The organism is Stenotrophomonas sp. AS012628 (genome assembly GCF_010608305.1).
In the GTDB taxonomy this organism is placed as follows: Bacteria; Pseudomonadota; Gammaproteobacteria; order Xanthomonadales; family Xanthomonadaceae; genus Stenotrophomonas; species Stenotrophomonas geniculata.
In genome coordinates, this window is the sequence record NZ_VMBJ01000029.1 from 1 (window position 1) to 54,950 (window position 54,950).

At 66.2% G+C, this 54,950-nt stretch carries 54 protein-coding genes and 1 tRNA gene (1 of these 55 running past the window's edge); 26 read left to right on the forward strand and 29 right to left on the reverse strand.

Annotation, left to right across the window (positions count from 1 at the left end; translation table 11 throughout):
* Positions 1-146 precede the first annotated feature (146 nt).
* Complete coding sequence (locus tag G5A07_RS13485; protein ID WP_191863441.1) at positions 147-2,516, reverse strand: DUF3772 domain-containing protein; 2,370 nt, start codon at positions 2,514-2,516, stop codon at positions 147-149.
* Between the two features lie 141 nt (positions 2,517-2,657).
* Entirely contained in the window at positions 2,658-2,906 is a 249-nt protein-coding gene (locus tag G5A07_RS13490; protein WP_006474562.1) for a hypothetical protein, read from the reverse strand.
* Between the two features lie 183 nt (positions 2,907-3,089).
* Here G5A07_RS13490 and G5A07_RS13495 point away from each other — a divergent pair, with 183 nt between their 5' ends.
* The 4 genes from G5A07_RS13495 (at position 3,090) to G5A07_RS13510 (ending at position 5,955) form a co-directional block, all read left to right on the forward strand.
* Positions 3,090-3,584, forward strand: a complete 495-nt coding sequence (locus G5A07_RS13495) for a lipocalin family protein (RefSeq protein WP_191863442.1) — start codon at positions 3,090-3,092, stop codon at positions 3,582-3,584.
* Between the two features lie 121 nt (positions 3,585-3,705).
* Positions 3,706-4,134, forward strand: coding sequence for an SMI1/KNR4 family protein (locus G5A07_RS13500; protein WP_191863443.1), 429 nt, complete (start codon positions 3,706-3,708; stop codon positions 4,132-4,134).
* 3 nt (positions 4,135-4,137) lie between these two features.
* Complete coding sequence (locus G5A07_RS13505) at positions 4,138-5,346, forward strand: FAD-dependent oxidoreductase (protein ID WP_191863444.1); 1,209 nt, start codon at positions 4,138-4,140, stop codon at positions 5,344-5,346.
* A 126-nt stretch (positions 5,347-5,472) separates the two neighbouring features.
* The gene (locus tag G5A07_RS13510) at positions 5,473-5,955 is read left to right on the forward strand and encodes a hypothetical protein (protein WP_019661543.1); all 483 of its coding nucleotides are present in this window, start codon (positions 5,473-5,475) and stop codon (positions 5,953-5,955) included.
* An 83-nt stretch (positions 5,956-6,038) separates the two neighbouring features.
* On the opposite strand, the gene G5A07_RS13515 is transcribed toward G5A07_RS13510, so the two are convergent.
* On the reverse strand, positions 6,039-6,473 hold the full coding sequence (locus G5A07_RS13515; RefSeq protein WP_043401290.1) for a PepSY domain-containing protein: 435 nt from the start codon (positions 6,471-6,473) through the stop codon (positions 6,039-6,041).
* 151 nt (positions 6,474-6,624) lie between these two features.
* Here G5A07_RS13515 and G5A07_RS13520 point away from each other — a divergent pair, with 151 nt between their 5' ends.
* The 3 genes from G5A07_RS13520 to G5A07_RS13530 are packed head-to-tail and all read left to right on the forward strand — an operon-like array spanning position 6,625 to position 8,890.
* Complete coding sequence (locus tag G5A07_RS13520; protein ID WP_010482069.1) at positions 6,625-6,915, forward strand: PepSY domain-containing protein; 291 nt, start codon at positions 6,625-6,627, stop codon at positions 6,913-6,915.
* Complete coding sequence (locus G5A07_RS13525) at positions 6,915-7,574, forward strand: response regulator transcription factor (protein ID WP_043401288.1); 660 nt, start codon at positions 6,915-6,917, stop codon at positions 7,572-7,574. Before G5A07_RS13520 ends, G5A07_RS13525 begins: the two co-directional genes overlap by 1 nt.
* On the forward strand, positions 7,571-8,890 hold the full coding sequence (locus tag G5A07_RS13530; protein ID WP_191863445.1) for a HAMP domain-containing sensor histidine kinase: 1,320 nt from the start codon (positions 7,571-7,573) through the stop codon (positions 8,888-8,890). The genes G5A07_RS13525 and G5A07_RS13530 overlap by 4 nt, the downstream gene beginning before the upstream one ends.
* Positions 8,891-9,032: 142 nt before the next feature.
* On the opposite strand, the gene G5A07_RS13535 is transcribed toward G5A07_RS13530, so the two are convergent.
* The gene (locus G5A07_RS13535; protein ID WP_191863465.1) at positions 9,033-9,353 is read right to left on the reverse strand and encodes a DUF6122 family protein; all 321 of its coding nucleotides are present in this window, start codon (positions 9,351-9,353) and stop codon (positions 9,033-9,035) included.
* Between the two features lie 36 nt (positions 9,354-9,389).
* Entirely contained in the window at positions 9,390-11,279 is a 1,890-nt protein-coding gene (gene speA / locus G5A07_RS13540; protein ID WP_012512349.1) for an arginine decarboxylase, read from the reverse strand.
* Positions 11,280-11,470: 191 nt separating this feature from the next.
* On the opposite strand from speA, the gene speE reads away from it, so the two are divergent.
* Complete coding sequence (gene speE, locus G5A07_RS13545; protein WP_103282140.1) at positions 11,471-12,325, forward strand: polyamine aminopropyltransferase; 855 nt, start codon at positions 11,471-11,473, stop codon at positions 12,323-12,325.
* Positions 12,326-12,469: 144 nt separating this feature from the next.
* Here speE and G5A07_RS13550 read toward each other — a convergent pair whose 3' ends face one another.
* Positions 12,470-13,375 (reverse strand): aspartyl/asparaginyl beta-hydroxylase domain-containing protein, encoded by a 906-nt coding sequence (locus tag G5A07_RS13550; RefSeq protein WP_049435834.1) that lies wholly within the window; start codon positions 13,373-13,375, stop codon positions 12,470-12,472.
* Between the two features lie 436 nt (positions 13,376-13,811).
* Between G5A07_RS13550 and G5A07_RS13555 the strand changes: the two genes are divergently transcribed.
* Positions 13,812-14,471 carry an RIO1 family regulatory kinase/ATPase gene (locus tag G5A07_RS13555; protein WP_191863446.1) on the forward strand — a complete coding sequence of 220 codons (660 nt, stop codon included), beginning with the start codon at positions 13,812-13,814 and terminating at the stop codon, positions 14,469-14,471.
* Between the two features lie 125 nt (positions 14,472-14,596).
* Here G5A07_RS13555 and G5A07_RS13560 read toward each other — a convergent pair whose 3' ends face one another.
* On the reverse strand, positions 14,597-14,935 hold the full coding sequence (locus G5A07_RS13560; RefSeq protein WP_005411374.1) for a P-II family nitrogen regulator: 339 nt from the start codon (positions 14,933-14,935) through the stop codon (positions 14,597-14,599).
* 136 nt (positions 14,936-15,071) lie between these two features.
* On the opposite strand from G5A07_RS13560, the gene G5A07_RS13565 reads away from it, so the two are divergent.
* Together G5A07_RS13565 and arr are read left to right on the forward strand one after the other, a co-directional pair.
* Complete coding sequence (locus tag G5A07_RS13565; protein ID WP_010482078.1) at positions 15,072-15,323, forward strand: accessory factor UbiK family protein; 252 nt, start codon at positions 15,072-15,074, stop codon at positions 15,321-15,323.
* Positions 15,324-15,448: 125 nt separating this feature from the next.
* Positions 15,449-15,883 (forward strand): NAD(+)--rifampin ADP-ribosyltransferase, encoded by a 435-nt coding sequence (gene arr, locus G5A07_RS13570; protein ID WP_010482079.1) that lies wholly within the window; start codon positions 15,449-15,451, stop codon positions 15,881-15,883.
* Between the two features lie 571 nt (positions 15,884-16,454).
* Here the strand turns inward: arr and G5A07_RS13575 are convergent.
* A complete protein-coding gene (locus G5A07_RS13575) occupies positions 16,455-17,057 on the reverse strand; it encodes a DUF998 domain-containing protein (protein WP_191863447.1) in 603 nt (200 codons plus the stop codon).
* 648 nt (positions 17,058-17,705) lie between these two features.
* On the opposite strand from G5A07_RS13575, the gene G5A07_RS13580 reads away from it, so the two are divergent.
* Both G5A07_RS13580 and G5A07_RS13585 read left to right on the forward strand, forming a co-directional pair.
* The gene (locus tag G5A07_RS13580) at positions 17,706-18,062 is read left to right on the forward strand and encodes a hypothetical protein (RefSeq protein WP_021201939.1); all 357 of its coding nucleotides are present in this window, start codon (positions 17,706-17,708) and stop codon (positions 18,060-18,062) included.
* 45 nt (positions 18,063-18,107) lie between these two features.
* Positions 18,108-18,596 (forward strand): cold-shock protein, encoded by a 489-nt coding sequence (locus G5A07_RS13585; RefSeq protein ID WP_191863448.1) that lies wholly within the window; start codon positions 18,108-18,110, stop codon positions 18,594-18,596.
* A 62-nt stretch (positions 18,597-18,658) separates the two neighbouring features.
* Here G5A07_RS13585 and G5A07_RS13590 read toward each other — a convergent pair whose 3' ends face one another.
* Positions 18,659-19,564: an Abi family protein gene (locus G5A07_RS13590; RefSeq protein ID WP_191863449.1), complete on the reverse strand. Its 906-nt coding sequence runs from the start codon at positions 19,562-19,564 to the stop codon at positions 18,659-18,661.
* 446 nt (positions 19,565-20,010) lie between these two features.
* Here G5A07_RS13590 and G5A07_RS13595 point away from each other — a divergent pair, with 446 nt between their 5' ends.
* Positions 20,011-21,510: a YifB family Mg chelatase-like AAA ATPase gene (locus G5A07_RS13595; RefSeq protein WP_191863450.1), complete on the forward strand. Its 1,500-nt coding sequence runs from the start codon at positions 20,011-20,013 to the stop codon at positions 21,508-21,510.
* 160 nt (positions 21,511-21,670) lie between these two features.
* Here G5A07_RS13595 and G5A07_RS13600 read toward each other — a convergent pair whose 3' ends face one another.
* The 3 genes from G5A07_RS13600 to yidA all read right to left on the reverse strand — a co-directional run bounded on the left by G5A07_RS13600 (position 21,671) and on the right by yidA (position 25,692).
* Positions 21,671-22,057 (reverse strand): hypothetical protein, encoded by a 387-nt coding sequence (locus G5A07_RS13600; RefSeq protein WP_191863451.1) that lies wholly within the window; start codon positions 22,055-22,057, stop codon positions 21,671-21,673.
* Between the two features lie 95 nt (positions 22,058-22,152).
* Positions 22,153-24,471: a TonB-dependent receptor gene (locus G5A07_RS13605; protein WP_049453996.1), complete on the reverse strand. Its 2,319-nt coding sequence runs from the start codon at positions 24,469-24,471 to the stop codon at positions 22,153-22,155.
* Between the two features lie 387 nt (positions 24,472-24,858).
* A complete protein-coding gene (gene yidA, locus G5A07_RS13610; RefSeq protein ID WP_049453999.1) occupies positions 24,859-25,692 on the reverse strand; it encodes a sugar-phosphatase in 834 nt (277 codons plus the stop codon).
* 149 nt (positions 25,693-25,841) lie between these two features.
* On the opposite strand from yidA, the gene G5A07_RS13615 reads away from it, so the two are divergent.
* A complete protein-coding gene (locus tag G5A07_RS13615; RefSeq protein ID WP_010482104.1) occupies positions 25,842-26,504 on the forward strand; it encodes an exopolysaccharide biosynthesis protein in 663 nt (220 codons plus the stop codon).
* Positions 26,505-26,594: 90 nt separating this feature from the next.
* Here the strand turns inward: G5A07_RS13615 and G5A07_RS13620 are convergent, their stop codons facing one another.
* Both G5A07_RS13620 and G5A07_RS13625 read right to left on the reverse strand, forming a co-directional pair.
* Positions 26,595-27,905, reverse strand: a complete 1,311-nt coding sequence (locus tag G5A07_RS13620) for a sorbosone dehydrogenase family protein (protein ID WP_049454001.1) — start codon at positions 27,903-27,905, stop codon at positions 26,595-26,597.
* A complete protein-coding gene (locus tag G5A07_RS13625) occupies positions 27,898-28,338 on the reverse strand; it encodes a DUF2231 domain-containing protein (protein WP_049431961.1) in 441 nt (146 codons plus the stop codon). The genes G5A07_RS13620 and G5A07_RS13625 overlap by 8 nt, the downstream gene beginning before the upstream one ends.
* Positions 28,339-28,667: 329 nt before the next feature.
* Here G5A07_RS13625 and G5A07_RS13630 point away from each other — a divergent pair, with 329 nt between their 5' ends.
* Together G5A07_RS13630 and G5A07_RS13635 are read left to right on the forward strand one after the other, a co-directional pair.
* Entirely contained in the window at positions 28,668-30,434 is a 1,767-nt protein-coding gene (locus G5A07_RS13630) for a S8 family serine peptidase (RefSeq protein WP_191863452.1), read from the forward strand.
* A complete protein-coding gene (locus G5A07_RS13635; RefSeq protein ID WP_043401240.1) occupies positions 30,434-31,027 on the forward strand; it encodes a hypothetical protein in 594 nt (197 codons plus the stop codon). The genes G5A07_RS13630 and G5A07_RS13635 overlap by 1 nt, the downstream gene beginning before the upstream one ends.
* A gap of 96 nt (positions 31,028-31,123) precedes the next feature.
* Here G5A07_RS13635 and G5A07_RS13640 read toward each other — a convergent pair whose 3' ends face one another.
* The 5 genes from G5A07_RS13640 to cyoA form a co-directional block, all read right to left on the reverse strand.
* The gene (locus G5A07_RS13640; RefSeq protein ID WP_053443653.1) at positions 31,124-31,795 is read right to left on the reverse strand and encodes an SCO family protein; all 672 of its coding nucleotides are present in this window, start codon (positions 31,793-31,795) and stop codon (positions 31,124-31,126) included.
* A 143-nt stretch (positions 31,796-31,938) separates the two neighbouring features.
* On the reverse strand, positions 31,939-32,271 hold the full coding sequence (gene cyoD / locus G5A07_RS13645; RefSeq protein WP_005411473.1) for a cytochrome o ubiquinol oxidase subunit IV: 333 nt from the start codon (positions 32,269-32,271) through the stop codon (positions 31,939-31,941).
* 1 nt (position 32,272) lies between these two features.
* Positions 32,273-32,908 carry a cytochrome o ubiquinol oxidase subunit III gene (cyoC, locus tag G5A07_RS13650; RefSeq protein ID WP_005414759.1) on the reverse strand — a complete coding sequence of 212 codons (636 nt, stop codon included), beginning with the start codon at positions 32,906-32,908 and terminating at the stop codon, positions 32,273-32,275.
* A complete protein-coding gene (gene cyoB, locus G5A07_RS13655) occupies positions 32,905-34,881 on the reverse strand; it encodes a cytochrome o ubiquinol oxidase subunit I (RefSeq protein WP_006474876.1) in 1,977 nt (658 codons plus the stop codon). The genes cyoC and cyoB overlap by 4 nt, the downstream gene beginning before the upstream one ends.
* A gap of 5 nt (positions 34,882-34,886) precedes the next feature.
* Complete coding sequence (cyoA, locus tag G5A07_RS13660) at positions 34,887-35,792, reverse strand: ubiquinol oxidase subunit II (RefSeq protein WP_049435746.1); 906 nt, start codon at positions 35,790-35,792, stop codon at positions 34,887-34,889.
* 183 nt (positions 35,793-35,975) lie between these two features.
* On the opposite strand from cyoA, the gene G5A07_RS13665 reads away from it, so the two are divergent.
* The 4 genes from G5A07_RS13665 to G5A07_RS13680 are packed head-to-tail and all read left to right on the forward strand — an operon-like array spanning position 35,976 to position 39,848.
* The gene (locus G5A07_RS13665) at positions 35,976-37,391 is read left to right on the forward strand and encodes a PLP-dependent aminotransferase family protein (protein WP_191863453.1); all 1,416 of its coding nucleotides are present in this window, start codon (positions 35,976-35,978) and stop codon (positions 37,389-37,391) included.
* A 55-nt stretch (positions 37,392-37,446) separates the two neighbouring features.
* Positions 37,447-37,725: a hypothetical protein gene (locus G5A07_RS13670; protein WP_227852303.1), complete on the forward strand. Its 279-nt coding sequence runs from the start codon at positions 37,447-37,449 to the stop codon at positions 37,723-37,725.
* A complete protein-coding gene (locus G5A07_RS13675; protein WP_049454011.1) occupies positions 37,725-38,324 on the forward strand; it encodes a DUF6436 domain-containing protein in 600 nt (199 codons plus the stop codon). Before G5A07_RS13670 ends, G5A07_RS13675 begins: the two co-directional genes overlap by 1 nt.
* A gap of 9 nt (positions 38,325-38,333) precedes the next feature.
* Positions 38,334-39,848 (forward strand): PLP-dependent aminotransferase family protein, encoded by a 1,515-nt coding sequence (locus G5A07_RS13680; RefSeq protein ID WP_191863454.1) that lies wholly within the window; start codon positions 38,334-38,336, stop codon positions 39,846-39,848.
* A gap of 223 nt (positions 39,849-40,071) precedes the next feature.
* Here G5A07_RS13680 and G5A07_RS13685 read toward each other — a convergent pair whose 3' ends face one another.
* Positions 40,072-41,373, reverse strand: a complete 1,302-nt coding sequence (locus tag G5A07_RS13685; protein ID WP_191863455.1) for an aminotransferase class V-fold PLP-dependent enzyme — start codon at positions 41,371-41,373, stop codon at positions 40,072-40,074.
* The gene (locus tag G5A07_RS13690) at positions 41,373-43,775 is read right to left on the reverse strand and encodes a TonB-dependent receptor (RefSeq protein ID WP_191863456.1); all 2,403 of its coding nucleotides are present in this window, start codon (positions 43,773-43,775) and stop codon (positions 41,373-41,375) included. Before G5A07_RS13690 ends, G5A07_RS13685 begins: the two co-directional genes overlap by 1 nt.
* A gap of 199 nt (positions 43,776-43,974) precedes the next feature.
* Here G5A07_RS13690 and G5A07_RS13695 point away from each other — a divergent pair, with 199 nt between their 5' ends.
* The 3 genes from G5A07_RS13695 to G5A07_RS13705 are packed head-to-tail and all read left to right on the forward strand — an operon-like array spanning position 43,975 to position 46,621.
* The gene (locus G5A07_RS13695; protein WP_109814799.1) at positions 43,975-44,802 is read left to right on the forward strand and encodes an AraC family transcriptional regulator; all 828 of its coding nucleotides are present in this window, start codon (positions 43,975-43,977) and stop codon (positions 44,800-44,802) included.
* Positions 44,803-44,815: 13 nt separating this feature from the next.
* Positions 44,816-45,895, forward strand: coding sequence for an alpha/beta hydrolase (locus tag G5A07_RS13700; protein ID WP_109814798.1), 1,080 nt, complete (start codon positions 44,816-44,818; stop codon positions 45,893-45,895).
* A gap of 54 nt (positions 45,896-45,949) precedes the next feature.
* Entirely contained in the window at positions 45,950-46,621 is a 672-nt protein-coding gene (locus G5A07_RS13705) for a VOC family protein (protein ID WP_191863457.1), read from the forward strand.
* Between the two features lies 1 nt (position 46,622).
* Here the strand turns inward: G5A07_RS13705 and G5A07_RS13710 are convergent, their stop codons facing one another.
* The 3 genes from G5A07_RS13710 to G5A07_RS13720 form a co-directional block, all read right to left on the reverse strand.
* Positions 46,623-47,996, reverse strand: a complete 1,374-nt coding sequence (locus tag G5A07_RS13710; protein WP_191863458.1) for a TPM domain-containing protein — start codon at positions 47,994-47,996, stop codon at positions 46,623-46,625.
* 32 nt (positions 47,997-48,028) lie between these two features.
* A complete protein-coding gene (locus G5A07_RS13715) occupies positions 48,029-49,867 on the reverse strand; it encodes a M3 family metallopeptidase (RefSeq protein ID WP_191863459.1) in 1,839 nt (612 codons plus the stop codon).
* A 73-nt stretch (positions 49,868-49,940) separates the two neighbouring features.
* Positions 49,941-50,453, reverse strand: coding sequence for a hypothetical protein (locus G5A07_RS13720; protein ID WP_100446977.1), 513 nt, complete (start codon positions 50,451-50,453; stop codon positions 49,941-49,943).
* Between the two features lie 82 nt (positions 50,454-50,535).
* Here G5A07_RS13720 and G5A07_RS13725 point away from each other — a divergent pair, with 82 nt between their 5' ends.
* Positions 50,536-51,162 carry a YiiX/YebB-like N1pC/P60 family cysteine hydrolase gene (locus G5A07_RS13725; protein ID WP_191863460.1) on the forward strand — a complete coding sequence of 209 codons (627 nt, stop codon included), beginning with the start codon at positions 50,536-50,538 and terminating at the stop codon, positions 51,160-51,162.
* A 54-nt stretch (positions 51,163-51,216) separates the two neighbouring features.
* Here G5A07_RS13725 and G5A07_RS22495 read toward each other — a convergent pair whose 3' ends face one another.
* The 3 genes from G5A07_RS22495 to ubiA form a co-directional block, all read right to left on the reverse strand.
* Positions 51,217-51,378, reverse strand: a complete 162-nt coding sequence (locus G5A07_RS22495) for a hypothetical protein (protein WP_010482135.1) — start codon at positions 51,376-51,378, stop codon at positions 51,217-51,219.
* A 273-nt stretch (positions 51,379-51,651) separates the two neighbouring features.
* On the reverse strand, positions 51,652-53,076 hold the full coding sequence (locus tag G5A07_RS13735) for a TIGR00366 family protein (RefSeq protein ID WP_191863461.1): 1,425 nt from the start codon (positions 53,074-53,076) through the stop codon (positions 51,652-51,654).
* Between the two features lie 191 nt (positions 53,077-53,267).
* Positions 53,268-54,161, reverse strand: coding sequence for a 4-hydroxybenzoate octaprenyltransferase (gene ubiA, locus G5A07_RS13740; RefSeq protein WP_191863462.1), 894 nt, complete (start codon positions 54,159-54,161; stop codon positions 53,268-53,270).
* Positions 54,162-54,310: 149 nt separating this feature from the next.
* Between ubiA and G5A07_RS13745 the strand changes: the two genes are divergently transcribed.
* Positions 54,311-54,387 (forward strand) — tRNA-Arg (locus G5A07_RS13745).
* Between the two features lie 82 nt (positions 54,388-54,469).
* Here the strand turns inward: G5A07_RS13745 and G5A07_RS13750 are convergent.
* Entirely contained in the window at positions 54,470-54,907 is a 438-nt protein-coding gene (locus tag G5A07_RS13750; RefSeq protein WP_191863463.1) for an adhesin, read from the reverse strand.
* On the reverse strand, positions 54,904-54,950 hold the 3' portion of the coding sequence (locus tag G5A07_RS13755; protein ID WP_262405893.1) for a hypothetical protein. It continues 451 nt past the right edge of the window; only the last 47 of its 498 coding nucleotides appear in the window; its start codon lies off the right edge, out of view — the gene reads right to left on this strand; it ends in the stop codon at positions 54,904-54,906. Before G5A07_RS13755 ends, G5A07_RS13750 begins: the two co-directional genes overlap by 4 nt.

Here is a 54,950-nt window from a genome sequence, read left to right on the forward strand (position 1 = left end):
TGGATGGGTTTACGGCGTCTCCCGCAACCGGACCCACCTCGCCATCCCACGGAATGCACGCTGTTGCTGTTGCCGTTGCTGTTGCTTCGGCTGTTGCTTCGGCCGTTGCTTCGGCGGGTGCAGGGCGCAGCCCTGCAAATAAACCCCTACTCCTGCGGATCGCGGGTGATGTGGATATCCGTCGGGGTCGACAGCGGAATGTTCCGCTCCGCCAGGATCTGCAGCAGGCTGAAGTACAGATCGCTGCGGGTCGCATACACCTGCCTCGGGCTGGCCACGTACGCGAAGCTGTTGATGGTGATCTGGCCACCGGCAATGCTGTCGATGTAGACCGTCGGTGCCGGCTGATTCAGCACGTTGGTGTGCGCGGTGTATGCATCCAGCAGCGCCTGCCGCAGGTTGCCGACATCGGTGCTGGGCGGCACCGCGAACTGGATCTGGATGCGGCCCTGGTTGTTGCCCATCGTCATGTTGCGCACGGTCTTGGTGACCAGCTCGGAGTTGGGCACGATCAGCGTCGACTTGTCGCCCACCTGGATCTCGGTCGAACGCAGGCTGATGCGGCGGATGTCGCCCTCCTGGTCACCCAGCTTCACCCAGTCGCCGATCTTCACCGGCCGCTCGGCCAGCAGGATCAGGCCGGAGACGAAGTTCTGGGTGATCACCTGCAGGCCGAAACCAATACCCACCGACAGCGCGCTGACCAGCAGGGCCAGCTTGCTCAGCTGCAGCCCCATCGCGCTCAGCGCCCAGATCACCGCGATGATGATGCCGACGTAACGGGCGACGGTGCTGACCGAATTGCGTGCGCCCAGATCCAGTTCGGTCTTGGGCAGGTAGGTGTCGGTCAGCCAGCGCTGTACCAGCTGGGTAACGGCCAGGCCAGCCAGCAGCACCAGCACCGCCAGCACGATGCGCACCGGCTCCAGCTTGGTTCCGCCAATGTCGAATCCAGACGTGAACAGCGAGGAGAAGCGCTCCACCACCGCGCCGATGTTGCCGAACGGTGCCACCAGCGCCAGCAGCGCGATCAGTACGACGATGGTGCGCAACGCCGCCGACAGCAGCACGCCGGCCTGCTCCAGGCGCGACACGCTCAGGCCGGTGCTGAGCAGGATGGTCTGGCCCACCTTGCTGTCCGCGTTGAGCATCCACGTGCTCAGGTCATCAACGAACTTGAACAGCAGGGTCGCTGCCAGCACCACGATGCTGCCGCCGATCAGCTGCTGGTTCACGAACTTGGCGAAGTTCAGGTAGCCCAGCAACGTCGCGACGATGGCGGCCACCACCGCGACGTTGCCCGCCACGCGTGCCAATACCAGCCAGCTGCTGCGGCGCACCGGCGTGGCCGCGCCCACGCCATCGGCCTGTGCCTCCAGCTTGGCCTCGGCCTCGGCGGTCTGCCGGCGATGCAGACGTGCCAGGGTCACCAGCATGGCCATGATCAGGCCCAGGTAGGTCAGGGCAATCAGGCCATCCAGCGCCACCGTGGTGACATCGCTGGTGCGCGTGGCCTGGTCGAGGGCCATCAGCACCGTGCTCAGCCAGGCCAGCGCCGCCGCGCCCCACGCGTACTTGCGCAGCTTCAGCGCGGCGGTGTCGTCCAGGTTCAACAGCCGCCATGACGGGCGCTTGGGCACCAGCATGCAGGCGCTGAGTGCAGCGATGAAGGCGGCGCGGAAGGTGGCCGTCTCCAGGCCGTCGGCCACCACCTGCAGGCGCGGCGCGATGGCATCGATGGCGTCCAGCGCCGCCATCAGCACCACCACGGCATAGCCGGGCAGCAACGTGCCGACCAGCAACAACCACATGGCCAGGCCGGAACGGCGCAGGCGTCCATCAGGCGCACGATCGGACGCGGCGAACTGCCGCCCCAAGCGGCGCAGCCACAGCCGCAGCGGGAACATCATCACCAGCGCGGCGATCAGGCCCAGCAACGGCGTGCCCAAGCCATTGGCCCGGACGCCGGCAACGAACGTATCGCGCCCCTGCTCGGCCAACGGCGCGACGCGTGCGATATCGATGGGCAGGCGCTCGGCCACCTTGCTCCACAGTGCCGGAGACAACGGCGAGGCGACCTTCTTCCCCATGTCTTCGGCGCGCTGCGCAGTGCGCTGCTGGTCGATGTCGGCTGCCAGCTGCTGGGCACGCACGGCACTGGTCTTGGCCTGCGCCACCGATGCGGCCAGGCCGTCGCGCTGCTTGTTGATCGTGCGCCGTTGCGCCGCCAGTTCGGGCGGCTCGGTGGTGCCCTCGGCAGGCGTGCCCAGCTGCGCCAGTTGTTCGTCGAGGCGAACCAGCTGGGGCTGCAGCGCCTTTTCCAGCGCCTCGGCGTCACGCCGTACCTGCGAGGCATTCTCCGACAGCATCGCCAGCGTCTCGATGGCTTCAGCATCGCCACGCTTGCGATCGATCTCCTTCAGGCTGGACTCGATCTGCGCCAGCTGCTGCTTCGGCGTGGGGTCTTCATCCTGTGCCAGCACCGGCGCGGACAGCAGGAGGGCGGTGCACAGCATCAGGACCCACCAGGGGCCCCGTGCACGGATCGATCGCAGGAAAGAAGACACGCCAGCCACACCGGTTCGCGCGGACCACCGCGCCTGCGCGCGACTATACGGCACAGGCGGTAAAGGGCGGATGGGCGACGCGCAGCAGTATCAGTACTTCAGGCGCAGCTCTTCCACGGTCGGCTGCTGCAGCGCGTACCAGTCCTGGAACTCTTCCTCGGTGATCTCATCGGGCGCGTACACCGCCACCGGATGCCAGTCGTGGTCGGTCGGCAGCGGCTGGCGCGGCCCGGCACGCAGGCTGTAGGACACGCCTTCGTAGTCGACCAGATCATCGACCTGCGGCCACTGTTCGCGTGCGAACGCGGATTCACTCTTCAACAGGATCACCTGGTACATCGGCACCTCCACTTCGGTTGGATCAGGAAAACACGGCGCTGGCTGCAGGATACCGCCGCACCGGTGACAACGGGCACGCCGCAGCGGCGACGGAACGTTCTGGACACGGCCATCGCCCCGGCTTCACCCGCCCATGGCAAGGCCATCGGCATCGTGGAGGCCCCCCCCCTGCCACGACCGCCGATGACCGAGCACCCGCCGCTGAAGACCGTTGCCGGCCTCAAGCTGCCCCGCTACCTGGGCACCTGGTACGAGATCGCACGCCTGCCGATGCGCCATGAACCGGAAGGCTGCACCGACGTGTCGGCGCACTACACCCTGCTCGACAACGGCAACGTCGGTGTCACCAACCGCTGCCGCATGGACGGCGAGATCGAAGAGGCCACCGGCGAGGCCTGCGCGATCGAAAACGACAGCGCGCGCCTGGAGGTCAGTTTCCTGCCCAAGGGCCTGCGCTGGCTGCCGTTCGCCAAGGGCGACTACTGGGTGATCCAGGTCGCCCCGGACTACAGCGTCGCGCTGGTCGGCAGCCCGGACCGCAAGTACCTGTGGCTGCTGGCCCGCGAACCGCAGCTGGACGCCACCGTGCAGGACCATTATCTGGCGTCCGCGCGCCTGCAGGGCTTCGATCTGTCCGAACTGATCCAGACCCCGCATACCGGCCAGCCCACGGCCTGATCTACGGGCAATGGTGGACGCCAACCGACTCCGCCCATGACGTTATCCCCCATCGCGACATTCATCAGCAGCAGGCAAACTTCTGGTTTAACCAGTCCCCGAGAGACATGGAAGAGCAGTCATGGAATATCACCTGACAGAGGGACAGCTCAATGGCCCGGCTGAAATGTCGGCCATTGCTGATCTGTCAGCCCGCGTGGGAGTGGCACTTCCCGAGAGTTACCTTGAATTCCTTAGGGCGCACAACGGTGGCGAAGGATTTATTGGCGACAACTACATTGTCTTCTGGAAAGCGGAAGAGGTGGTCGCCTTCAATCGTGAGTATGAAGTTGAATCATACGCGCCGGGCATATTCCTGTTCGCGTCGGACGGCGGCGGGGAGGGATTTGGATTCGACACACTGGACGCAGCAATGCCGGTAGTGCGGATTCCATTCATTGGCATGGAACGTCAGTACGCCCTCCCGGTAGCGCGCGACCTCCCCGACCTGTTTGCTCGACTGCTTGCAGATCAGCCTGAGGACGAGCATGAAATCAATCCGGCAGGCTGACCCATGGACCTGAAGAGTGGCTACCCGTGGTGGGCGGTTCGCAATGGCCTGATCCACGCCTTCCCGCCGCTGCAGCAGGACCTGCGCTGCGACGTGCTGGTGGTCGGCGGCGGCATCACCGGCGCGCTGATTGCCGACGAACTGTCCCGGCATGGCCACGACGTGGCGGTGATCGAGCAGCGCGACATCGGCTGGGGCAGCACGGCCGCGAGCACCGCGCTGCTGCAGTACGAGATCGATACCCATCTGCTGGAACTGGCCCAGCGCTACGGCCAGGACGCCGCCGCGCTTGCCTACCGTGCGTGTGCCGAGGCCATTCCGGCCCTGGGCGACGTGGCGCGCGGGTTGAAGGATGTGGATTTCCAGCGCATGGACAGCCTGTACCTGGCCAGCCGCCATCGCGACGTGCCGCGCCTGATGGCCGAGGGCGATGCCCGTCGCGGCATCGGCCTGGATGCCCGCTGGCTGGGCCCGGAGGCACTGCGGGAACGTTTCGACGTTGAGGCCGGCGGCGCCCTGCTGACCCGGCAGGCGGCCCGGGTTGATCCGTATCGGCTGACCTATGCGCTACTGCAGCGCCTGCGTCGGCGCGGCGGCCATGTGCATGACCGCACCGTACTGCACAGCCTCGATGCTACCGCGCGCGGGGTGACCGCCCGTACCGAAGCCGGTGCCACCATCCGCGCACGCCACGTGGTGCTGGCCATGGGCTATGCCAACCAACGCTGGCTCAAGCAACGGGTCGCACGCAACCGCAGCAGCTACGCCTTCATCACCGATCCCATCGATGCGGACGTGCTCGGCCGGCTGCGCACCACGATGGTGTGGGAAAGCGCACGCCCCTACCTGTACCTGCGCGCCACCGGCGACCAGCGCCTGCTGGTCGGCGGGCTGGACGACGCCATCGACATCCCCGCCCGCCGCGACCGGCGCGTTCAGAGCAAGGCCGACCAGCTGATGAAGCAGCTGCTGCGCTGGTTCCCACGGCTGGACCCGGTGCCGGCGTTCTCCTGGGGCGGCACCTTCGCCGAGACCGCTGATGGCCTGCCGTTCTTCGGCCCGCACGAACAATGGGGCCCGCGGGTGCACTTCGCCATGGCCTACGGTGGCAACGGCATCACCTATTCGATGATCGGCGCGCAGCTGCTGCGGGCCCGGATCGAGCGGCGCACGCATGCGCTGGAGGGGCTGTTCGGGTTCGGCCGGTTGTAGCCTGCAGCCAGGCATGGCCTGGCTCTACCGTAAGCGGGCGCCGACAGGCATCATTCAAGCAACCCCTGCTAGCGTCGGCCTGTACCGCCGCGTGTTGCGTGGCCACCTGTCCGCTGGAGCGCCGTCATGATCCGCCCCCTGACCCTGCTGCTGTGCCTGGCCCTGCCGGGAACCGTGCTGGCCCAGTCCGCCGCAGGCGCCACCGCGCCGCAGGCGGCCGGCCTGGACCTGACGCTGCCGCAGGCGCCGATGCGCTACCTCAACGACCCGGCCCTGCAGCAGGACCCGCCGGGCACGTACTACGGCGACAAGAGCGGCCCGCGCGTGCACGACGACGCGAAGATCGCCGACGTGACCGACGACAAGGTCAAGGTGTCCGGCAGCTTCACCACCGGCATCGGCTATTCCAAGAACGGTGGCAACAGCCACTACAACGCCGCCACGCTGAACCTGAGCAAGAACTACACCACCGATGAAGGCAAGACCCACGGGGTCAACGTCAACATCCACGTGAGCGAAGGCAAGGGACCGGGCTTCTTCGGTCCGTATGGCGGCTATTACGGCCGCGGCCCGGGCTATTGGGACTACCCGCCGCCGTACGGCTGGTAAGCCAGCTCCTGTAGAGCCGAGCCCATGCTCGGCTACGGTTGGCCGCAAAGCCGAGCATGGGCTCGGCTCTACATGGCCAAACGTCAATCCAGCCAGCCATCGCGCTCGCTGTGCAGGATGCGGCCGTCATAACCGCTCAGGCGCACGTCCACCTTCTGGTTGCGTGCATTGCGGGCCTCCAGCGACCAGGTCGCACCATCGCGTTCCAGCGAATGGATCTCGCGCAGGCCATGCGCCTGTGCCCGTGCCAGCACCTGCTCGGTGGTCAGCAGCGCGCGGCCGCTGTGCTCGTCGAAGATCTCGCCGGTCTTCGGGTCCACGTAGACCTCGCTGAAGCGGCCATCGGCGCGGCTCACGTCGGCCTCCCACAGGCCATCATCGCGCTCGATCTCGTGGATCTGGGTGTAGCCGGCCTTGCGCAGGGTCTGTTCAACCTGGGCCATGCCCAGCGGCGCGGCCTGTACGGCCGGCGCGACGGTCAGCAGGGCAACAGTGGCGAGGGTGAGCGACTTCAACATGGGGGTTCTCCTGTTCGTGTTCGTGGCCGGACCATCCCGGCAACGCCACAATGCACCCCGTGATTAACAGCGCCTTAGCCGGCACTGTTAGCCAGCTGTTAGTCACCCCCGGCACACTCACGCCTGTTCCTACAGCCCTCCCTGCGCCCCGATGCTCTCCACCCTGCCCCTGCTGCTGGCCCTGGCCAACGCTCCTACCGCCGCCGCGCCCGTCCAGGACCCGGCGCAGCAGGTCGCGCGCCGTGCCGTGCAGCAGGGCCGCTACGTGCCATTGGAAAGCGTGGTGCGCGATGCACTCAAGCGCTTTCCGGGGCAGCTGCTGGAAGTGGAGCTGGACGATGGTGTCTACGAAGTGGAGATCCTGCGCGGCGACGGCGTGGTGGTGGAGCTGGACTATGATGCGCGCAGCGGAAAGCTGCTGAAGACGGAGCTCGACGACTGATGCGCATCCTGTTGGCCGAAGACGATGCCGCACTGGCACAGCGCCTGGTGCCCCTGCTGGAGCAGGCCGGCTACGTGGTGCATGTGGTTGCCGATGGCCGCCAGGCCGAGGAAATCGGCCAGATCGAGGACCTGCAGGCGGCCATCGTTGACCTGGGCCTGCCCGGGCTTGACGGATTGAGCGTAATCGAGCGCTGGCGCGGCAACGGCCGCGGCTTCCCGGTGCTGGTGCTGACCGCGCGCGGGCGCTGGCACGACAAGCTGGCCGGCTTCGATGCCGGTGCCGACGACTACCTGACCAAACCGTTCCAGGCCGACGAACTGGTGCTGCGCCTGCGCGCCCTGATCCGCCGCAGCCATGGCCATGCCAGCCCGCGACTGCACTGCGGGCCGCTGCAGCTGGACGTCAACGCCGGCCGCTTCGAACTGGACGGACAGCCGCTGGCGCTGAGCCCGCAGGAGTTCCGCCTGCTCAGTTACTTCATCCACCACAGCGGCCAGGTGATCGGCCGTGATCGTCTGGGCGAGCAGGTGTTCGAAGGCGGCCACGACCCGGACTCCAACGCGCTGGACATGCTGCTGGGTCGGGTCCGCCGCAAGCTCGGCATCGATCTGATCCAGACCGTGCGCGGCCAGGGCTGGCGGCTGGCCGCGCCGTGAGCCGGCAATCCTCGCTGCGGCGGCGCCTGCTGCTGGCTGGCGGCGTCGGCCTGCTGCTGGTTTCGCTGCTGGCCAGCGCACTACTGGGCGAACTGTTCAAGCGCAGCGCGCGTGATCGGCTGGACCACGAACTGCAGCAGGACATGCTGACCCTGCTGGCGCAGGCCGAAGTGAACCCGGAAGGACAGCTGCGCCTGCGCCAGCAACCGAATGACGCGCGCTTCCAGCGGGTGTTCTCCGGTTCCTACTGGCAGATCGCCGGTGCCGATGGCCGCGTGCTGCTGCAGTCACGCTCGTTGTGGGATGAAACGCTTCCCACCACCGTCACTGGCCCGGCCACGCGCAACCTGGCCGGGCCGCTGCAGCAATCCTTGCGCGCACGTGTGCAGCAGGTGCGCCTGCCACGTGCCAGTGAACCGTTCGTGGCCGTGGTCGCCACCGACCGCAGCGCGCTGGATGCCGATGTTGCCGCATTCCGGCAGCGCACCGCCATCGCGTTGGGTGTGCTGGTCGCAGCGTGGCTGGCGGTGCTGGCCAGCCAGGTTCACTTCGGCCTGCGTCCGCTGCACCGCCTCGGTGCACAGCTGGAACGGGTGCGGCGCGGCGACGCGCAACGCATCGACACGCAGGGACTGGGGGCAGAGGTCGCGCCACTGGGCGAAGAACTCAACGCGCTGCTGGAGCACCAGCAACGCATGGTCGCGCGCGCGCGCACCAGTGCACAGGACCTGGCGCATGCATTGAAAACCCCATTGAGCGTGCTGGCCACCGAGGCTGACGGCGACGGCGCGGACTGGCGGACCACCGTGCGCGAGCAGAGCGCACGCATGCAGGCCAGTGTTGACCGTTACCTGGCGGCAGGGTTGGCCGCAGACCATCGCCAGCGCAGCGACGTTGCGACTGTCGCGCAGGCGCTATGCCGGTTGATGGCACGCGTGCATGGCGAACGCGGCATTGCGTTCACGGCCGCAGGTATCGATCCAGCGTTGCAGTTCGCCGGTGCCAGTGCAGATCTGGAAGAGATGCTGGGCAACCTGCTGGACAACGCCGGGCGGTGGGCGCGACAGCAGGTAGACATCACCGCAGACATCAGCGACGGACAGCTACGCATCGAAGTACGCGACGACGGCCCGGGCTTGGCCGCGGAGTCACTGTCACAGGTCACCCAGCGCGGTGTGCGGCTGGATGAGCGCGAGGGCAGCAGCGGGCTGGGCCTGGCAATCGTGGGCGATATCGCCGCCAGTTATGGCGGGCGCGTGGCGCTGGAGAATGCGCAGCCGGGCCTGCGCGCGACGGTGTGGTTGCCGCTGGGGTGACTCGTTAACGCGGGAACGCCATGCGGGTAGAGTCGACTGTTAGTCGACTTTCGCACGCAGCGCGAGATTTCCCAGCACCGCAGCCAAGAGCAGTCGACTAACAGTCGACTCTACCGCCTTCGCCGGGCATTTCAGTTCCCCATCAATGGTGATGCATCCACCAGCAATCAATCGCGTCCAGCACGATGTGGATGATCAAACCGATGCCGAACAACCTGGTCTTCTTCGGCACGCACAGCCCCGCGTAGACGGCGATGGCCGGGGCCGTATGCAGCGGGTGGAAACCGATGCTGCAGCGGTTGGGTGCGTAGATCGGATCGGCCAGCAGGTGGTCCAGATCGATGATCCAGCCCAGCAGCATCAGCAACCACGCCGAGGCGAAGCGCTTGCGCCAGAACAGCCATGCCAGCAGGGCTGGCACGGCGGCATGCAGGAACAGGTGGAAGATCGCGCGCGCGCTCATCGCAACGGTAGCGCCGGGCAAGCCCGGCGCTGTCCATCAGACCAGAGGTTCGTCGGACAGGTAGGTGTAACCGGTCAGGCCGGCTTCCAGTGCCTCCGACAGCTCCTGCGCGCGTTCCGGCGACAGCTGCGCCTCGGCCACGCGCTGCGCATAGGTCGCACGCAGTTCGTCCAGGCGGTAACCCACGTAATCCAGCATCACGTCGGTGGTGTCGCCGCGGCGCTGCTGGGTGATGGCGTAGCCATCGGCGTCGGCCAGCACTTCCACCGCGTCGGTATCGCCGAACAGGTTGTGGATGTCGCCCAGGATTTCCTGGTAGGCGCCGACCATGAAGAAGCCGATGCGGTAGCTCTCACCAGGCTTCATCTTGTGCAGCGGCAGCGAGCTGTCCAGGCTCTCGTTCTCGACATAGGTTTCCACCATGCCGTCCGAGTCGCAGGTCATGTCGGCGATGATGCCGCGGCGGTCCGGGGTTTCGTCCAGGCGCTCGATGGGCACGATCGGGAACACCTGGTCGATCGCCCACACGTCCGGGATCGATTCGAACACGCTGAAGTTGACGAAGTACTTGTCGACCAGGCGCTCGTTCAGTTCGTCCAGCACCGGGCGATGGCTCTTCTCGTCATAGCTCAGGCGCGCACGCACGCCGTGGGCAATGGCGTAGAACAGATCGTCGATGCGCGCACGCTGCGGCAGGTCGATCTGGCCCAGCGCGTAGCTTGCCAGGCCTTCGGCATGGAAATGCTGCGCTTCCTGGAACAGCTCCACCGCCGGGCGCACGTCCAGTTCGTCGTGGATCTCGCGCAGGTGGCGGATCGCCGCCGGCTCGTCATCGTGCTGGTCCGGCACGCGGCCTTCCTGCGCCTCTTCCACTTCCGACACGTTGGCGATCAGCACCGCGTGGTGCGCGGTCATCGCGCGGCCGCACTCGGTCACGATGCGCGGCGGGGTCAGGCCGAACTCTTCGCAGGCATTGGCCAGCGGCTGCACGATGTTGCTGGCGTAGGAATGCAGGCCGTAGTTGATCGAGCAGAAGCTGCGCGAGCGGGTGCCTTCATAGTCCACGCCCAGGCCACCACCCACGTCGACGTGGGTGATCTTCGCGCCCAGGCGCGACAGCTCCACGAAGTAGCGGGTGGCTTCGCGCATGCCGTTGGCGATGTCGCGCACGTTGGAGATCTGCGAGCCCATATGGAAGTGCAGCAGGTTCAGGCAGTCGGCGTACTCGGTGTCACGCAGCGACTTCCACAGGTCCAGCAGCTGGCGCGGCGACAGGCCGAACTTGGCCTTGTCGCCACCGCTGTTCTGCCACTTGCCGGCGCCCAGCGAGGCCAGGCGCATGCGCACGCCCAGGCCCGGCTTCACGTCCAGCGCCTTGGACTCTTCCAGCACCAGCTTCAGCTCGGACGGCTTCTCGATGACGATGAAGGTCTGCAGGCCCAGCTTGCGGCCGATCAGGGCCAGGCGGATGTACTCGCGGTCCTTGTAGCCATTGCAGACGATCAGGCCACCCGGACGCGACAGCGCCAGCACGGCCATCAGCTCGGGCTTGCTGCCCGCTTCCAGGCCGAAGCCCTCGCCGTGGTGGCTGGCCAGGGTGCCGGCCACGCCGCGGGTCTGGTTGACCTTGATCGGGTACACGGCGGTGTAGCCGCCGCTGTACTCCCAGTCCTGCTGGGCCTGGCCGAAGGCCGCCTGCAGCTTGCCCAGGCGCTGGCCGAGGATGTCCGGGAAGCGCACCAGCAGCGGCAGCTTGGCGCCCGCCGCGCGCGCAGCATCGACCACCTTGGGCAGCGACACCACCGGGCCGTCCGCCCCGGTCGGTCTCACCACCATGTGCCCGGCCTGATCCACGTCGAAGTAACCGTCCGCCCAATGCGGGATCGAGTAGGTCTTGCGGGCTTGGTCGAGGGACCAATCGGTCATTTCAGTCGGCCTTGTTGGCAATAAAAGGGGGGGCATGATAACGCCTATATGCCCACAGGTTCGTTATCATGCGCGCCCGCGCCCGTGACAGGTTTCAACCTGAACGGGCCGATCCGTCCGGATGTGGCATCTGTGCCACGCGGCCCCGCCCGCCAGCCCGGCTCCACCCCTCCGAACAGGACTGTTTTCCAATGACTGACAGCAACAACTGGTACATCGAACACTTCGAGCGCACCGGCTCGGCCATCGGCTACCGCATCACCGGCAAGCTGGACGAGGTGCAGTCGCCGTTCCAGAAGATCGAGATCTTCCAGACCACCGACTGGGGCAACCTGATGACCATCGACGGGGCCATCATGCTGACCAGCAAGGACAACTTCTTCTACCACGAGATGATCAGCCACCCGGTGCTGTTCACCCACGCCGCGCCCAAGCGCGTGGTGATCATCGGCGGCGGCGACTGCGGCACCCTGCGCGAAGTGCTCAAGCACAAGGGCGTGGAGAGCGTGACCCAGTGTGATATCGACGAGCAGGTCACCGTGATGGCGCGCAAGCACTTCCCGGAACTGTGCGACTCCAACGACGACGCCCGCGCCGAGCTGCTGTTCGACGACGGCGTGGCCTACATGGCCAACTGCCCGGCCGGCAGCGTGGACGTGGTGATCGTGGACTCGACCGACCCGGTCGGCCCGGGCGAAGGCCTGTTCAACAAGGCCTTCTACGAGAGCTGCTTCAAGGCCCTGAAGGACGACGGCATCCTGGTGCAGCAGTCCGAGTCGCCGCTGATGCAGCTCGAGCTGATCAACGAAATGCGCACCGAGATGGGCAAGGCCGGCTTCGGTTCGTTCAAGACCCTGCCGTTCCCGCAGCCGTGCTACCCCACCGGCTGGTGGAGCGTGACCATGGCGCGCAAGGGCGACAGCAGCTTCGACTTCCGCCAGGCCGACTCGGCCGCCAAGACCTTCAACACCCTGTACTACACCGCCGCGCTGCACACCGGCGTGCTGGTGACCCCGCCGTTCGTGCAAGCGGCACTGAAAGGTTGATCCAAACAAAAACCCGCGCTGGCGACAGCGCGGGTTTTTGCTTTCTGTAGAGCCGAGCCATGCTCGGCTGCATTTCGCGCAGAAGCAGCCGAGCATGGGCTCGGCTCTACAACATCCCGCGCGCGCGACCCGGCCGCGGTTCGCTCACAGCGCCCAGATACCGGCAATCACCGCCACCACCAGGCCCCACTTGATCACCTGGTAGGCCACCACGCTGCGCTCGCGCAGCGCTTTGGCCTTCAGGCGCACCTTGTAGACGCTGCCGAACGCCTTGTTGACGCCACCGGTCGGGTCACCCGGCAGGTTCGGCGAGGCACCGCCGGCCAGCAGCGTGGCCGCCACCGCACGATTGAACAGGCTCGGCAGGCCGAAGCGCAGCGGGCGGGCGATGTCGCAGAACAGGATCACGCGGTCATCGGGCGTCTCGTTGTGCGCGTGGTGGATGTAGGTCTCGTCGAACATCATCCACTCGCCATCGCGCCAGCTCTTCTTGATGCCGTCCACTTCGATGTAGCAGCCGTCGTTGTTCGGCGTGGCCAGGCCCAGGTGCAGGCGCAACGAACCGGCGAACGGATCGCGGTGCGGACGCAGTTCGCTGCCCGACGGCAGCTGCGCGAACATCGCCGCGCGCACGTCCGGCAGCGACTCCAGCAACGCCGTGGTCTTCGGGCACATCGCCTTCGCCGACGGGTGCGACGGGCCATACCACTTCAGGTAGAAGCGCTTCCAGCCACGGCGGAAGAACGAATTGAAGCCGGCATCGTTGAACGTGCTGGAGGCCGCGATCTTCTGTGCATCGCGCAGCGCCAGCGCCTCGTCGCGGATCATCTGCCAGTTCTGGCGCAGCGGCTCCAGCTGCGGGAACTCCTTGGCCGGGTCCAGGAACGGCGTAGTCGGCACCTTCGAGAACATGTACATGACCACGTTGATCGGGGCCATGAAACTGGAGTGGTCCAGCAGCTGGCGCGACCAGCGCGCGCGAACCTTGCCACGGAAGTGGATGTACAGCACGCAGGCGACGAACAGCGCTGCAATGACGATTTTGATGATCAAAACACTTTCCTCCAGCCGCAGCCGGAACGGGAAACAGGGCGATGCACGGCCAGGCGGCCAGCACCGGTGGGGACCGCGGCAGGTAACGGGGACGTGCCAGGAAGGGGCGGCCGCCGATGTCGCGAATTAACAGCTTATGGTCGGCAGGCCGTGCGTCGGGGTCAAGCCGGACGTGCGTGACGTTCAGCGGGCCGCGGATGAACGAAGCGACGCGACGCCCAACCTATTGATTCTGAAAGAACCAAAGACGAAGTGAGACGGAATTGTCCGATCGGGTGCGACGAACTGTTCCAGCCACGACCCCGACATTTCTCCGACAAATCGTGGAATAGCGAACTGGCGAGTACTAAAATTAACGAAAACTTAGTAACTCCCTGTAACACCGGTTCGCTTGACGCTTTGCGCCACCCACCGGGTCGACCGAGACCCCGACATGCATCTCCCTGCCCTGCCCCCCTCCTCCTGCGGCGAAGACGCCGCCACCCCGCTGCTGCTCAAACGCGGCGAACGCTTCCTGGCCCCCGACGTCTACCGCACCTGCCTGGACGGGCGCGAGGCGGTCATCAAGGACTACTCCCGCTACCGAGGCACTCCCGTTTCACTGATCGCGCGGCTGATGGTGCGCCGCGAGGCCCGCATGCTGCAGCGCCTCGGCGGCTGGAAGCACGCACCCGCGCTGCTCGGCACCCTGGGCGGCCTGGCACTGGGCATGGAGTTCATTCCCGGCCAGACGCTCAGCAGCGCACAGGCCGTGGGCAATGAAGTGTTCGAGCAGCTGCAGCACGCGCTCAGCCGCCTGCATGCCGCCGGCATCACCCACAACGACCTGCATGGCACCAATGTGGTGGTCAGCGCCGGCGTACCGGTGCTGCTGGACTTCACCTCGGCCTGGCGCGCCCCGCGCTGGCTGCGCCGCAACCCGCTCAGCCGGCAGATGCGCCGCAGCGACATGAAGAACCTGCTGAAGATCCGCCAGCGCATGACCGGCCAGGCCCCGAGTGCCGCGCAGGCCGCACTGGTGGCCGACCCCGGCTGGGTCGCTGCCGTGCGCCAGGGCTGGAAGCGGTTCTACAACTGGGCCAAGCGCCGGTAGGGGTCGAGCTCGCTCGACCGCTTTACCGCTCTTTGTAGAGCCGAGCCCGCGCTCGGCTGCTGTTCCTGCATCGCGCGAAATGCAGCCGAGCATAGGCTCGGCTCTACAACATCCCGCCGAACGGGTTACAACGCGTCCGCGTCCAACTCACCGGTACGAATACGCACCACACTGCCCAGGTCGTACACGAACACCTTGCCGTCGCCAATCTTGCCGGTGCCCGCCGCCTTCACGATGGCCTCAACCACGGCCTCCACCTGGTCATCGGTCACCGCCACTTCCAGCTTCACCTTCGGCAGGAAATCGACCACATACTCCGCGCCGCGGTACAGTTCGGTGTGGCCCTTCTGGCGGCCAAAGCCCTTCACTTCCGTCACCGTGATCCCGGTAACCCCACGCTCGGCCAGCGCTTCGCGCACGTCGTCGAGCTTGAACGGCTTGATCACCGCCATGACCATCTTCATCGTCTATCTCCTGTCTTCCGGCGTGGAGGATAGCGCCTGAACGCGCCCGGTGCGAAACAGCCCACGCCTGTGCGGGCGACCGGCCCAGCAGTATCCTTGTGGCCTGCACGGCCCGCCCGCACCACGGAGTACCCCCATGATCGACCTGAACCAACTGGATGACCTTGCCCGTCGCTTGAGCGACCTGGTGCCGCCGGGCCTGCGCGAATCGCGCGAGGAACTGCAGGCCACCTTCAAGAGCGCGTTGCAGGCGGGTCTGGCCAAGCTGGACCTGGTCACCCGCGAGGAGTTCGAAGTGCAGCGCGCCGTGCTGCTGAAGACCCGCGAAAAGCTGGATGCGCTGGAAACGGCCGTGCGTGAGCTGGAAGGGCGCGGCACCGCAGAATGAAAAAAGAGGCGCAGTGCGCCTCCCGTTTACAGATTATTTCCCGGATGGAGCCTTGCAGCAAGGCCCACCGGGCGCCCTAGACTCGCCGGCCTGTCGATCCGGCAGCACAGAGAGGGGCAGCAGCGATGGCGCAGGACACCGATTGGACACCCGTTTCGCATGACACCTGCGACCAGGTCGCCGGGCCGTTCTATCACGGCACCCGCGCTGATCTGGCGGTGGGCGAGCTGCTGAGTGCGGGCTTCCGCTCCAACTATCGCGACAGCGTGGTGATGAACCACATTTACTTCACCACGATTGCCAAGGGCGCCGGGCTGGCTGCGGAGATGGCCAAGGGTGAAGGGCGACCGCGTGTGTATGTGGTGGAGCCGACCGGGCCGTTTGAGGACGATCCGAATGTGACCAACAAGAAGTTTCCCGGGAACCCGACGCGGTCGTATCGGAGTACGCAGCCGTTGCGGATTGTGGGGGAGATTGTGGAGTGGGAGCTGTATGACGCGGAGTTCGTCCGGCAGTTGAAGGCGTTTGTTGCTTCGGGGAGTGGGGAGATCATCAATTGAGGGAAGGAGAGACACGTGCTTTGGCCGACGGAGGATCAACGCAGCAGGTCGTCGAACGATGTCCGCTTTCGGCCAAGAGCGGACTCTCGCAGTACCTTGAACAGACCCAACCACGAATTTGCCTGGCCTGGAATGAAGTATCGGGCCGGCACTACTTGAACATCTCCAACAGATCCTTGTCTTCATGCCGCTGCTCCCACGTGGAGAGAAAACAGAAGCTCACACCACTTCGCATGGCAGCCTTCTGGAACCCGGCCAGTTCTTCCTTCGTGACCGGGTACTCAACCGGATCAAAGTGCGGAATCCCCACGGCTTGACGAGAGAGAACCCAGGCAGGAGTTCCGAGAAGATCGCCTTGAGCAGGGGCCGGATACTCGAAAAGTCCTTGATCGGGCCCGCGCGATTGCCAAGGGCATGACACTGACGACGGATGGTCCTGTCTCCACCCACCACGCGCGCAATGAAGTGGTCCTGGTGCACTCGAACGTAGATCAGCTGACGGCGAAAGATCTTCATCCCCATCTCAAAGCCACGCGCTCAACAGCCATCCATGCAACTGCATGCCCATCCATCAATGCGCAGGCTGCACCTTCAGCGCGCTTGAATCCCTTCGCAGCAGATACAGCGCAACCAGGAATGGCCACAGCGAGTTGATCGACGAGAACACGCGCTGGGTCAGCCCCCGGTAGCCCTCCGGGTCCGCGCCCACCACGTTCAACCAGAGATAGACGATGCCCCCGATGCTCACCACAGCGGTCACGGCGTATGCCCTTCGGTTGGCAGACCACGCGCTCAGTTCGATGTGCGACATCGCCGGTGCAATGATGTTTGCGATACCGATGGTGTAGAAGCCGTGCATCGGATGGCCCATGGGCCAGAGACCGTTGGTCAGCATGGAGATGCCAAAGATCATCCAGCAGATCGCGCCTACGGCAATGCGGCGGCCGGACTCTCGCCACACCCCGATGGAGAACGCCACGAAGCCCATACCGGAGCCGATGGCGGCGATTCTGCCGCAGATGCTTGCAAGCGCTGGCGCCTGCAGCAGTTCGCTGGCGTGCTGTGCAAGCGGGTTGTAGCCCGGCGCGAACAGGGCGGCAACGCTGGTCCAGAACAGAAACCACGGAAGCGGGACCAGACCCGCAGACAGAAGAAGTCGATTGCGGCGTAACACGTACAGTGATCCTTGTATTGGCCTGCGCCAGTGGGTGAAATCCGTTCAAACGCTACAAGACCGTCCCGCTGCGGGCAGTGCAGCCCCGCGTGACTACAGCGGTAGTCAGATTGCGCGCGGCACTCGGTAGGTTCAATAGGCAGGAAGTCATTTAAACCATCCAGCCGGTGTCGCAGCGGTTCGGTTGCATGAGCGATCACACATGCCCAATGGGCGAGTGCTGTCGCATTTGCCGCGCCTGGCATCTCTGGCCGAAGGTTCTGACGACTCCGTTCCAGAAGTGCCGTTCCGCCTAGCACGCCAAGGCTCTCGCCGCTTCCGGTGCTATGCGACAATGCCAAAAGCGTCTCGGGTTTTGGCGGCATTGACCCCTCCCCCGTTGGCATTCCGCACAACAGCAGGTAATCGTTACTGCGCCACCGTGCATCGGTGGTCGGGACTCGAAAACCCGGATTGCTAGACGTAAGTTTGCGCTTGCCAGCCGGCACCACCGCGCGTGGTGCCGGCTGGCAATCCGTCTGCCGGCTATGGCGGGCGGGGCGTGGGGGCCTCGTGCCCGCCGGCTTTGTCTAGCAACCGGTTTTCGAGCCACGCCCTGTCCGCCACCTTTATCGGTGGCGGCTTCTGCCTGCATGCACGGAGCCCGCCATGACCACGCCGCACTCCCCGCCCCCGCGCCCGATCCAGGAAGCGCCGTCACCCGCGCCCGCGCTGGACCCCAACAGCCTCATCGCCATCCTGCACGCCATCGGTGCGGGCGCTGCGGCCGACGGCCAGCCCTGGCCCGAGCGGCACCACCTGCGCAGCCGGCAGATGGCGTTGTCCGACGCCGACTGCGCGCTCACCGGCCAGCGCATCGTGCAGGAGATCCTGCTGGCGGCCGAGCGCACGCGCCAGAACGGCGAGCCCGAACAGTACGTGGGCGACCGGGTGATGGAGGGGCTGGTGATGGCCGATCTCGCGCTGACCGCCTTCATCCACGAGCGGATGCGACCCAAGGACTGAGCGCGCTTACGGCGCGGAGTTTTCTGCCTGTGTGCGGGGTGACGAATGAAGATGCACGGCCTGGCCGCTGCGGTGATGTGCATCGCGGTGATCGGCGCAGTATGGGCAGCATGGCCCGAGCCCGCGGGCGATCAGGTGTGGGCCTACCAGAAGCTGCAACCGGCCGATTACCGGTTGCTGCACAGTGATGCGCTGGGCTTCGTCACTGCGAAGGCGCATGAGGGCTTTGAACTGCGCACGCGCTATGCCGGGGTGACGTCCTTCGAAATCCGCTGCAAGGGCGTTCTGGTGCTGGACGTGGAGAACGCGCCCTCGCGCGTGCTGATCCGCATGCCCGCCGATGCCCGCTGGCGGGCACCGGATATCGAGCGTCTGCGCATCAGCTTCGAGCGCTGGCTGGATCTGCACCAGAGCCAAGGGCGATTGCTGGTGGAAAGCGCTGGGCCTTCGTGGGTTGAGACGCGGTTTGGGCGCTTCAATGGGCTGGTGCTGGATGAGCAGCGGTGTCTGTTTGGGGTGCTGGGCCGCCATTGACCGCCCCCCCCTAACCGGCCCATTCGCAACAAATGTCTGGAGGAAGCGGCGCCTCCTGGGACTTACCCGCGCCAAAGGCGATGGTCCTGCCATCCAGTCGCAGCCCCGATGCTTCTCGTTCGGACTTCGGTCGTCAGGCCAGCCGAGAGGTGGGTATCGACACGTTCACGCCAATCCCTGAAATCAGCGGTCGTCGCTTCCAGAAGTCTGCGAAGCAGGAGCAACAGAAAGAAGCAACGATTCGGTGCGTATGGCGCCTCGCGCTCAGACCATCCTGCCGACCGTGGACGAACTGCCGAAACACCGAGCTCCTTGTTCCATAACCTACTGTGGTGTGCAACGACGTTTCGCGCCACGCTGGTGACATGCAGCCAGTTTGCGAAGACTGGCGCGGCCAGCAGCATCTCACCCGCAACAGCCTTCTGTTCTCTGGAGTGCAGCGCTTTGTAGAAGCGAGAAAGCGAGCCGAGCGACATGACTTCTGTCGCCATCCAGATCGGTACTCTGGGGAATGCGGGTGAGGCGTACTTGTCCTTGTAGTGCCGAATAAACGCCTCCCTGGAGCGCGTCACTTCGCTTTCGACGCCGCCGAGCCAATCCGCATACTCCTGCCCGGTGAATGCCAGATTGCGCGGCTCCAAGTGGCCGAAGGCGCCATAGGCATGGGCAAAGTGGTACGTGAGCACGGTCCGCGTTGCGACCTCGATATGGCCAACGGCCTCCATTACCAGGTCTCGAAGGGCCCTATCGAATTCATAGAGACTGACCGCTTCTTCGAATGTCGCTTGAGCTCGGAAGCTGTCGCTACCGGGCACACGCTGTGTGCAGAGATAGCCCATGAGGCGGTAGTAGCCAACACGCTGCAGATAGCGTTTGGCATTGGCGGCGTCGCCGATGGCCAGCCCGCGCTGCTGGAGGAGATCCAACTGCTGCTGAATCGACAGGGGTGGTTTGCGGTAGTGAGTCATCCTGACTCCAATCAGCAGGCAAAAAAAAACCCGCCAATTTGAGCATGTCGCGAACTAGCGCGTCAGAGGCTTGGCGGGTGTGTTGGGTGAATTTTAGCACCCCTTTTGCTCACCTTCAAGTAAATGTGTGTAGTTCCGGTGAAATGTAAATGCCTGTACGAAAAGCACTTCATAGGGAATTTTCTTGGATTTCCGCAGTCTCGCGGGCGCAGATCCAGTGAGGTGAAAGGCCGGCCCGGGCGAGCGGCAACGGCCTATTCCCCGGCGTTGTTCCACGTCATACCGGTTGAGTTCCGACACTCGATCGCGAACACCGGCCGCTACGAAGCGCGCAGGCGCACTCCAACGGTCTGCAGGAATCCCCCTAGCCGCTTCACCAGCAATTCCCGATATCCCATGCGGAACGCCTGCCGCACCATCAAGCATCCCTCTGCAGGAAGCCACACATGAGCCTGGCGCTGGTCTACAGCCGTGCCCGCGCCGGGGTCGACGCCCCGCTGGTGCGGGTGGAAGTGCATCTCTCCGGCGGCCTGCCTGTCACCCAGATCGTGGGCCTGGCGGAAACCAGCGTGCGGGAATCCCGCGAACGCGTACGTGCCGCCCTGCTCTGCGCGCGCTTCGACTTTCCGCAGCGACGCATCACTCTGAATCTCGCGCCCGCCGACCTGCCCAAGGAAGGTGGACGTTACGACCTGGCCATCGCCCTGGGCATTCTGGCAGCCAGTGGCCAGGTCGATCCGCAGTCACTGCTGCAATACGAGTTCCTGGGTGAGCTTGGCCTGACCGGCGAACTGCGGCCGGTGGCAGGTGCGCTGCCGGCCGCGATCGCGGCCGCTGAAGCCGGGCGCATCCTGGTGGTGCCGCCAGGGAATGCCGCAGAGGCTGCGTTGGCCGAGCACGCGGATGTGCGTGTGGCGCGTACGCTGCTGGAATGCTGCGCCGGGCTGGGCAATCCGCGCCTGTTGCCACCCGTGGAGCGCGTGGACACGACACCGTTGCCACTGCCCGATCTGGCCGACGTGCGCGGGCAGGCGCATGCACGGCGCGCGTTGGAAGTGGCCGCTGCCGGTGGGCACCATCTGTTGTTGATCGGTAGTCCTGGCTGCGGCAAGACACTGTTGGCCTCGCGCCTGCCCAGCCTGTTGCCGGATACCGAAGAGACTGAGGCGCTGCAGCTTGCCGCGATTGCGTCGGTGAGTGGCGAAGGGCTGGACCCAAGACGTTGGCGGCAGCGGCCCTTTAGAGCGCCCCATCACAGCGCGAGCGCGGCGGCGCTGGTGGGTGGGGGCAACCCGCCCTGCCCCGGTGAAATATCACTGGCCCACCATGGAGTCCTCTTCCTTGATGAGCTCCCAGAATGGAACCGCAGCGCGCTGGAAACCCTGCGCGAGCCACTGGAATCCGGCCACATCCGCATCGCCCGCGCGGCGCGCAGCGTGCAGTACCCCGCGCGGTTCCAACTGGTGGCTGCGATGAATCCCTGCCCGTGCGGCTGGGCCGGTGACCGCAGCAACCGTTGCCTGTGCAGCGACGAGCGGATCAACCGCTACCGTGCGCGGGTGTCCGGTCCGTTGCTGGACCGCATCGATCTGCATATCGGCGTAACACGAATGGACGCGGTGGAGCTGCGGGAGAGCACGCCACTGGGTGAGCCCAGTGCTGCGGTACGTGCACGGGTGGAAGCCGCCCATGCCCGGCAGCAGGCACGTGGCGGGCTCAATGCACATCTGCCGCCGGCGGCGCTGCGGGCGTGCACGAAGCTGAGCGAGGCCGATCAGGATCTACTTGAGCAGGCGATTGAACGTCTGCAGCTTTCCGCACGGGCGATGCACCGGATTCTGCGCGTGGCGCGCACGATTGCGGATCTGGCGGGTTGCGAGGTGATCCGGACGGCGCATCTGGCTGAGGCGATTGGCTATCGGCAGCTGGATCGGGGAAAGCCCTAGAAGCACCGTCCCGAGGGGGCGTTGGTAGAGTCGACTGTTAGTCGACTCGCGCGCGACGCGCGGTCTCTTGGAGGGCCGAAGCTAAGAGCAGTCGACTAACAGTCGACTCTACCAAGAGCAGGTCATAGCGGCTCGGCACGTCGAGGACAGCCCTCGCGCCTCAGGCCGCAGTATCCACCCGCCCTCGCTTCGCCAGCAACGCCACCCGACGGCTGACCAGCGCGTGCAGCTCCGCCAGCTCCGACGCCCGGTCAGCCGTCATGTTCCCGCCAAACAGCACCCGCGACAACGCCGCCTCGTCGCTGTCGTCCGGGTGCTGCCACCGGTCCCGGTACACCTTCTGGCACACCAGCCAGGCCTGCCGCAGCCCCCCACCGGGCAACGGACGGACCACGCGCTCGTAGACGTGCCAGAACTGGTACTCGGCCTGCAGGTCGATCACAGGCGTCACGGACGGCGCCTGCCGGGGCCGTCCCGGGCTCCGGATGTCGAACAACGGTGATCGCGGGTTGTACTGAGCCATGCCGACAGCATGACCCAGCAACATTGTGGGAACCTTGCGTCGCCGCCAGAAAATCCCTGTTGATTGCGCAAGGCGTGTTTCTGGCAGGGGTCAGCTATCCACGCATGGCGTGGATCTACTCAGAAGGTCATCGAGGTACTGAACATCAGCTGCCGTGGCGCGCTGCGCTGCAGGGTCTGGTAATCCCCCGAGAACGACGAGCCGGCGATGGTGGCGGTGCCGATGTTGTGGCGGTTGAACAGGTTGCTCACGTCCAGCCGCAGCTCCAGCCCCGGCACCGCGCTATCGGCACCGAAGCGGTAGGCGGCATAGGTGTTGACCTGCCAGAACGTGGGCACGCGGATGTCGTTCTCGTAGGTGAAGGGCTGGCGCAGGTACGAGGTGCTGGTGGCACCAAAACGCCAGTCACCGAAGTGCGCGGACAGGTCGCTGACCAGCGAGATCTGCGGGTAGCCCGGCTGGGCATTGCCCTTGATCGGGTACACCGTGTCGCCCACCACGAAATCGCTGTCGTAGTACGAACGGGCTACGGCCACGCCCTGATAGAACTGCAGGTGGTCGGTCAGGTCGGCGGTGATGCCGAGGTCGGCACCGATCACATGCATCTTCGGCATCAGCCGAACCGTGTTGATCTGCGCGAACTGGGTACCGATGGCTGCTGACAGCAGGCGGTTGCGGATGTCGTTGTAGAACACGTCGCCGGTGATCGTCAGCCGGTCGAAGCGATGCGACGCGCCTACGGTGAGGTTCCAGTTCTTCTCCGGGCGCAGCGTGCCGGCCACGCGGTCGAACTCTTCCTGGTCGGTGATGGTCCATGCGGAGGCGGTGTAGCCGATGTTGCCGCGCTGGGCCACGCGGTAGCCGTTCATGGTGTTGGCCAGGTCGATGAAGGCGTCGGTGGATTCGGTCGGGCTCCAGAACAGCGAGACATGTGGCAGGAAGTTGCTCTTCGCGCGCAGCGTACCATTCACCGGCCGGTCCTTGGCATCACCCAGGCCGCCACCGCGGGTGCGGAAGTCCACGGCCTTGAGGCCGACACCCAGCTTCAGCGTGTCGTTCAGCACGATGTCGTCCTGCAGGTAGAACTGGCGCGAGCGGGTCACCCAGCTCGATGCGTTGTCGGTCTTGAACGCGGGGCCGTACACGTCGAACGGGCCGGTGGCCTTCAGCGGCGGGCCCTCGCCCAGCAGTGGCTGCTGGTACCACTCGGTCTTGGCCGCGGCCTTGCTCTTCTCCTGCCAGAAACCGGCAGTGAAGGTGTGCGCGCCGGTCTCGAACTGCAGGTTAACCATGCCGCCCAGGCGGTTGAGGCGCGGCGTCTGTACCTGTTCGGAGAACGGTGCGCCGTTGGGCGACGGTACGGTCGGGTCGGTCAGCGTGGCCTGGGTGTGGCTGTTGGCGTTGTACAGCTGCACGTTGCCACTCAGCGCTGGGGTGATCTGGAAGCGATGGTTGATCGATGACACGCGGTCGCGGGTGGTCTGGCCGGTGTCGTACGGAATCAGTTCGGACAGCTCACCGCAGGTGTAGGCGCCGCAGGATTTGTCCGCGTTTTCCGGCGAGGCCACGTACCACGCCCACGCATAATCGGGATAGAAGATGTCGGCCTTCCAGCCCAGCTTGCGGATCATGTCGAAGGAGATGTTGTTGTAGCCCCAGACCTTGGCCTTGCTGTCGGACAGGAACACGGTGACATCGCCCCAGGCGACGTCCTGCTGCAGCTTCAGGTCGCCGCGCAGGAAGTTCTGCGTGCCCTCGCCCTGGTACTTGTCGGCGGACACGCGCTGCAGGTCGACCAGCACTTTCGGGCCATGCTCACCGAGCTGGCCGCTCTGCCCGGACACGGTGGTGACCAGCGTGCTGTTGCTGCCCACGCCCTGCTTCACGCGCAGGCTGGGCGTGTCCTGCAGGTCGCGCAGGCGGTATTCCAGGCTGCCGCCGTTGACGCTGCTGGAGAACACGCTGACCGGCGCACCACCGGGGCTGACTGTGATCGCGCCGATGCCATCGGGCACGCCCACGTTCACCACGCTGGTGCCGGTAAGCGAGAGGAAGCCGTTGTCGTTCAGCGGCACGCCTTCGAAGGTGATGCCCATTTCGTTCATGCGGAAGCCGCGCACGAACAGGCTGGTGGCGGAGATATCCAGGCCCAGCCCGTCGGTGGCGGTGTAGCTGGCGCCCGGTACCTGCTTCAGCATGGCCAGGCCGTTGTTGCCGGTGACCATCGCGTCGAGGTCTTCGGCCTTGATGATGTAGCGGTTGGGGCCGATCACCTGGGTCGGTGCCACGGCCGCACCGCGCGGTGTGGCGATGACCTGCAGGGCGTTGAGCGTAGTGGGCGTGTCGTGCGCGGCATCGTGCGTTTCCGCGGCGTACGCAGGTGCGGTGGTGGCCGCGATGATGGCCAGGGCGAGGCGCGTCGTGGGTGGGGTGTTCATGGGCAGATCCAGGATGTAGGGAGAGAGCGGCGCACGTGCACGGCCAGCGCGTTGCAGCACCGGTGTCGGCGCCCTGGCTGGCGATGCGATTGCGTTGGGGGTGACGGCGCAGTGCGCGCCGGTCAGTGGCAGAGGAAGACGATCCTCTGCCTCAGAATTCGATGGCGTGATTTCGACGTGCGAAATTCTTGCATCGCGCTGCCGCATTCGCCATTGCGCGGTGGTACAGCGCGAATGGCGATAGGGATGGGTGGGTTATACGTGGGTATAGCCCCGGCGTGGTCGGGGCCGACCTTGGTCGGCGCTTGCCGTCTGCGTGTGCCAACCAAGGTTGGCACCTACCGGGGCGGATGAGGTTGGCAGCTACCTGGACAGCTGACCGCGCGGTTACTGCAGGACGAAGCGCTCGATCGCCCGCGCCACACCTTCATCGGCGTTGCTGGTGGTTTCAAACCGCGCCACCGCCTTCACAGCATCAATGGCATTGCCCATCGCCACGCTGGTACCGGCGTACTGCAGCATGGTCAGGTCGTTTTCCTGGTCACCGATGGCCATCACGTTGGCGCGATCGATGCCCAGGTGCTCGGCCAGCTTCTGCAGGCTCGGGCCCTTGCCGGCGCGGCGGTCGAACACTTCCAGGAAGAACGGCGCGCTCTTAAGCACCGCGAAACGCTCGGTCAGTTCGCTGGGCAGGCGCGCGATGGCGGCATCCAGCACGTCGGGCGCGTCGATCATCATCAGCTTGATGAAGGACATCGACGGGTCCATGTCTTCCACGCGGCGGTAGGACAGCGGCATCCGCGAAAGATGCGAGTCGGCCACGGTGTAATAGCTGATGTCCTGGTTGGGCGTGTACATGCGCTGGCTGTCCAGCGCCTGGAAGTGCACGCCCACTTCGCGGGCCACCTGCTCGCAGAACAGGAAGTCGTCGAAGCTGAGCGGATACTCGACCACGGTTTCGCGCGTGCCGATGCGTTGCACCAGGCCGCCATTGCAGGCGATGCAGTAGTCGTCGTCGCCGGTGATGCCCAGCTCGTGCAGGAACGGTGCCAGGCCGGGAACCGGGCGGCCACTGGTCAGCACGATGTGCACCCCCAACGCGCGCGCCTGCGCGATGGCCTGCTTGGCCCGGGCGGTGAGCGTGTGGCTGGGGTCCAGCAGGGTGCCATCCATGTCGATGGCGACCAGTTCGATGGTCGATTGCCTGCGGCCCATGTCCATTGCGTTCAACTCGTGCGGGGCACGCCAGTTTACCCCCTCATGCCCGGTTCACCTCTTTGCCCACGTTGGCCGGGATACTGCGGGAGCCTGTGCGTCCCCCACCGCAGGACGGCCCGCTGACCGCCCTTCCCTGGAGAACCTTGCGACGCATGACCTACCGTGCCCCCGAAACCAACGACAGTGCGCCTCTGGCCCAGCAGATCGAGCAGATGATCGACGAGCTGCCCGGCGAGCAGGTCAGCGTCGGCACCCTGCTCAGTGCGCTGGGCGATGAAGGCCTGCTGCTGATCGTGATCCTGCTCTCGGCCATCTTCATCATTCCGGTGTCGATTCCCGGGCTGAGCACCGTGTTCGGCGCCTCGATCCTGCTCATCGGCCTGAGCCGGGTGCGCAACCGCCCGCTGTGGGTGCCGCAGAAGCTGGCGCGCCGCGAGATCGCCACCGACAAGCTGAAGGCCAACCTGGGCCGTGCGCTGAAGTGGGTGCACCGCATGGAGCGGCTGTCGCGGCCGATGCGGCTGGCGGTGATGGTGCGCTCGAAGAAGATGATGCGCCTGAACAACCTGATGCTGGTGTTCGCGACCCTGCTGCTGATGGCGCCCGCCGGACCGATTCCTTTCAGCAACACGCTGCCGGCGCTGGCGCTGATGTCCTTTGCAATCGGCTTCATCCAGCGCGATGGCGCGGCGGTGGCGGCCGGTTACGGCTTCGTGGTGGCCACGGTGGTGTATTTCGGCGTGCTGCTGGGCGGCGTCGGGTTTGCTGCCGAGTCGGTGTTCAGCGGGTTCCGCAGCAGTACTGCGGAACTGTAGAGCCGAGCCCATGCTCGGCTTACGCGCGCACCGCGCGGGTTTCCGTGCACCGAACGAAGAGCAGCCGAGCATGGGCTCGGCTCTACAGAACTACTTGGCCGACACCCGCCACACCACGTCGCCCACGTCGTCGGCGACCAGCAGCGCGCCCTCTGCATCCATGGCCATCCCCACCGGCGCACCCATCAGCGTCTTCTCGTCCTTCGAGGCGAAGCCACTGACCACAGTCTGTGGCCGCCCGGTCGGCTTGCCGTCCTTGAACGGTACGTACACCACTTCGTACCCGCTCAGCGGCGAGCGGTCCCAGCTGCCGTGTTCGCCGATGAAGGCACCGCCGTGGTACTGCGCCGGCAGTGCCTGGCCGGTATAGAACAGCAGGCCCAGCGGCGCCACGTGCGAGCCGATCGCGTAGTCCGGCACGATCGCCTTGGCCACCAGGTCCGGCCGCTGCGGCTGCACGCGCTCGTCCACGTGCTGGCCGTAGTAACTGTAGGGCCAGCCATAGAAGCCATCTTCTTTCACCGAGGTCAGGTAATCCGGCACCAGGTCGGCACCGATCTCATCGCGTTCGTTCGCAACAGCCCACAACTTTCCGGTGCTCGGCTCCCAGTCCAGGCCGGTCGGGTTGCGGATGCCCGAGGCGAAGATGCGGCTGCCACGGGTGGCCACGTCCACTTCCAGCACCACCGCGCGGCGGTATTCGACGGCCAGGCCATTCTCGGTGATGTTGCTGTTGGAACCCACGCCCACGTACAGCTTGCGGCCATCGCGGCTGGCCAGCAGTTCCTTGGTCCAGTGGTGGTTGATGGTGCTGGGCAGGTCGGTGAACTCGCGGCCCTTGTCGGACATGCGGGTTTCGCCGGGCACGTAGTGGTACTGCATGATGTTGCCGGTGTTGGCCACGTACAGCGTGTCACCGATCAGCTGGATGCCGAACGGCGAGTGCAGGCCTTCGATGTAGACGTGCTGGGTCCAGGTGTTCGTTCCCGGCGAGCGGCGCAGCAGGGTGACCCGGTTGCCGCCCTTGCCGGCCTTGCCCGAGCGCGCCTTCACCTTGCCGGCAATCCACTGCTTGGGCGTGGTGACCGGTTCTTCGCCGGGGCCGTTGCCTTCCACCACCAGCACATCGCCGTTGGGCAGGGTCAACAGCCGCCGCGGATGCAGCAGGTTGGCGGCGATGCGCTCGATCTTCAGGCCCTCTGCCACCGAGGGCGACTGGCCGTCGGCCCAGCCCACGCCGCGTGGCACCTGCATTGGCGGCATCAGGAAGTTCTTCGGTGCCGGCAGCGGTGGCTTTGCGCCGGACTGGTCGGTGGGGTGATATTCGGCCTTGCCCGCGCAGGCCGACAGAGTGACGGCCAGTGCCAGCGCGGCGACGGTGGGCAGGATGTGCTTAGCCATGACGACCTCCCTGCAGCACCGGCGGCTGCAGTGACAGCAGGATCAGGCCCAGGGCGATCAGGGCCACGGTCAGCGCCGACAGGATCGTACCCGGCACGGCAACGGCATACGCATCGCGGCTGTGCACGAACGCGTTCCAGATGGCCAGTACCACCGCGACCAGGTTGAGGAAGAAGTCGATGCGGTCGATGCGGGTGGCGGTACCGCTGCGGCGCCAGACCGCGAACAGGTTGATCAGGCGCGGAATGATGGCGATCAGCAGGCCGAAGGTGATCAGCCAGGCAGCGGCCTTGCCCCACATCACCTCGGCGCTGTTGAGATAGATCGCGTCGAAGATCAATGCGCCGACGAAGAAGCCGAAGGGTATCGGGTTCAACAGGCTGAACAGCGTGGTGCCGAGGCCGCGATGGGCCTGGGCGAGCGGATTGACCATCATCGTGCTCCGACGCGGAAGGGTGCACGGGCTGTAGTAGCACAGCCGGATGTGAGGGCGCGCGATGACACCGCTTGTGTAGAGCCGAGCCCATGCTCGGCTGCTTTACACACGGGACCGTCCGATCAGCCGAGCATGGGCTCGGCTCTACAGGAATGCGCAGTCGTCATTACCCCGCGGCATAAGCGTTTGTGACGCAATCGGCACATCTGCAGATTGGGTGTGTGAAGAGGTAGGGAGTTGTTCGTTGTGTCGCGTTTGGCTCGTTGCGATGGGGCAGATCCGCCCCGCCGTCCTGCCATGCCGATTCACAACAGAAGGATTCGTGTATGAAGCGACACACGCAACGCTCCACGCCACCGCGCTCCGCGCGCCTGGCCCTTGCCACTGCCCTGGTGCTGGGCAGCCTGGCCGTCACCGCCCAGGCCCAGCAGGCCGATCCGCTGGCCGGGCGTCAGTGGCATCTGCTCAACACCGGGCAGGCCGTACTGGGCGATACCCTGCCGGTGGCCGGCAACGATCTCAACGTGGATGGCCTGTTCCGCAATGGCATCCGTGGCCAGGGCGTCACCATCGCCATCGTCGATGACGGCCTGCAGATCGCCCACCCGGACCTGGCTGCCAACGTCGCGGCGGTCGCGGGCAAGAATTTCGCCAACCAGAGCAACAACCCTTCACCGTCCAATCCGGACCGCGACAATCACGGCACCATGGTCGGCGGCATCGCCGGTGCGGTGGGCGCCAACAACCTGGGCGTGCGCGGCGTGGCCTCGGCGGCCACACTCAAGGGCTTCAATTTCCTGGCATCCAATGCCCAGGGCAATTCGAACTCCAACATCGAGTACTCGTGGTGGGACGGCGCCGAAGTGGCCGACGTGGGGGTCTTCAACAACAGCTGGGGCTCCAGCCCGGGCAACCCCAACCTGCCGTTGGCCTACAGCCAGAACGACATCACCGCCTATGAGCAGGCCATGTCCGGCACCCGTGGCGGGCGCGGTGGCATCTACGTGAAAGCCGCCGGCAACAACCACAACAACGGCGCACGCTCGGATGGCACCGACATCTGCTCGGCAGACACCAAGAACCGCAACACGGGCTGCATTCCGGCCGGCCGCGATCCGCGCAACAACCTGTTCAACGTGATCACTGTTGCCGCCGTGCGCGCCGATGGCGTGCGCTCCTCGTACTCGTCCACCGGCTCGGCGCTGTGGGTGTCCGGCTTCGGCGGCGAGAATGGCTGGCAGCGGCAGGTCGTGCCGGGGCAGCTGGCGATCCGCTACGATCCGGCCATCCTCACCACCGACGTCACCGGCTGCGCGCAGGGCAGCAACAAGAATACGAGCCTGCGCAACACATTGGACGGCGACCAGTCCGCCATCGACAGCACCTGCAACTACACCGGCAAGATGAACGGTACCTCGGCGGCCACGCCGATGGTGTCGGGCGTGGCGGCACTGCTGCTGGAAACCAATCCAAACCTGTCCTACCGCGATGTGAAGTACATCCTGGCCACCACCGCCACCCGCAATGACCCGAACCGGGCGGCGGTCACGCACTCCGATGGCCGCGTGCTGGTGCCGGGTTGGACGGTGAATGCCGCCGGCCGCGCCTACAGCAACTGGTACGGCTTCGGCGTGGTCAACGCCGCCCGTGCAGTAGAGGTCGCCGAGAACTTCCAGTCGCTGGGTGCATTGGTGGACAGCGGCTGGCGCAACACGACGCGCACCGTAGCCATCGGCAATACCTCGGCCGCTGCTGCACGTCTGACCTTCCAGCTGGCCAATGGCGCGCGCAACATCGAAAGCGTGCAGCTGGGCTTCCGGGTCAATCACAGCAACACCCGCCAGCTGCAGTTCGTGCTGGTCTCGCCCAGTGGCACGCGCAGCGTGGTGCAGCCGGCATTCACCGCGATCGGCTCTGGCCTCAATGGTGTCCAGCGCAACTTCACCAACTGGGACCTGCTGTCCAGCAATGCCTTCCTGGATGAGAACGCCACGGGCACCTGGACGCTGGAAGTCACCGACCTGGGGCAGGCCGCGAACGCTGCATCGCGTGGCAACCTCGAATTCTTCAAGATCCGCGTTCTGGGGCACTGATGATGAAGACGACCATTCTGTTGAGCACCCTCGCCCTCGCGGCGATGACCACCACCGCCTGGGCACAGAGTTCGGGCCAGACACCTCCGGCGAAGACCTTGTCGACCGTAGACACGCAGCAGTTGAAGGCGGAGGCCACCGGCCGTTCGTTCAATGTGGGCGGCGCGCGCTTCCAGCTGGCGCCGTCGGCAACCGTGCAGCCGGCCAGCGGCGGTCAGTTCCGGATCACCACCGGGGCTGATGCCAGCGCGGCGGCCGTCGGCACCCGCAGCAAGCGGTCCACCGATGCGTCTACCGGTGTGGCCGCACGTGCGGATGCCGGTGCCAGCAAGTTTGCGGCCGCTGTCTCCAACGATGGCGCGCCGGTAGTGGCGACCTCGCGGGTCAAGGTGTTCTTCACCGATGCGGCCTCGGCCCAGCGTGCGGCCACCGCCACCGGCGGCACCGTGGTGAAGGTATCCAAGGCCTCGGGCCGCGCGATCGTCGAGTACCCCTCGGTGAACGCGGCGCTGGATGCGACCACCAAGCTGCTGTCGACCGCCGGCATCAAGGCGGCCGAGCCGGACGTGGTGCAGTGGGAAGAAACCAAGTAAGGCGTTGAGTGGTGCCCCCGGCCGGTTGGCTCTCCTGGCCGGCCGGGGGATTGGTTCTGCCAGGGCGTGCCGACCAACGGTCGGCACCCACCGGCGTCAGCGCGCGGCGAGTGTGCCGGTGTGCTTGAGGCTGCAGCTGGCCAGCGCGTCGTTGCCGGCGGCTGGATGAGCGGGCTCCAGCAGCAGGCGCTGCACGTCGGAGAACAGCTTGTCCACCGGCATGCCATAGGGCGCGAACAGGCGCAGGCGGCCCTGGCGGTCGAACACGTAGCCACCGGCGATGTGGCTCATGGTGTAGGTCTCAGGCACCTGGCCGGGTTCCTTCTCGTAGAACGCCTTGAAGTCGCTGGCCATCGCGGCCAACTGCGCTTCGTTGCCGACCAGTGCGATCGCCTTGGGGTCGAAGGCTTCCACATAGGTGCGCGCAACCTCCGGCGTATCACGCGCCGGGTCGACGCTGACGAACACCACCTGCAGCTGGTCGGCATCCTTGCCCATCAGGTGCTTCACCTGGCTCAACTCGACCATGGTGGTCGGGCACACATCCGGGCAGCTGGTGAAACCGAAGAACAGGTAGGTCACCTGCCCCTGCAGGTCCTTCGGGCCGCGCACGGTGCCGTGGCTGTCGGGCATCGACCACTGCTGGCCAAGTTCTTCGCAGGCGATGTCCTTGGAATAGAAGTCCATGCGCGACTGCGCACTGCAGCCGGCCAGCAGGCCGATGGCCAGGCCTGCCAGCAGCGGCAGGCGGAAACGGGGAGAGAACAACGAACGGACAACAGCAGCAGGACGCTTCACGGGTACCACCAACGCAGATGCGGGCGGGGTCTCGGTCAGGCCTGCCCTTGGGGGAAAAGAGGGCTGAGGTGCCGGGGTGATCGCGCGATCCGTGCCGATCACCCCGGCCACGGTCAGTTGATCATCATGTGGTAGTGCATGCTCCAGATGATCCATACCGACAGCGCGACGATGATGAACAGGATCACCAGGGTGAACACGAAGCTGGCCAGGTTCCAGCCACCTTCGGACTTGCGGTCCATGTGCAGGAAATAGACCAGCTGCACCAGGATCTGCGCCACCGCAAAGCCGACCAGCAGGAACAGCGTGAGCGGACGCGACAGCACCGGGTTCATCACCAGCGCGAACGGCACCACGGTCAGTAGCGCGCACAGCACGAATCCGATCAGGTAGGACTTGGTGGAGCCGTGCGCATTGCCGGCGCGCGAGGTTTCGACGTGGGCCATGTCAGAAGGCTCCGATCAGGTAGACGAAGGTGAAGACGCAGATCCACACCAGGTCCAGGAAGTGCCAGAACAGGCTCAGGCACGACACGCGGGTGATGTTGGTCGGGGTCAGGCCACGGCGGTAGACCTGGTGCATGACCACCGCCATCCAGATCAGGCCGCTGGCCACGTGCAGGCCGTGGGTGGCGACCAGCGCAAAGAACGCCGACAGGTAGGCACTGGTGCTGGGGCCTGCGCCTTCGTGGATCAGGTGCGAGAACTCATAGATCTCCATGCCGATGAACGAGGCACCGAGCACGAAGGTCACGCCCAGCCAGCGCAGCACCGCCGAGGTGTCGTGGCGGTGCATCGCCAGTACGGCCTGGCCGTAGGTGATGCTGGAGACCAGCAGCAGGAAGGTCTCGGCCATCACGAACGGCAGCGAGAACAGCTCCTTGCCGGTGGGGCCGCCGGCGTAGGCGGTGCTGAGCACCGCGTACGAGGCGAACAGCGAACCGAACAGCACCAGGTCGGACATGAGGTAGACCCACATGCCGAACACCTTCATGCCGCCCTGTTCGTGGCCATGGTCGTGTTCGTGGTGGTCCTCGTGCGCCTGCGTGTCGCTGGCCAGCTCCGGGCGGGTCAACAGGTTCATGCGCGTACCTCCTTCAGCTTGGCAAGGTTGGCCGCTTCGGTGCGCGCCACCTCTTCGGAACTGACGTAGTAGTCCACGTCCTCGTCGTAGGACCGCACGATCAGGGTGACGATCATCGCGATGAAGCTGGCCGCGGCCATCCACCAGATGTGCCAGACCAGGGCGAAGCACAGCACCAGGATCCAGATGTTGAGGATCAGCGGCACGCCGGTGTTCTTCGGCATGTGGATCGGTGCGTACTTCTTCGGCGGCGGCGGCAGGCCGCGCTTCTTCGCTTCGTGGAAGGCGTCCAGCTCATCGGCCTTGGGCACCACGGCGAAGTTGTAGAACGGCGGCGGCGACGGCGTGGCCCATTCCAGCGTGCGTGCATTCCACGGGTCGCCGGTCAGGTCCAGGTTGCGCTTGCGGTCGCGCACGCTCACGTAGATCTGCACCAGCATCAGGATGATGCCCGCGAACACGAACAGCGCACCGATGAAGGCGGCGATCAGGTACGGCGTCCACGCCGGGTTGTCGTACTGGTTCATGCGGCGGGTCATGCCCATGAAGCCGAGCATGTACAGCGGCATGAAGGCCAGGTAGAAGCCGATCACCCAGCAGGCGAACGACCACTTGCCCAGGCGCTCGTTGAGGGTGAAGCCGAACACCTTCGGGAACCAGTAGGCGAAGCCGGCCAGGTAGCCGAACAGCGCGCCACCGATGATGGTGTTGTGGAAGTGGGCAACCAGGAACAGGCTGTTGTGCAGCAGGAAGTCCGCGCCCGGGATGGCCAGCAGCACGCCGGTCATGCCACCGATGGTGAAGGTGACCAGGAAGGCGATGGTCCACAGCATCGGCACGCTGAACTCGACGCGGCCACCATACATGGTGAACAACCAGGTGAAGATCTTCACGCCGGTGGGAATGGCGATGATCATCGTCATGATGCCGAAGAAGGCATTGACGCTGGCACCGGAACCCATGGTGAAGAAGTGGTGCAGCCAGACGATGAACGACAGGATGCCGATCGCCAGCGTGGCGCCGACCATCGACTTGTAGCCGAACAGCTTCTTGCGCGCGAACGTGGCGGTCACTTCAGAGAAGATGCCGAACGCCGGCAGCACCAGGATGTACACCTCCGGATGGCCCCAGGCCCACACCAGGTTCACGTACATCATCGGGTTGCCACCCAATGTGTTGGTGTAGAAGTTGAAGTCCAGGTAGCGATCCAGGGTGAGCGCACCCAGCGCCACGGTCAGGATCGGGAAGGCGGCGATGATGATCACGCTGGTGACCAGCACGGTCCAGGTGAACACCGGCATCTTCATCAACGTCATGCCCGGCGCACGCATGCGCAGGATGGTGATGAACAGGTTGACGCCGGTCAGCAACGTACCGATGCCGGACGCCTGCAAGGCCCAGATGTAGTAGTCGACACCCACGCCTGGACTGAACTCGATGCCCGACAGCGGCGGATAGGCGACCCAGCCGGTCATGGCGAATTCGCCGACGCCCAGCGAGATCATCATCAGCGCTGCGCCGACCACGAAGATCCAGAAGCTGAAGGCGTTGAGGAACGGGAACGCCATGTCGCGCGCACCAATCTGCAGCGGCACGATGATGTTCATCAGGCCGACCACGAACGGGGTGGCCACGAAGAAGATCATGATCACGCCGTGTGCGGTGAAGATCTGGTCGTAGTGCTCGGGCGGCAGGAAACCGTCACTGCCTGGTCCGGCCGCGGCCAGCTGCGCGCGCATCATCAGCGCATCGGCGAAGCCGCGCACCAGCATGACCAGCGCCACCACCACGTACATGATGCCGATCTTCTTGTGGTCCACGGTGGTGAACCAGTCACGCCACAGCGGGCCCCACAGCTTGAAGTACGTCACCGCGCCGAGCAGCGCGAGGCCACCCAGCACCATGGCCGCCAATGTGACCACGACGATCGGCTCGTGCAGCGGCACGGCCTCCCACGTCAATTTACCCAACATGTTCGTTACTCCTGGGAAACCTGGGCACCGCCGGCAGCGCCCGCCGGGGTAGCAGCTGCGGTGTTCTCACCGACGCCGATGAACTGGTCGATGACCTTCTTGAACAGCAGCGGTTCAACACTGGAGAAGTGCTGCACCGGTGCGTTCTTCGACGGCGCGGCCAGCGCCTTGAACTGCGTGAAGCTGAGCGCGTCGGGCGCGCTGCGCACTTCGGCCACCCAGCGCTCGAAGTCTTCGTTGCTGCTGGCAGTGGCGATGAACTTCATGTTCGAGAAGCCATGCCCGCTGTAGTTGCCGGACATGCCACGGAACTGGCCGGGCTCGTTGGCGATCAGGTGCAGCTGCGTGCGCATGCCGGCCATCGCGTAGATCTGCCCACCCAGCTGCGGGATGAAGAAGGTATTCATCGTCGAGTTGGAGGTGATGTTGAATGCCAGCGGGCGGTTGGCCGGGAAGTTGAGCTGGTTGACCGTGGCGATGCCCAGGTCTGGGTAGACGAACACCCATTTCCAGTCGGTGGCGATCACGTCCACGTGCAGCGGCTCACCGGCCACGTCAAGCGGCTTGTAGGGGTCCAGCTCGTGGGTCGACTTCCACACGATCACCGCCAGCACCGCGATGATGATCAGCGGCACGCCCCAGACCACGATCTCCACCTTGGTGGAGTGCGACCAGTCCGGCATATATTTCGCTTTGGTGTTGCCGGCGCGGTAGCGCCACGCGAACACGAAGGTCAGCACGATGGCCGGTATCACCACGATCAGCATCAGGCCGATGCAGATCAGGATCAGGTCGCGCTGGGCGAGCCCGACCATGCCCTTCGAATCCAGCAGCACCCAGTCACAGCCCGACAGGCCGACGCAGGCCAGGGCGACCAGCGCCAGGCGGATGCGGTTCCAGCAGATATTCATTGGAGGTCAACCCTGTTGAAGAAGCGCGCTTGACCGGCTCGCCTGCGCGCAGCGCCCGGGCGTGGAGCGGCTACACTGTGGGTACGAGGTCGCCTACAAGCAGGCGAACCACTCCAATCAAGCCCATACAAGATACAGCATTGTATGGACTTGTGCATCTGCACGTATGGAAAAATCTGACCGATGACGCCACCTGCCGCCGGCCGCCGCCTGAAACACCCCAATCGCACCTGGGTCCGCCCCTTCCGCGAGGGCGCCGGCCCGCTGTACCTGCAGATTGCCCAGCAGGTGCGCGAGGCAGTGGATGACGGCGTGCTGCGCCCGGGCGACCGCCTGCCGCCGCAGCGCGACCTGGCCCAGCAGGTGGGCGTGGACCTGACCACGGTCACCCGCGCCTTTGCCGAGCTGCGCCAGGCCGGCCTGCTCGACGCGCAGGGCGCGGGCGGCACCTTCATCGCGCTGTCGGCCGGCAACCGCAGCACCTCGGTCGACCTGAGCATGAACATCCCGCCGCTGCTGGGCAGCGCGCCGTTCGCGCAGGGCATGGAAGCCGGCTTCCAGCACGTGGGCCAGCAGCTGGGCCAGGGTGAACTGATGAGCTACCACGTCGGCGCCGGTACCCGCGAGGACCGCGCCGCCGCCGTACAGTGGCTGGCACCGATGCTGGGTACGGTCGGCACCGACCAGGTAGTGATCTGCCCCGGCGCGCAGACCGCGCTGTGCGCATTGATCCTGGCCCGCACCCAGCCGGGCGAACTGATCGCCGCCGAACAGCTGACCTACCCGGGCCTGCTGGCCGCCGCGCGCGTGCTGCAGCGGGGCGTAGTGCCGGTGGCGATGGACGCCGAGGGCATGCTGCCCGATGCGCTGGAAGAAGCCTGCCAGCTGCGCCGCCCGCGCCTGCTGTACCTGGTGCCGACCATCCAGAACCCGACCACGGCAACGATGTCGGCGCGGCGCCGGCAGGCCCTGCTGGCGGTTGCCAAGCGCCACGATCTGACCGTGATCGAAGACGATCCCTACTGGTTGCTGGCTGGTGACGCCGCGCCGCCGTTGGCCGCCCATCGCGACGCCGGCTGCCCGGTCTACTACATCTCCACCCTGTCCAAGTGCCTGGCCCCGGGCCTGCGCACCGCTTACCTGGTGGTGCCGGCCGGCGAGCCGATGGAGCCAGTGCTGGACGCCCTGCGCGCCATCGCGCTGATGCCGACCCAGTCGATGGTGGCGGTGGCCTCGCAGTGGATCCGCAGCGGCCAGGCCCAGGACATGGTGCTGCGCTTCCAGCAGGAGCTGCGCGAGCGCCAGGCCATTGCTGCCCGGTACCTGCCGTCCCGCGCGCGGGCGCACCCGGCCGGCCTGCACGTGTGGCTGCCGCTGCCGCCGCGGCTGGACCAGTACCGGCTGATCCAGGCCGCACAGGAGCAGGGGCTGGGCATCGCCAGTTCCGACGCCTTCAGCGTGGAAGAACCGCCGCCGGGCAACGCGATCCGCCTGTCGCTGGGCGGCGCGGTCGACCAGGGCGCGCTGGCCGGGGCGCTGGCCAAGCTGAACGAGATCCTGTCTGAAGCCCCCGAGGCCCGGCATAACGCCATCGTTTGAGCCATCCACGTGGCACGACATCCATACAAGATGATATTTTGTATGCAATGTATGGATGAAGGGACGTGCATCGATGCGCGCCGAGAAACTGAAGTTCCACCTGGTGATGGCCGGGTGCGGTGGCTTTGTCGTGCTGATGCTGGCCGCGCTGGCCTGGGTCTGCCTGCAGCCACAGACCGTGGACGTACAGGCCGCCGAACGCCATGCCATCGAGCAGTGCCTGCAGCGCAGCGAGGATCCGTCGCGTAGCGAGATCCAGCGTCGCGCGCAGGCCGACTCCTGCCGCGAGATGCGCAAGCAGTACGTGCACAAGTTTGGCGGGGACGCGTCCTGATGGGCGCAGCCGCGCCGCGTCGCCGCTGGCTGCTGCCGACGATGATCGCCCTCGCCTGCCTGTTCATGGCCGGCGTGGCGGCTGCGCTGTGGCAGTACTTCGGCTACAGCGCGCAGTCCACGTTCACCGAACAGGCCATCGTCTTCGACGACTCGCAGCTGCGCCTGCCGGCCGATCTGGCCGGAGATACCGGCCGCATCCGCGTGGTGCATTTCTGGGACCCGGCCTGCGGAGTGTGCAACCGCGAGACCGGTGCCCACCTGAGCTACCTGATCAGCATGTACCGCCGCGCCGGCATCGACTTCTACGCGATCCGTCGCCCTGGCACGCAGGGCGAACTGCCCGAGCCGCTGCGCAACAAGGTGATCAACCTGCCGTCCATCGACGGCATCGAGCACATCCCGGCCAGCCCTGCCGTGGCGATCTGGGACCGGCACGGCCATCTGGCCTACGCCGGCCCGTACAGCATCGGCATGGTCTGCAACTCGGCCAACAGTTTCGTCGAACCGCTGCTGGACAAGCTGGTACGTGGTGAGACCGTACGCCCGAAAGGACTGCTTGCCGTGGGCTGCTACTGCCCCTGGCAGGCCAAGCGCTGAGGACGCGCAATGACATCACTGACGCTGGCCGACGTGGCCGCCGCAAACAACAACGGCGGTCACCTGTCCGAACCGACCGATGGTTATGGACAGGCTCCCGCCGTTGGAAGCAACGATACGCCCCGACATGCTCCGTACATGCCGCGACCGGATGTCGCAGCGCGCGAGTGGGTGCAGGACGTGCTCGCGCACAGCGGTCCGATCTACCTGCGCATCGTCAATTCGCTGGAACGCACGGTGCGCCGTGGTGGTCTGGCACCGGGACAGCGCCTGCCCTCGCAGCGCGCGTTGGCGCAGCAGCTGGGCATCGACCTGACCACGGTCACCCGCGCCTTCGATGAAGCACGCAAGCGTGGCCTGATCGAAGCGCGTGGACCACAAGGCAGTTTCATCGCACCGCCCAAGGCCGGCTTCGACCAGGTGGTGGACCTGAGCATGAACGTGCCGCCGGTGCCTGATGCCGACGCGCTGGCGGAGACGCTGCGTCGCGGCGCCGCCGCCGTGCTTGCGCGCAGCAACGCACCGAACCTGATGACCTATCACCTGGGGGGCGGCAACCCCACTGATCGCCATGCCGCGGCGCGCTGGCTGCAGCCGATGCTGGGCGTCGTGGCTGACAACTGCCTGCTGCTGACCGAAGGCGCACAGGTGGCGCTGGCCGCGATCCTGGTCAGCCAGGGCCGCGATGGCGATACGATCCTCTGCGATGCGCTGGTCTACCCGGGCCTGCTGCAGGCCGCCGCCGCACTGGGCCGGCGGCTGCTGCCGGTGGACGGCGACGAACACGGCATGTGTCCTGAAGCGCTGCTGCGGCAGGCACGCGAAAGCGGCGCGCGCCTGGTCTATCTCAATCCCACCTGCCAGAACCCGACCGCGCTGACCCTGCCGCTGCAGCGGCGCGAGGCGCTGACGCGTGTACTGGAGAGCGAAGGCCTGCTGGCGATCGAGGATGATCCGTACTGGCACCTTGCCGAAGATGCACCTACACCGCTGGCGGCACTGGCACCGCGTCATGTGTTCTACGTGGCGACGCTGTCCAAGGTGATCAGCCCAGGCCTGCGCACCGCGTTCGTGCGCTGCCCGAGCGCGGCGCATGCCGAGGCGATGACGGCGGCGTTGCGGGCGACGCGACTGATGGGGCATCCGCTGGTCTCGGCGTTGGCCAGCCAACTGCTGCTGGATGGTTCGGCCCAGTCGCTGCTGGCCCAGGTGCGCACCGAGGCACGCGAGCGCACGCGCATGGCGCGCTACCTGCTGGCACCGTCGCTGCTGCAGCGCGCGGAAGGCCTGCATGCGTGGTGCCGGATACCGGCGCCGTGGACCGACGCCACGCTGGTGCGTACCGCACATCTGCAGGGGCTGGCGATTGCGCCGTCATCGGCGTTCTGCCCGCCGGGGGTCTCGCACCAGTGCGGCGTGCGGTTGTCGCTGGGGCTGGCCGCGGACCGACGGCAGCTGGAAAGTGCGCTGCGGCGGATTGACCGGTTGTTGTTGTCGGATGCGTTGCCGGCGATTGATCGGTAGGCGAAGAGCATCCACGCATGGCGTGGATCTACGGGACCCGCTTCGGTAGATACCAACTTTGGTTGGCAATGCCCGTGCACGCCACGCGTGGACGGAATGTGCCGACCAACGGTCGGCACCCACCAGGCCGGAGGAGGATCGGTAGTGCCGGCCGCTGGCCGGCGGAAGATTCCCCGGCACGGTTGGAATGTGCCAACCAAGGTTGGCACCTACCAAAGCAGGGTCAGGCCAGGGCGGAGAGCGCCTGCACCAGCGCATCCATCTGCTGCGGCCGGGTGAACACCGACGGCGTCACCCGCACGCAGGCGCCGGAGTCCAACCCGTCGCGATGCGTGGTGAACACGCGATGCTCGTCCAGCAGGCGCTTCTGCAGCGCCATGTTGTCTGCCACGCTGGTGCGCCCACGCAGACGGAAGCTGGCCAATGCGCTGGCCAGCGCCGGATCCGGCGAAGACAGCACTTCGATATGCGCCATCTGCCGTGCCGGCAGCGTCCAGCGCTCGCGCAGGTAGCGCAGGCGCGCCTGCTTGTTGGCCACGCCGATGCGCTGGTGCAGCGCGATCGCTTCCGGCAGTGCCAGGTAGGCGGCGAAGTTGACCGTGCCGGTGTGTACGCGGCTGCCCACGCGGCCGTCGTCGGTCTCGCCCATGTACGGGTCGAGGTCCGCAACGCGGCCCCTGCGCACATACATCGCGCCGACGCCGACCGGTGCACCGATCCACTTGTGCAGATTGATGCCAACGAAATCAGCCTTCAACTGCGGCACCGCATAGTCGAGCTGGCCGAACCCGTGCGCCGCATCGACAATCACGTCGATACCACGTGCGCGCGCACGCTCGGCGATCTCCGCCACCGGCAGCACCAGCCCGTGGCGATGGCTGACCTGGGTCAGCAGCACCAGCTTCAGGCGCGGCAACCGCGCGAATGCGGCCTCGTAGGCCTGCAGGATCTGCGCGTGGTCCGGCACCGCCGGCAGCGCGATACGCTCGACTTGCACGCCACGGCGCTGCTGCAGCCAGCGCATCGCGCCGATCATGCTGTCGTAGTCGATGTCGGCATACAGCACCTGGTCGCCGGGCTGCAGGCGGTTGTAGCCGCCAATCAACGCCAGCATCGCCTCGGTGGCGCCCCGAGTCAGTGCGATCTCATCCGCACCCACACCCAGCAGCTCGGCCACCTGCCGCTGTACTGCCAGGTACTGCGCCGGGAATTCACGGCGGCCGTACCAGGCGTTGCCACGGTTCACTTCAGCGGTGTGGCGCTGGTAACTGGCCAGCGTCTCAAGCCCCATCGCGCCCCAGTAGCCGTTCTCCAGATGGTTCACTTCGTCGGTGATGTCGAAGTGGCTGGCCACGGCGGTCCAGTAGTTTTCATCGCGGGCCAGCACGTCCGGCGCCACGGTCGTTGCGGGAATCTGCATGGGTGCAGCGTAACGCGCGGCAGCCGTGGCGGGCAGTGAAGACAGTGCAGCTGCAGCCGGCAGCAAGGTGCCTGCACGCAGAAGGGAACGGCGGGCCGGGTCCATCAGAAGCTCAGCCGGTACTGCGCGTACAGATTGGCACCATCGGTGTCGTACGGCGCGTTGCGCGAGTAGACCAGGCCGCGGCTGGCCTGGAACGTGGCCTCATCCGGGTAGCGGTCGAACACGTTGTCGGCACCCACGCGCAGGCTGTGATGTTCGTTGATGCGATAGCCAACAGCCAGGTCGAGGAAGCTCATCGCGCCGAAGCGCTGGTAGATGTCGCCCACTGCATTGCCGCTGGAGTCGGTCCAGGCCCCGTAGTAGCGCATGCGCGCCATCAGCGACCAGGCGCCGATGTCCCAGCTGCCGGTCAGGCTGCCCTTGTGCTCGGGCAGGCGGTCTTCGAACAGCACGCGCTGGGTTTCGTTGGTCGCCACCGAGGTGCTGCCGTTGTCCACGCGGGTGCGGTTGTAGTTGTAGGCCAGGGTCAGCGTCATGCGGCCTGCGCCGAGGTCGCGCAGGTAATTGCCGACCACGTCCACGCCGGTGGTGGTGGTGTCGAAGTCGTTGGTGAAGTAGTTCACCGAGGTATAGCCCAGCGGATTGGGCGTACCGGCCGGAATGGCGAAGCTGGCCGACTGGCTGAAGCGGTCGGTGAGCCTGATCTGGTAGACATCCACCGAACCGGACAGGCCCAGGTCGGTGCGCCAGGTCAGGCCCAGCGAGGCGGTGCGCGATTCTTCGGGCTTCAGCGGCCTGGCACCGAGCAGCTGCGCCAGCGGATCGTTCGGCGACAGGCGGCCACTGGTGAAGATCTGCAGGGTGCGCGTGTCCAGGCCCTGGGTGGTACTGGTGGTGTTGAGCTGCGCCGGCGTCGGTGCACGGAAGCCGGTGGACACGGTACCGCGCAGGGCTACGTCCGGCGTGATCGCGAAGCGCGCCGACAGCTTGCCGTCCAGCGTGCTGCCGAAGCTGGAGAAATCCTCGTAGCGGCTGGCCGCACCGATGCTCCAACGCTCGCCCAGAGGCACTTCCATATCCACATAGGCCGCCTTGCTACGCTGGCTCCACTGCCCGGCCTGGCTGGCGGAGAAGCCCGGCGCGCCGTTGGAATTGGCTTCCAGCCCCGCCGCCGCGCCCGGGCCCACCGCGTACGAGGCCGGATCACCGGCACGCACCTGATAGGTTTCCTGGCGGAACTCGGCACCGAAGGCGACGTTGATCGGCTTCGACAGCGCAGCCACGTCCCATTCGTAGTTGAAGTCCGCATTGGCGTTCTTCTCGGTCTGGGTCAGCCGGCCGAGGTCGAAGGAGGTCGGGCTGTCCGGGCCAAGCGATGCGTTGATCGAGTTGTCCAGGCTGTAGTCGATGGCATTGCGGCCATACGAGGCGCTCAGGTCCCAGCGCAGCTTGGGGGTGATCTCACCGCGCAGGCCAGCGACCAGCTGCAGGTCGTTCTGCGTGTTGCCGTACTGCGGACTGAAGCCTACCGGATACAGCGAGCGCAGGTTCCAGCCCGGGAAGATGCTGGTCGTACGGTACGCGCCAGTGGTGGTATCCGGGTTGCGCCAATTGAAATCGCTGACGCCATCGCTGTGGCTGTACAGGCCGAAGGCATACAGCTCCAGGGTGTCGCTGGCATTGGCCTTCAGGTTGAAGCCCACGCGGCGGCTTTCCAGCTCCGGCTGGCCCCAGCGCTGCACCGGATTGGGCACATCCAGCTCGGGGTGCGCGGCCTGGAAGGCGATGGCGTCGGGACGCTGGCGGGTGCGCGAGGTGGCGTCGGAGTTGGACGATTCGGCGAACAGGGCCAGGCTGCCGTAGTCCCCCAACGCCCAGCCGGTGCGCGCACTGAAGTCACGCGAGGCACCATCGCCTTGGGCGTACTGCGAATAGCCGGCGGTGATCCCGGTGCCCGGGCTGTCTTCCAGAATGATGTTGATGACGCCGGCGATGGCATCCGAACCGTACTGCGCCGACGCACCATCGCGCAGCACTTCGATGCGCTTGATGGCACTGGTCGGGATCTGCGCCAGGTCGGCGGCCTGTGCGCCGCGGTTGCCGAGCAGCGCGCTGCGGTGGAAGCGACGACCGTTGACCAGCACCAGGGTCTGGTCCGGCGACAGGCCACGCAGGGTGGCCGGACGCACGAACACCTGCCCGTCGGCCATCGGCAGGCGCTGCACCACGAACGACGGCACCAGCTGCGCCAGCACGTCCTTCAGGTCGGTGGATTCAACGGACCTGATGTCTTCCTTGGTGAACACGTCTACCGGCGCCAGCGTTTCGAACTGGGTGCGGTTGAAGGCACGGGTACCGGTGACCAGCATCGCATCGAGCTGGGTGGGCACGGCACGGCTACCGCCTGCGGCGTCGATCGCATCGGCCTCCGCTGCGATCGCGCCTCCTGCGCTGGCCATGGAAAGGGCAAGGAGGATGGAACGCGAAAGCTTCGAACGATGCACAGCAGGGCTCCGGGAGGACGCGACAGGGCCAGCACCTGTGCGGACACAACAGGCCTGGACAAGGCGCGCAGTCTCGGCCCGATGTGTGAAGGAGGCATGACGTAAGTACGACAGCTTGATGCCGCACAGGCGCAAGAACTGCTAAGCGCCGCGCCTGCCGATCCGCTACTGTGCCGGCATTGGATTCGGGGAAAGGCAGATGAGCGCGGCGGGCAAGGCGTTGTGGTACATCGAAACCCATGCGGACCGGCCATTGGCACTGGCCGATATCGCCGCTGCGGCGGGACTGTCACCCTTCCATCTTTCACGCCTGTTCCAGGCCCGCACCGGTACCTCGGTGGTGCGCTACCTGCGGGGACGGCGCCTGACCGCCGCCGCGCAACGATTGGCCAACGGTGCGGGCGACATCCTGCAGGTCGCGCTGGGGGCCGGCTATACCACCCATGCCGCGTTCACCCGCGCCTTCAGTGAACAGTTCGGGCAGACGCCGGAGCGCGTACGCGAACAGGGCACCGATGGGCTGGCGCTGGTACAGGCGATCCGCGTGGATGATGCGCCGACGCCCTGCGGTGAAGCGCCGCGGCTGCTCGACACGCCCGCTTTCCAGGTGGTGGGCATCGGCATGCGGCATAGCCGCGACAGTGGCGGCGCGATTCCCGGCCAATGGGCGCAGCTCAACCGCGAATGGCCGACGCCCGCACCGATCAGCTTCGGTGTGTGCTGCAACAGCGACAACGATGGCGGCTTCGATTACATCGCCGCACTGCCGGCAAGCGTGGTGCCGAGCGTGCCTGCACACTGGCAAAGTGTGCACATTCCGCCGCGTCGCTATCTGGTGGCCTGGCACGGCGCGCACATCTCGACCATCCGCTCGACCTGGTTCTGGCTGCTGGATCATTATCTTCCTGCGTCCAACCTCAGCCTTGCCGATGCACCGGATCTGGAATGCTACGACGCCCGATTCGATGAGCACACCGGCAACGGCGGCGTGGAGATCTGGCTGCCAGTCGACGAACGTCCCAACTGACAAGGAACTGAAGATGCGCATGACGGTTGCTGTGCTGGGAATGATCCTCATGGTCTCCACTGCCGTGGCCGATGCCAGCGAGACGCAGGCAGCCGGCGAGCGCCACGGCGCCACCACGGTGGCCAGCGCGGCTGTACGCGATGCGCAGCACCACGACGCGCTGCGCTACACGGTCTGGTACCCAGCGCTGGCCGGCAGCCGGGAAACCGCCCTGACCATCGGCCCGCCCGACGCGCCGCTGTTCGACGTCGGACGTGCCGCGATGGAGGCTCCCGTCGCGGGTGATCGCCTGCCAACGCTGCTGCTCTCGCATGGCAACGGCGGCAGTGCGCGCATGATGGGCTGGCTGGGCACCGCGCTGGCGCGGGCCGGGTATCTGGTGATCGCGGTCGATCATCCAGGCAACAACGGCATTGACACGATGACCCTGCCCGGCAGCATCCTGAGCTGGTTGCGTGCGGATGACCTGCGCGCCGCCCTGGCGGCCGTGCGGGCCGATCCAGTGCTGGGCCCGCACGTCGATCCTGAACGCCTGGGTGTTGCCGGGTTCTCGGCCGGTGGCTACACGGCACTGCTGGCAGCCGGTGCACGACCGGACCTGCAGCGACTGCTGGCCTTTTGCACCGCACATCCGGATGACGGCGTCTGCCGGCCTCAACAGGAGGCCGCAACGCACTCAATGGAAGCGCGCGTTGCCGCTGCGGCCTCTCCAGCACTGGCGCCATGGATCTCCCAGGCCAACGACGCGCGCGCGATTCCCGGCGTGCGGGCGGCATTCCTGCTGGCTCCGGCGATCATCCAGGCCTTCGCGCCCGAGCAGCTGTCCTCGTTGCGGCTGCCCGTGTCGATCGTGCTGGGTGAGGCTGACACGGTTGCGCCGCCACAGACCAATGGCGCGGCCGCCGGGGTCCTGATTCCGGGCGCGGAACTGCAGCGCTTGGCCGATGTGGGCCACTATGATTTCCTGGCCGCGTGCACCGCGACCGGGCAGCAGCGGCTGCAGGACCTGTGCACTACGTCGGTGCCAAAGGCACAGACCCACGCGCAGGCAGTGGATGCAGCGATACGGTTCTTCGACCATTCGCTGCGCTAGTGGCCGCCGGGCATGGCCTGGCGCTACAGTGGACGCGTCCACGGAGAACCGATCATGCGCCTGCTGCACCTCACTCTGCCAGTATCTGACGTGGGTGCCGTGGCCAGCTACTTCCACGATGTGCTGCAGCAGCGCGTGGTCGGCAATCATGTGCACATCGGCTGGAGCACGATCGAACTGCAGCCCGCTGAAGGACGTCCGCTCGGTGGCGTGCACCTGGCGTTCAACGTGCCGGACAACCGCTTCGACGAGGCGATGACCTGGTTGCGCGAACGCACGCCACTGCAGCGCAATCCGGCCGGGTTGGATTATTTTGCTCTGGAAAGCAGCTGGCAGTCGCAGTCGGTGTACTTCACCGGCCCCGATGGCTTGATCCTGGAACTGATCGGCCGCCGCCGCTTGCCGGCCAGTGCGCATCAGGGCGCCTTCCACGGCAGCGAGCTGACCTGCCTGAGCGAGGTCGGCCTGCCCAGCCACGATGTCGACGCTGTGCGCGAACAGTCCAGCCTGCGGTTCGGCCTGCAACCGATCAGCCTGCCTTCGCCGCAGTTCGCGCCGATGGGCGACGACGAGGGCCTGCTGATCGTGGTCGCTGCGGACCGGCGCTGGTTCCCCGAGCAGAAGGACCTGCCCAATGCACAGGGCCTGTTGCTGCAGGTTGGCGACGTGGCCGGCCCGGGCGTTGTGGAGGACGCTGCACTCGGCTGGCGGGTACAGGCGACCTGATCTACCAGCTGCCGGACGCGCCGCCTCCGCCGCTGCGGCCACCGCCTCCGGACCAGCTGCTGGAGCTGCTCGACGACGAACTGCTGGATGACGAACTGGACGCGCTGCGTTCGCGGCGTGACGAAACCCGGCCACGTGCGCGCTCGCCCGGCAACATGGTGAACAACCCTACGAAGTACAGCAGCACGCCACACACACCTGACACAATCATCGCCAGCAGCCGTGGATCGTCACCTTCGGCACGATGGATCGCCAGCAACGCGCCCGCGGCATAACCGAGGGTCAACAGCACCAGCACCGTCATGCGCACGACGAAGCTGCTGCGGTTCTTCTTCCAGCGTGCGCGACAGGCCTGCACCAGCAGGAACACCATCAGGGTGACAACACCCGCGGCGGCCTGCAGCAGCAGGTGCCGGGCCAGGCTCGGCGGCAGCTGGCCACGAAGCAGCGCCTGTACCAGCAAGACCATGCTGAGTACCAGCATGCCGCACAGGACGATGCGCACCCCGCGGCTGCGACGCCAGCACCAGCCGAGCAGGGCCGCCACCGGCACGCCCAGCGCCATCACGAAGCACAGGCCCGCCAGCAGGTGGCGTGGCAGCAGCAACGCCACGGACAGCGCGCCTGCGGCAACCACCGCTGTCAGCAGCATCGGACGCCCCCAGGCCGGCAAGGTCGGCCAGCTCGGCCTCGGTGCCGACGCATTGGCGGCCAGTGCCTTGCGCCGCCGCTCCCGACGACTGCCGCTGAAATCGTCCTCGGTCTTCGCTGGCGGGAGGGGCGGCGGCGAGCGCCACAGCCCGGCCAGGAAGCCGGCCAGCAGGGTCAACGCCACCACCGAGTCTGCGCGGCGCCAGTCCGCAGGCAGCACATTGCTGGCCGACGGCGCTTCCCATGCAGGCAGGTCCTCGCCTTCGATCAGCGCCACCATGATCGTCGTGCCATCAAGCACGCCCTGGTCGAAATCACCCTCACGAAAGCGCGGCACGATCGCGTTGTCGATGATGCGAGCGGCGTACGCGTCTGGTAGCGCACCTTCCAGGCCATAGCCAGTCTGGATGCGTACGCGGCGATCCTGCACCGCCACCAGCAACAGCACACCGTCGTCGACACCGGCGCGACCCAGCTGCCATTGATCAAATACCCGCTGTGCGTAGGGCTCGATGCCCTCGTTGCCCACGCTGGGTACCACCAGCACCTGCAGCTGTGCACCTTTCCGCACCTGCAGCTGCAGCGCCTGCCTGCGCAGGGTGGCGCGGGTTTCAGTGGACAGCGCGTTGGCCGTGTCCACCACGGGATCGTCCAGCGCCGGCACCGGGATTGCCGCCAGCGCCGCCATCGGCAGCAGGCACAGCAGCAACAACAGGCATGTCATGGCTGCGGCCTGCTGTCCTGCCCGCAGCATGCTCACGTACCCTGCCCTGCCTCGATCCGCGCATGCAGCGCCTGCAGCTGTGCCACCGTCTGGTTGAACACCTGCAGATCGGCATCCACCAAGGCCGCCCAGTCTGGCGCGTGCCCCAGCAGTTGCGCCACCTGCTCGTCCGGCGCGCGATCGAAGCCTTCGCCAAGCACGGCAAGATAACGCTCACGGAACCCGTCGGGGTCGCGCTGGTCCTGCACATACAGCTGCACGGCCAGCAGCCCCGCATACAGGTAGTTCACCAGATAGTTCGGGTCTTCATACATCAGGCGCTTGCCGATCCAGGTGTTGCGCAGCTGCGGGTAGCGCTCCGGTTGCTGGCCGAAGCGCGCCAGCACCTGCCCGGTCAGCGCGTCCAGATCATCGGCGGTGCCCAGCGTACCGGCGGCAACGCCCTGGTAGATCGACTGCTCCAGCTGCGCTTCCTCGGAAGAGGTGAACAGCTGCAGCACCATGTCGTCCAGCAGCGACTTCAGGTAATAGGACTTTGCACGCGGGTCCTGTGCCTGCTGGTACAGCTGGTCGCGGAAGCGCAGCTCGTTGTAGATCGCGAACGCCTCGGTCAGCCACTGGCTGCCATTGCGCTGCAGCGGCGACGCATGACCGCGCTGCATCCACTCGCCATGCACGGCATGACCCGCTTCATGCGCGATTTCGACATCGCTTTCCAGATCGCCACGGCGCACGCCAACGAACAGCATTGCCGGCACACCGGGAGCGCTCACCGGGAACGCGTCCTGGCTGCGGTCACCGCGTTCGGTGGCCAGATCCATACGCTGGTTGGCTGGATCGAGCAGCGCGCGCAGTTCGGCGACGTACGCTGGCCCCAGATGCTGCATGGCATCGGCGGCGTTGTCGCGCAGCTGCGCCAGCGTCAGCACTGGTGGCGTGTAGCCGGCATCGGGCACGGTGGTATCCCAGATCTGCGGCGCGTCGATGCCCGATCGCGCAGCGTGGCGTAGCAGCATCTCCTGGTAGGCGCGGCGGTCCCCCGCGTGCTGCTCGATCGCCACCAGCGTTGCATTCACTACGGCGGTATCCAGACCCATGCGCTGGTAGCCGTGTGCCGGCGCCGAGCCATCGCCCTGCAGGCGTGCGGCCGCGTCATTCACCTGCACCAGCCCCAGCAGCACCGAAGCCATCGGCTCACGGCGCGAGTGCAGCCCCTGCCAGTAACCCTTCCAGCCTGCCTCGCGCAGGGCACGGTCGGGCTGCTGGGCCAGCGCCTGCTTGTCGCGCCCCGTGTCCCAGTGCCGGCCGCCGTGCTCGATCTGCGGGTACTCGGCGCTGCGCAGGATCTGCCCGCGCAGGCGCGCGAAGCTGTCCAGCGCCGGATCGGCCAGTGCCTCCACGGCCTCATCCAGCGCGGCGTTGGCCGGGGTGGCAGCTTCCTTCAGCGCGCGTGCGCGCAGGAAGCCATACGGTGCTGCCCACGCTGCATCTGCGGGTGCCTCGCGCAGTGCGGCGCGACCACTGCGGGCGATGCGGCTGCACAGCCCCGCTGCCTGCTCCATCGCCTGTGCCGGGCGAAGATCGCGTGCGTTGCGGGCGGACTGGAGGTGCAGGTAGGCGAGATGACGCAAGCACTGCGCTTCCAGGGCCTCGGCCTGCCGGAAGCGTTCCGCCGGTGCAAGGGTGGAAACCTGCTGCAGGGCCTCGACGCGCTTGCCCAGCGCGTCACGCGCGGCCTGCTCGGCGGTGGCATTGGCGAAGTAGGCGCGGTCATCGGCATGCACCGACTGTGCCTGGGCGCCGCTGAAGGGGGCTATCGCCAATATGGCGGCGACGGCGGCGGTGGTGGTTCGCTTCCTGAAAGCCTGCATCGGCGTCTCCCTGCCTGGACCAGGGATCGAGCCTAGCAGCCACTGGCCCGCCGCGCCTGTGCCGGATCAGGCTTCAGATCGACTCGTCCTCACGCTTGACCAGCGTCCAGCACGGCGTCTGCGCAAAGGTATAGGTCTGCTGGTCGCTGCTGTCCGGTATGCGGATCTGCACCTGCCGCTGTCCATCTGCCAGGGGGCTGACCTGCATTTCGCGGCCCTGCCCGGCCAACGCGGCTGGATCGGGCATCACCGGCCACTCGACATCGGCCAGCGCCAACCGGCTTTCCACCTTGCGCGGTTCCGGCTCGGCCTCCGCATCGATGTAGCTGTCCAGCAGCGGATCGGCAGTGGTCTTTTCCTGCAGCGTGATCTCGTTGCCGAAATGCTTCAGGAACGTATCGAATTCCGGGTAGGGGCATTCACTGGCTGCAGCCACAGGTGTGGGCTCGGTGGCGCTGGTCGCCGGCGCCGCTGCGGCAGTCACGGCTTCGGCCGCTGTCTGTGGTGGCTGCGGCGCCGGCGTGCAGGCAACCAGCACCGCGCCGCAGGCAAGCACCAGCAGTGCAGGAGAAGGGTATCGACGCATGGGCTCATCCTGAATCCGGTCCGGTCGCTCCATGCTACCGCGCACCCTACAATTCCGGCATTCCGCCTGTCCGAGAGTCCTCATGCATCGCCTCCTGCTCCTGATCGGCCTGCTGCTGCCCGCCCTGTGGCCGGCCGTGGCGTTGGCCGTCGATGTCCACGAAGGCGACCTGCTGTTCGTCACTGCCGGCCGCAGCGGCCTGAGCGCGGCCATCGACGATGCCACCGGCACGCAGGGCGCACCCAGCTTCGATCACGTCGCCCTGGTCGCCTCGGCGCCGAAGGGCTGGGAGGTGCTGCACGCCGACGAGAAGGGATCACGCCGGCAATCGCTGACCGAGTTCCAGCAGGACGCCCACGCCAAGCAGCGGCAGATCGTGGTCTATCGCCTGCGCGCGCCGCAGCAGGCGGCCATCAAGGATGCGGTCGCCACCGCGCGCACGATGCTGGGCAAGCCCTACAACACGTCGTATGTGTTGAAAGAGGACAGCTATTACTGTTCGGACTTCATCGAGCGTGCGTTCCGTGCGCACCGCGTGTTCGCATTGCAGCCGATGAACTTCCGCAACCCGCAGACCGGGCAGATCGCCCAGCACTGGGTCGATCTTTACCGCAGCATGGGCATGGACGTGCCGCAGGATCAGCCGGGCACCAATCCGAACGACATGTCGGCGGCGCCGGTGCTGCAGCGTATCGGCGTGCTGGAATAAGCAAAGCCCCGCACGGGACGGGGCTTCGCCGATCACGTTGCACGCGCAACGCGATCATTCTTCTTCGTCGTGGCCGCCCTGCTGCTGGTTCTGGTTGCGCTTCTGCTGTTCCTGCTGCTGTTGCTGCTGCTGGTCGCGGCCACGGCCCTGCTGCTGATCCTGCTGGTTCTGCTGGCCCTGCTGCTTCTGGTTCGGGTTCTGGTTCTGCTGTGCCATGTCCGATCTCCAAAGCCACACGCGGAATGCGGTGGACGTGGCCATCGTCTGCAGCGAATGGTTAATCACGCGTGGGTGGGCGGCTACATCTGTGTGTACGCCTGTGAATGAACGCGCAGAAGCCCTTGTGGCACAAGCGGCTGAAGGATTCATGCGGGTTCGGCATGTGCTCATGCCGTCATCGGCGTTGCACGCATTCATGGCGCTCGCAGCCGGAAACACGCGCTGAACGAGGCTGGCTTCCCGGCTCACGCAGGGAAGCCAACGCTGCATTCAGGGCATCACCGGCGGCACGTACGCCAGGGTCATCCCCAGCAGCCACAACAGGCCCAGCACCAGCGGAATGTGCACCAGCAGCTGGATGAAGGTGAAGCCGACGATGTCGCGTGCCTTCAGCCCCAGCACGCCCAGCAGCGGCAGCATCCAGAACGGATTGATCAGGTTCGGCAGCGCTTCGGCGGCGTTGTAGACCTGCACCGCCCAGCCAAGGTGCGCCTTCAGTTCGTTGGCGGCCTGCATCACGTACGGCGCCTCGATGATCCACTTGCCACCACCGGAGGGTACGAAGAAGCCCAGCACGGCCGAATAGACACCCATCACCAGCGCGAAGGTATCGGTGCTGGCCACCTGCACGAACAGGCTCGACAGCCGGTGCGCCAGCGTCTGCCCATCGCCGCCAGCGGCGTGGGTGAGGATCATCGCGATGCCGCCGTACAGCGGGAACTGGATCAGCACGCCGGTGGTGCTGGGCACCGCCTTGGCCACCGCGTTGAGGAAGCTGCGCGGGCGCCAGTGCAACAGCAGGCCCAGCGAAATGAACAGGAAGTTGTAGGTGTTGAGGTTGGCGATGGCGGTGACCACCGGCTTGTTGGCGAACTCGTTGAACAGCCAACCGAACGCCAGCAGCGAGAGCAGCGCGGTCAGCAGCGGGCTGTATTCCAGCCATTCGCCCGGGCGCGTGCGGCGCTGCAACGGCTCCGGCTCGGCCTGCGCGGCACCGGGGAAGTCTTCGGCGGTGCGAGCGCTGCCTTCGGCCGGTGCGGTCAACCAGGCGATCAGCAGCGAGACCAGAATCAGCACCGCAGTCAGCGCGATCGACTGCCACAGGAAAATGGTTTCGGTAAACGGCAGGACGCCGGTAATCTCCACCAGGCCCGGCGGCATGCTGGCCGGGTTGGCCTGCAGCTGTGCGGCCGACGAACTCAGCCCCATCGCCCACACCGCCCCTAGGCCGAGGTAGGCCGAGGCGCCGGCGGCGCGATAGTCCATGCGCAGTTCGGTGCGGCGTGCCAGCGCGCGCACGAGCAGACCGCCGAACACCAGCGAGAACCCCCAGCTGAGCAGCGAGGCCAGCATGCTGACCAGGCCCACGTACACCACCGCACCACGCCCGGTGCGCGGCACCCGGGCCAGGAAATCGATGAAGCGAGCGACCACCGGCGCGGTCGCCACGGCGTAGCCACCGATGACCACGAAGGCCATCTGCATGGTGAAGGGAATCAGGCTCCAGAAGCCGTCGCCGAAGGCGCTGGCGGTGGCCTGCGGGGTCGAGCCGAAGCCCATCGCCGCCAGCGCGACGATGACCACGCCCAGCACCGCGAACACGTACGCATCGGGGAACCACTTTTCCGCCCAGGCCGCCGAACGCAGCGCTGCGCGCGCCATCCAGCCGTCCTGTACTGCTGCCGTCGAGGCCATCGCCTACCCTCCCAGGTTCGATGGATCGATTCTGGGCGGTGGGGTGCAGGCTGTCAGCCACCTATTGGTCGTAGGTGGGGGAGGGCCCGGCGCTGTGCGCCGCCGCCCGAGCATGGGCTCGGGCGCTACGGATATCCGGTTTCGGGGGGGGGGGCCACCTGTAGAGCCGAGCCCACGCTCGGCTGCGCGTCTCAACGCAGCGCCAGGTCCACGGCGATGCCGGCAAACAGCGCGGCACCCACCCAGTTGTTGTGCAGGAACGCCTTGAAGCACGGGCCGCGCTCGCGGTTGCGGCAGATCCAGAACTCGTAGACCACCAGCACCGTGGCCACCGCCACGCCGGCCAGGTAGTAGCCGCCCAGCCCGCCGCGCACGCCAACCAGCGCCATGGTGGCCAGGAACAGCGCGTACAGCACGCCCTGGATGACCAGGTCCAGGTCGCCGAACAGGATCGCGGTGGAGTGCGAGCCCATCTTCAGGTCGTCCTCGCGGTCGACCATGGCGTACCAGGTGTCGTAGGCGGTGGACCACAGGATGTTGCCGACGTACAGCAGCCAGCCCAGCAGCGGCACTTCGCCCTGCACGGCGGCGAACGCCATCGGGATGCCCCAGCCGAACGACATGCCCAGGTAGACCTGTGGCAGATGGGTGTAGCGCTTCAGGTACGGGTAGCTGGCGGCCAGGAACACGCCGATGAAGCTCAGGCCGATGGTCAGCCCGTTCAGGGTCAGCACCAGGCCGAAGGCCACCAGCATCAACACCGCGAACAACGCCAGCGCAGCGCGGCCACTGATCGCACCGGTGGCCAGCGGACGCGCCTTGGTACGCTCCACATGCGGGTCGAGCCAGCGGTCGGCGTAGTCGTTGATGACGCAACCGGCCGAACGGGTCAGCCACACGCCGGCGGTGAACACGAACAACGTCCACAGCGGCGGCAGGCCGCCCGCAGCCAGCCACAACGCCCACCAGGTGGGCCACAGCAGCAGCAACGTGCCGATCGGGCGATCAGCGCGCATCAGACTCCAGTAATGCCGCCAACGCGGCGTCGCCGGCGACTGCGGCGAAATGAGGGGGGTATCAGCCATGGCGATAGGATACTCCTGCCCCTCCGGCAGGGCTTTGCCCGTGGGGGGAGATTTGTTCGGCGAAACTGGATAGAATGCCGGTCCCGCACCGCCTCATGGCGCTGCGATGCCCGCCCCGGCACTGGCCGGTGGCGCGGCGGTTCTACAACGCGCCCGTAGCTCAGCCGGATAGAGTAGTGGCTTCCGAAGCCATTGGTCGGGGGTTCGAATCCCTCCGGGCGCGCCATTTTCCCTTCATTGCCTGTCCGCAGTATCCCAACCGAGCAATGCTGCGATGTCACGAGGTATCCGGCACGCCGCCAGGAATGTCAGGGAATGAACGTTGCCGAGCGATGCTCGCAACCGGCAGTGTCCTGTACCACGATGGAGTAATTCGCGCCCGCGCTGGATGCGCCGGGCAGGAACAGGCCATCACCATCGAACAGAACGCTCTGCTGTTCACCCTGCCCGATCGCTCCCGGTGTGATTTCCTCAAGGATCACGTTGTAAGGCCGCCAGGCATCCTCGCCTGTGCGCCTCATCTCTGCGCGAGCGGTCCTTGAGTTCAACCTGCGTCTTTCATCCACCCACAGCTGAAGCGGCTGATCAGCATTGTGGGTGATCTGGAAGCGCCCGTAGGTCAGTCCGCCGACTCTCTCGGTGCCGACGTAGGTGAAATGGGCCGGCGGACACTTCGTGGTGCGGTTCGGATGCGCCGCGCAGGATGTCAGTGCAACCACGAGGCAAAAGGCAGTCAGGCGCTTCATGGGTTCGAGGCCTGATGTGAGTTGTTGTCGCGGCGGCATGCAG

Excerpts from the sequence above, each read along its gene's own strand:
- G5A07_RS13485 (WP_191863441.1), bottom strand. The coding sequence starts at position 2,516 with ATGCTGTGCACCGCCCTCCTGCTGTCCGCGCCGGTGCTGGCACAGGAT.
- G5A07_RS13490 (WP_006474562.1), bottom strand. The coding sequence starts at position 2,906 with ATGTACCAGGTGATCCTGTTGAAGAGTGAATCCGCGTTCGCACGCGAA.
- G5A07_RS13495 (WP_191863442.1), top strand. The coding sequence starts at position 3,090 with ATGACCGAGCACCCGCCGCTGAAGACCGTTGCCGGCCTCAAGCTGCCC.
- G5A07_RS13500 (WP_191863443.1), top strand. The coding sequence starts at position 3,706 with ATGGAATATCACCTGACAGAGGGACAGCTCAATGGCCCGGCTGAAATG.
- G5A07_RS13505 (WP_191863444.1), top strand. The coding sequence starts at position 4,138 with ATGGACCTGAAGAGTGGCTACCCGTGGTGGGCGGTTCGCAATGGCCTG.
- G5A07_RS13510 (WP_019661543.1), top strand. The coding sequence starts at position 5,473 with ATGATCCGCCCCCTGACCCTGCTGCTGTGCCTGGCCCTGCCGGGAACC.
- G5A07_RS13515 (WP_043401290.1), bottom strand. The coding sequence starts at position 6,473 with ATGTTGAAGTCGCTCACCCTCGCCACTGTTGCCCTGCTGACCGTCGCG.
- G5A07_RS13520 (WP_010482069.1), top strand. The coding sequence starts at position 6,625 with ATGCTCTCCACCCTGCCCCTGCTGCTGGCCCTGGCCAACGCTCCTACC.
- G5A07_RS13525 (WP_043401288.1), top strand. The coding sequence starts at position 6,915 with ATGCGCATCCTGTTGGCCGAAGACGATGCCGCACTGGCACAGCGCCTG.
- G5A07_RS13535 (WP_191863465.1), bottom strand. The coding sequence starts at position 9,353 with ATGAGCGCGCGCGCGATCTTCCACCTGTTCCTGCATGCCGCCGTGCCA.
- speA (WP_012512349.1), bottom strand. The coding sequence starts at position 11,279 with ATGACCGATTGGTCCCTCGACCAAGCCCGCAAGACCTACTCGATCCCG.
- speE (WP_103282140.1), top strand. The coding sequence starts at position 11,471 with ATGACTGACAGCAACAACTGGTACATCGAACACTTCGAGCGCACCGGC.
- G5A07_RS13555 (WP_191863446.1), top strand. The coding sequence starts at position 13,812 with ATGCATCTCCCTGCCCTGCCCCCCTCCTCCTGCGGCGAAGACGCCGCC.
- G5A07_RS13560 (WP_005411374.1), bottom strand. The coding sequence starts at position 14,935 with ATGAAGATGGTCATGGCGGTGATCAAGCCGTTCAAGCTCGACGACGTG.
- G5A07_RS13565 (WP_010482078.1), top strand. The coding sequence starts at position 15,072 with ATGATCGACCTGAACCAACTGGATGACCTTGCCCGTCGCTTGAGCGAC.
- arr (WP_010482079.1), top strand. The coding sequence starts at position 15,449 with ATGGCGCAGGACACCGATTGGACACCCGTTTCGCATGACACCTGCGAC.
- G5A07_RS13580 (WP_021201939.1), top strand. The coding sequence starts at position 17,706 with ATGACCACGCCGCACTCCCCGCCCCCGCGCCCGATCCAGGAAGCGCCG.
- G5A07_RS13585 (WP_191863448.1), top strand. The coding sequence starts at position 18,108 with ATGAAGATGCACGGCCTGGCCGCTGCGGTGATGTGCATCGCGGTGATC.
- G5A07_RS13590 (WP_191863449.1), bottom strand. The coding sequence starts at position 19,564 with ATGACTCACTACCGCAAACCACCCCTGTCGATTCAGCAGCAGTTGGAT.
- G5A07_RS13595 (WP_191863450.1), top strand. The coding sequence starts at position 20,011 with ATGAGCCTGGCGCTGGTCTACAGCCGTGCCCGCGCCGGGGTCGACGCC.
- G5A07_RS13600 (WP_191863451.1), bottom strand. The coding sequence starts at position 22,057 with ATGTTGCTGGGTCATGCTGTCGGCATGGCTCAGTACAACCCGCGATCA.
- G5A07_RS13605 (WP_049453996.1), bottom strand. The coding sequence starts at position 24,471 with ATGAACACCCCACCCACGACGCGCCTCGCCCTGGCCATCATCGCGGCC.
- yidA (WP_049453999.1), bottom strand. The coding sequence starts at position 25,692 with ATGGACATGGGCCGCAGGCAATCGACCATCGAACTGGTCGCCATCGAC.
- G5A07_RS13615 (WP_010482104.1), top strand. The coding sequence starts at position 25,842 with ATGACCTACCGTGCCCCCGAAACCAACGACAGTGCGCCTCTGGCCCAG.
- G5A07_RS13620 (WP_049454001.1), bottom strand. The coding sequence starts at position 27,905 with ATGGCTAAGCACATCCTGCCCACCGTCGCCGCGCTGGCACTGGCCGTC.
- G5A07_RS13625 (WP_049431961.1), bottom strand. The coding sequence starts at position 28,338 with ATGGTCAATCCGCTCGCCCAGGCCCATCGCGGCCTCGGCACCACGCTG.
- G5A07_RS13630 (WP_191863452.1), top strand. The coding sequence starts at position 28,668 with ATGAAGCGACACACGCAACGCTCCACGCCACCGCGCTCCGCGCGCCTG.
- G5A07_RS13635 (WP_043401240.1), top strand. The coding sequence starts at position 30,434 with ATGATGAAGACGACCATTCTGTTGAGCACCCTCGCCCTCGCGGCGATG.
- cyoD (WP_005411473.1), bottom strand. The coding sequence starts at position 32,271 with ATGGCCCACGTCGAAACCTCGCGCGCCGGCAATGCGCACGGCTCCACC.
- cyoC (WP_005414759.1), bottom strand. The coding sequence starts at position 32,908 with ATGAACCTGTTGACCCGCCCGGAGCTGGCCAGCGACACGCAGGCGCAC.
- cyoB (WP_006474876.1), bottom strand. The coding sequence starts at position 34,881 with ATGTTGGGTAAATTGACGTGGGAGGCCGTGCCGCTGCACGAGCCGATC.
- cyoA (WP_049435746.1), bottom strand. The coding sequence starts at position 35,792 with ATGAATATCTGCTGGAACCGCATCCGCCTGGCGCTGGTCGCCCTGGCC.
- G5A07_RS13665 (WP_191863453.1), top strand. The coding sequence starts at position 35,976 with ATGACGCCACCTGCCGCCGGCCGCCGCCTGAAACACCCCAATCGCACC.
- G5A07_RS13670 (WP_227852303.1), top strand. The coding sequence starts at position 37,447 with ATGAAGGGACGTGCATCGATGCGCGCCGAGAAACTGAAGTTCCACCTG.
- G5A07_RS13675 (WP_049454011.1), top strand. The coding sequence starts at position 37,725 with ATGGGCGCAGCCGCGCCGCGTCGCCGCTGGCTGCTGCCGACGATGATC.
- G5A07_RS13680 (WP_191863454.1), top strand. The coding sequence starts at position 38,334 with ATGACATCACTGACGCTGGCCGACGTGGCCGCCGCAAACAACAACGGC.
- G5A07_RS13685 (WP_191863455.1), bottom strand. The coding sequence starts at position 41,373 with ATGGACCCGGCCCGCCGTTCCCTTCTGCGTGCAGGCACCTTGCTGCCG.
- G5A07_RS13695 (WP_109814799.1), top strand. The coding sequence starts at position 43,975 with ATGAGCGCGGCGGGCAAGGCGTTGTGGTACATCGAAACCCATGCGGAC.
- G5A07_RS13700 (WP_109814798.1), top strand. The coding sequence starts at position 44,816 with ATGCGCATGACGGTTGCTGTGCTGGGAATGATCCTCATGGTCTCCACT.
- G5A07_RS13705 (WP_191863457.1), top strand. The coding sequence starts at position 45,950 with ATGCGCCTGCTGCACCTCACTCTGCCAGTATCTGACGTGGGTGCCGTG.
- G5A07_RS13710 (WP_191863458.1), bottom strand. The coding sequence starts at position 47,996 with ATGACATGCCTGTTGTTGCTGCTGTGCCTGCTGCCGATGGCGGCGCTG.
- G5A07_RS13715 (WP_191863459.1), bottom strand. The coding sequence starts at position 49,867 with ATGCAGGCTTTCAGGAAGCGAACCACCACCGCCGCCGTCGCCGCCATA.
- G5A07_RS13720 (WP_100446977.1), bottom strand. The coding sequence starts at position 50,453 with ATGCGTCGATACCCTTCTCCTGCACTGCTGGTGCTTGCCTGCGGCGCG.
- G5A07_RS13725 (WP_191863460.1), top strand. The coding sequence starts at position 50,536 with ATGCATCGCCTCCTGCTCCTGATCGGCCTGCTGCTGCCCGCCCTGTGG.
- G5A07_RS22495 (WP_010482135.1), bottom strand. The coding sequence starts at position 51,378 with ATGGCACAGCAGAACCAGAACCCGAACCAGAAGCAGCAGGGCCAGCAG.
- G5A07_RS13735 (WP_191863461.1), bottom strand. The coding sequence starts at position 53,076 with ATGGCCTCGACGGCAGCAGTACAGGACGGCTGGATGGCGCGCGCAGCG.
- ubiA (WP_191863462.1), bottom strand. The coding sequence starts at position 54,161 with ATGGCTGATACCCCCCTCATTTCGCCGCAGTCGCCGGCGACGCCGCGT.
- G5A07_RS13750 (WP_191863463.1), bottom strand. The coding sequence starts at position 54,907 with ATGAAGCGCCTGACTGCCTTTTGCCTCGTGGTTGCACTGACATCCTGC.